The organism is Bradyrhizobium guangdongense (genome assembly GCF_006483445.1).
Lineage (GTDB): Bacteria > Pseudomonadota > Alphaproteobacteria > Rhizobiales > Xanthobacteraceae > Bradyrhizobium > Bradyrhizobium guangdongense_A.
Genome location: NZ_PPPT01000048.1, coordinates 1 through 44193 on the forward strand (window position 1 = coordinate 1; position 44193 = coordinate 44193).

Here is a 44193-nt window from a genome sequence, read left to right on the forward strand (position 1 = left end):
GTCGGGCAGGCCGAGATCGAGGACCATGGCGGCGTAGCTGACGTTGCGGGTGGCATCGCGCGCCTCCGCAGCGCTGCTCACGACGTCGCTCTCGTAACCCGCCGTCAGCAGGCCGCTCGCGACGAGCTGTGAGAGCTCGATATTGTCCTCGACGATCAGAAGGCGCATTTCACTTTGGGTCCGGATCATTCCGATGCTGCAGGAAATCCTGACCCAGGGATCGGACAGGTTCAAGGCAAAAGCCCCGGAGTTTGCACTCCGGGGCTCTTTTCAGTTTGCTGCTTGTCGCAATCAGGTCTGTGGATTGCGTGCCATGAAGCTGTCGTAGCCGAGCTCGGCAACCTGGAACCATTGGTAGCCGTTGCTCGTGAAGCTGTTCATGGAATCCAGCACCTTCTTGAAGTTCGGATTGGTTGCCGCGGTCTCGGCATACAGCTCCTTGGTCGCCTTCAGGCAGGCCTGCATGATCGGCGGCGAAAACGCGTGCAGCTTCGTGCCGCCGGCGAGCAATTTCTTCATCGCTGCCGGATTGGCCTGATCGTATCTCGCCATCATCCAGCTATTGGCCGCCTGGCCGGCCTGCTCGATGATGGCTTGGTAGGGCTTCGGCAGCGAATTCCACTTCTCAAGGTTGACGAGTCCCATCAGCATCGGGCCGCCTTCCCACCATCCGGGATAGTAATAGTGTGGCGCGACCTTGTTGAAGCCGAGCTTCTCGTCGTCATACGGCCCGACCCATTCGGCAGCGTCGATGGTGCCCTTTTCCAGGGCGGGATAGATATCGCCTCCGGCAAGCTGCTGCGGCACGACGCCCAGCTTCTGCAGAACCTTCCCGGCGAAGCCCCCGATGCGCATCTTCAGACCCTTGAGGTCGTCGACGGTGTTGATCTCCTTCCGGAACCAGCCGCCCATCTGACAGCCGGTGTTGCCGGCGAGGAACGAGATGACGTTGTAGCCCTTGTAAAACTCGTTCATCAGCTCCTTGCCGCCGCCCAGCATGTACCAAGCCTGGTTGAGACGCTGATTGGGGCCGAACGGCACCGCCGTCGCGAAGGCAAAGGTCGGATCCTTGCCGAAGTAATAATAGGAGGCCGTATGTCCCATCTCGACCGTGCCGTTTTGCACGGCGTCGAGAACCTGCAAGCCCGGCACGATCTCGCCGGCGGCGAAGGTCTGGATCTGGAACTTGTTGTCCGTGGCTTCGCCAACGTATTTGGCAAACAGCTCGACGCCGCCCCAGAGCGTATCGAGCGACTTCGGCCAGCTCGCCGTCAACCGCCACTTGATCTCCGGCATCGACTGCGCGATGGCCGGTGCGGCGAGCGCGGCACTTCCGGCGGCCGCAAGCCCGGTGACCCTGATGAAGTCTCTTCTCTTCATGATTTCCTACCCTGATGGATTGTGACTGTGTGCGCGCCTTCTTGACGAGGCTTCGGACGGCAGCATGGAGCATCCGGTTCCCGAATGCCATACGCAAAAAGCCCAGCCTCGCTGACGAGGCCGGGCTTTCCGGTCTTCCGACTTGGGACGTAGGCAGCCTAAGTCTTGATCAGCCGCGGGTCCGCGAGCGGATCATGAAGCTGTCGTAGGTATATTCGGCGACCTGCCACCACAGATACTCATCGGAGCGGTAGGCCTGCATGGCGTCGATCGACTTCTTGAAGTCGGCGTTCTTGGCCGAGATCTCGCCCCACAGCTCGTTGGTTGCCTTGAGGCAAGCCTCGAGCACTTCGTTGGTGAAGGGACGAAGCTGGGTGCCGCCGGCCACCAGGCGCTTCAGCGCGGTCGGATTGACCATGTCGTAGCGGGCCGCCATCCAGGTATTGGCGTGGACGGTCGCGCTGGTGAGGATCGCCTGATAGTTCTTGGGCAGCGCGTTCCACTTCTCCAGGTTGACCATGGCGTGCACGGTCGGGCCGCCCTCCCAGAAACCCGGATAGTAGTAGTACTTGGCGACCTTGGCGAAGCCGAGCTTCTCGTCGTCATACGGACCGACCCACTCGGCCGCGTCGATGGTGCCCTTTTCCAGCGCCGGATAGATGTCGCCGCCAGCGAGCTGCTGCGGCACGACGCCGACCTTCTGGAGCACCTGGCCGGCGATGCCGCCGATGCGGAATTTCAGGCCGGAGAGATCGGCAACGGTCTTGATCTCCTTGCGGAACCAGCCGCCCATCTGGGTGCCGGTGTTGCCGCAGGGGAAGCCGATCACACCCGATTTCTTGAAGAACTCGTTGGCGAGCTCGTTGCCGCCGCCCTGGAAGAGCCAGGAGTTCTGCTGGCGCGCGTTGAGGCCGAACGGCACCGCGGAGTAGATCGCAAAGGTCGGGTCCTTGCCGACGTAATAGTACGACACCGTGTGGCACATCTCGACCGTGCCATTCGAGGTCGCGTCGAGCGCCTGCAGGCCCGGGACGACTTCACCGGCGGCGAAAACCTGGATCTGGAACTTGCCATCGGTCATGTCGGAGACGTATTTCGCCACCTGCTCGGCGCCGCCATAGATGGTGTCGAGCGATTTCGGGAAGCTCGACGTCAGGCGCCACTTCACCTCGGGCATCGATTGGGCAATTGCCGGCGAGGCCACCGCGGCGGTCGCCGCCGCACCTGCTGCCGACACTTTCAGGAAATCACGACGCTTCATCTTCAGGTCTCTCCTTGTAGGGGCGTTTCCCCGACTTCTCTTTTTGCTGCCGCCCCGGCTATGCGCTAAAATAGCCGCATCGAACCGAACGCGCCTTGACTAGCGGGGGCGTTTAACACGGATATCCCGGTTTCGAAACGCGACAATGGCATGACTGGACTGTACGAAAGTCGCATGCCCGCAGGGACATCTCAGGCCGCCGGAATCGTGCCCTTGAGCTGGTCCCGCACGCCCCCGGCAATGGCGCGATAGATCGCCGCGTGGGGTCCATCCGGCTCGCTGTCGACCACCGGATTCCCGGCATCCGACGTCGAGCGAATCGCCATGTGGAGCGGGATTTCGCCCAGGAACGGTACCCCAAGCTTCTCGGCCTCGTGCCGGGCCCCGCCATGGCCGAAAATGTCCGACTTGGTCCCGCAATGCGGGCACTGGAAATAGCTCATGTTCTCGACGATGCCGAGCACGGGCACGTTGACCTTCTTGAACATGGCAAGGCCCCGCCGTGCGTCGATCAGGGACAGGTCCTGCGGGGTCGAGACGATCACCGCGCCCTTGAGGGGGACGTTCTGGGCGAGCGTGAGCTGGGCGTCGCCCGTGCCGGGCGGCATGTCGACGACGAGGACATCGAGCTTGCCCCAGTCGACGTCGCGCAGCATCTGGGTCACCGCCGACATCACCATCGGTCCGCGCCAGATCATCGCCGTCTCCTCCTCGACGAGGAAGCCGATCGACATGATGGCGAGGCCGAAGCGACGAAGCGGGATCATCTTGCGCTCGGCGTTCAGCTCCGGCTTGTCGCGCAGGCCCGTCAAGCGCGGCACCGAGGGGCCGTAGATGTCGGCGTCGAGCAGCCCGACCTTGAGGCCGAGATCGCGCAGGCCCAGCGCCAGGTTGAGCGCGGTCGTGGACTTGCCGACCCCGCCCTTGCCGGAGGCCACCGCGATGACCGCGGCGACGCCGGGAATTTCGGCCTGGCGCGACATCGGCGAGGCAGCACCCGGCGGATGCGGATGCTTATGGGCGGCAGCCGGTTGGACGCCCTGCGTGCGACCTGCGGCCGGTGGCGGCGGTGGCGCTGCGGTGCCCGGCTTGCGCTCGGCGGTCAGCGCGACCATGGCGGTGGTCACCCCCGGCATGGCGCGGACGGCGGCTTCGGCTTCAGCCCGGATGGACTCCCAGGCCCGCGCCTCGGCGGCATCGACGTTGATGGAGAAGAAGACCTTGCCGTCAGAGGCGCTGATCGCGCTCAGCACATTGGCATTGGTGAGCGCGACCCCGCGCGGCGATTTGATCCGGCCGAGGATTTCGAGAACCTGCTGCTGCGTCACGCTCAAGGGCGCATCTCCTGAACGAGCATGATCCGGAAAAGTGTGGGCGGTTTTCCGATAAGATCATGCTCAACTAAGAAACCCCAAAGGCGCGATCCCGATCGCGCTTTTGGGCTGATGCGCCCCATTAAGACGGAAACGCCGAAAAGGCTACTGCCTCCCGATATCGTCCGCACTCTCCATGGGCGCAGCCCCCTGCTCCTTGGCGGCCTCGTAGTTGAGCTCGATCATCACCCCGTTGGGGTCGTGGACGAAGATCTGCCAGAGGTCGCCGCCGGGCACCTGGCGGGAGTCGAATGCCATGCCCTTGGAGCTCAGCCGCCGCTTCATGCCGTCAAAGCCCTGGCTGACGAAGGCGACGTGGTGAACAACGCCGGAATCGGGCTTTTGGGCCTCGTCGGTCGCAGAAATGTCGACCAGGTGGACCACCGCCTTGCCCTCGCTATACATCCAGGCGCCCGGAAACGCGAAATTCGGCCGCGCGCCCTTCTCGAGGCCCAGCACGTCCTCATAGAAGCGGACCGTCTCGGCGAGTTTCCGGGTCCTGATGTTGAAATGATCGAGGACGCCCACGCTCACACCCATGTCGCTCACTCCCTTTTTTTGAAATCCTTGTCCTTGCATCCTAGCACAGGAGGTCGCCAAACGAAGCCGTTGCCCTCCCCGCTCTAGGGTTTATGGTGCGCCCGTTCCGCACCGTGCGACGGAACCCCTCTTTGAGAATATGGCCGGCTGGCTCCAGCCCCGGCAAATCAACAAATCCCAGGGTCCAAACAAGGTTACACACATGGCTAAAGTCGCTTTCCTCGGTCTCGGCGTGATGGGCTTTCCGATGGCGGGTCACCTCGTGAAAAAGGGCGGCCATGAGGTGACCGTCTATAACCGCACCGCGGCCAAGGCCAAGGAATGGGCGGACAAGTTCGGTGGCAAGACCGCGGCCACGCCGAAGGCCGCCGCCGAAGGCCAGGACTTCGTGATGTGCTGCGTCGGCAACGACAACGATCTGCGTGCGGTGACGATCGGCGCCGACGGCGCGTTCGCCGGCATGAAGAAGGGCGCGACCTTCGTCGACCACACCACGGCATCAGCCGAAGTCGCGCGCGAGCTCGATGCCGCCGCGACCAAGGCCGGCTTCAAGTTCGTCGACGCGCCCGTCTCCGGCGGCCAGGCCGGCGCGGAGAACGGCGTGCTCACGGTGATGTGCGGCGGTGCCCCGGATGCCTATGCCGGCGCCGAGCCGATCATCACGGGCGCCTATGCGCGGATGTGCAAGCTGCTCGGGCCGGCCGGCTCCGGCCAACTGACGAAGATGGTCAACCAGATCTGCATCGCCGGTCTGGTGCAGGGCCTCTCCGAGGGCATCCACTTCGCCAAGAAGAGCGGCCTCGACGTCGCCGCCGTGATCGAGACCATCTCGAAGGGGGCCGCGCAGTCCTGGCAGATGGAGAACCGCTACAAGACCATGAACGAGGGCAAGTACGATTTCGGCTTCGCCGTCGAATGGATGCGCAAGGACCTGTCGATCGCGATCGCCGAAGCCCGCCGCAACGGCGCCAACCTGCCGGTCACCGCGCTGGTCGACCAGTTCTACTCCGAAGTCGAGAAGATGGGCGGCAAGCGCTGGGATACGTCGAGCCTGCTCGCACGTCTTTCACGCTGACGGCTGAGGGGCTGACACCGCCTTGCTGATCGCGCTCGCCACGATCTTCGTTCTGGCTTACGCGGCGATCGCGCTCGAGCATCCCATTGGGATCAACAAGAGCGCGAGCGCGCTGATCGGTGCCGGCCTGTTGTGGACCTTGTACGCGACGGCAATGCACGACCCGGCGACGGTCAACCACCAGCTCGAGGAGTCCGTCGCCTCCACCGCGCAGATCGTGTTCTTCCTGATCGGCGCGATGACGATCGTCGAGGTGATCGACGCCCATAATGGCTTCGAGGTCATCACCGCGCTGATCCGCACCAGGAGCCAGATCACCCTGATCTGGCTCATCGGCTTCGTGACGTTCTTTCTCAGCGCGATCCTGGACAACCTCACCACGACCATCGTCATGGTCTCGCTGATCCAGAAGCTCATCAGCGAGCGTAACGACCGGCTGGTGTTCGCCTCCCTTATCGTGATCGCGGCGAATGCCGGTGGCGCCTGGACCGTGATCGGCGACGTGACCACGACGATGCTCTGGATCGGTGGACAGGTCACGCCAGTGAATATCATGACCGCGCTGATCCTGCCGTCGCTGATCAACCTTCTGGTGCCACTGGGGATCGTGAGCTGGTCGCTGCGGGGCAAGCTGATCGCGCCGCTCTCCAGGGATGACAGCCTGCCAAAGGTCGATCCGTTCGAGCGCAACCTGATGTTCTATCTCGGGCTCGGCATTCTCATCGCCGTACCGGTCTTCAAAACGGCCACCCATCTTGCGCCCTTCATGGGCATCCTGTTCGGGCTCGGCGTTCTCTGGATGGTCGGCGAGATCGTCCATCGCCGCAAGGACGAGGACGAACGCCGGCCCCTCACCCTCGTGCACGCCCTGACGCGGATCGACATGACCGCGATCGTGTTCTTTGTCGGCATCCTGCTTGCGGTCGCAGCGCTCGAACATGCCGGAATGCTTGCGATGCTGGCGCGCTGGCTTGAGGCAACCATTGGCCGACACGACGTCATCGTCATCCTGCTCGGCCTCCTCAGCGCCATCATCGACAATGTGCCGCTGGTGGCCGCGACCATGGGCATGTACGAGCTGAAGCAGTTCCCGCCAGACAGCTTCATCTGGGAGTTCATCGCCTACTGCGCCGGCACCGGCGGATCGATCCTGATCATCGGTTCCGCGGCCGGTGTCGCCGCGATGGGCCTCGAGAAGATCGAGTTCCTCTGGTACGCCCGCCGCATCGGCGGACTGGCGCTGCTCGGCTATCTGGCGGGTGCCGGCGTCTACATCGCGCAATATGCGTTGACGCAGTGAGCCGAGCCGCCGCTGCTCGCCCAAATTAACCCCCGGTTAACGTAATTCTTTAGCTCCTTAAGTCAGCTCTTAAGGATTTATTGCCAGAGATAGAGAATGCAGAAGGCCCGTCCAAAGCGCGGGCAGGAATTGTGTCGTTGCATGAGTAACCCCGCTGAAAAACCCGAGGTCGTGCAGGTTCCGGCCGAGCCGGTGGCCCCGCCGTCGGCGAGCAGCCGAAAGGCTGCGGCGAAGCGGGTGCGCGAGGCCCGCGACAAGTTAACGTCCACGAGCGGAACGCGGCCCGCCTTCGACAGCGAACTGCTCCGGCAATATGCCCAGACGCGGCTGTCGGCGTCCTACGTCGTGATGCTGCTGGTGGTAGCGACCGGCCTCTTGTTCGGGCTCTGGATGCAGCCGATCCCGGCGGCGGTCTGGACCTGCGGCATGCTCTGCATCCACGCCGCGATGATCAAGAGCTGCCACCGCTTCCTGGCCGAGCCATCGACGCCGGCCGGAACGCGCAAATGGCGCACGCGCTTCGTCGTGCTCGACCTGCTCTACGGCCTGTGCTGGATGGCGATCCTGATCCACCCCGTGCTCGACATGGTCACGGAAACGCTGATGATGTTCCTGATGCTGCTGGTGATCGCAGTGTCGAGCATGCTGGCGGCCAACCTGCCGATCGCGGCGCTTGCGGCCACCGCCCCCGTTGCGGTCGCGATGGCGCTGAGCTTCGTCGTCACCGGCTCTCTGGACAATTACATCCTGGCGGCGCTGGCGCTCGCCGCCGAGTTCTATTTCGTGCTGCTTGCACGGCAGTTGCACGCCTCGACCTTCGCCACGTTAGAGGCGCGCGCGGAGAAGGATGCGCTGATCGGCGAGCTGGAACAGGCCAAGGCGATCTCCGACGAGGCGCGCCACCGCGCCGAGTCGGCCAATGTCGCGAAGTCGCGCTTCCTGGCGCAGATGAGCCACGAGCTGCGCACGCCGCTCAACGCCATCCTCGGCTTCTCCGAGGTGATGAAGAGCGAGATTTTTGGCGCGCATGCGGTGCCGGTCTACAAGGAATATTCCGCCGACATCCATAATTCCGGGGTGCACCTGCTCAACCTCATCAACGAGATCCTCGATCTGTCGCGGATCGAGGCCGGCCGCTACGAGCTCAACGAAGAAGCGGTCTCGCTGCTCGGCGTGGTCGCCGACTGCCATCATCTGATGAAGCTGCGCGCCTCCAACCGCGGCATCACCATCCACGAGGTGTTCGAGCAGGACATGCCGCGGCTGTGGGCCGACGAGCGCGCCATCCGCCAGGTCGTGCTCAATCTCTTATCCAACTCGATCAAGTTCACGCCGCAGGGCGGCGAGATCTGGCTGAAGGTCGGTTGGACCGCGTCCGGCGGCCAATATCTCAGCGTCAGGGATTCCGGTTCCGGAATCCCCGAGGATGAGATCCCGATCGTGCTGGCCTCATTCGGCCAAGGCTCCAACTCGATCAAGTCGGCCGAACAGGGCGCGGGCCTCGGCCTGCCCATCGCCAAGAACCTGGTCGATATGCACGGCGGCACCTTCACGCTGAAATCGAAGCTGCGCATCGGCACCGAAGTGATCGTCACCTTCCCGCCGGAGCGCGTGATGTCGGCGCTGGCGCCGATGGCGGAAGAAGCTCCGCCGCTTCAGCCGGACACTGTTGTTCCCGACGAGAAACGCCGGCCGCGCAACAAGCCGATCATGAGCGCGGGCACGGGTTCATAAGAGATGCTTGCAGACCTGCCCGATTATCCGTCACTATGCCCGAATGAGCAAAGATACGCCGTGCATCGCCGTCTGCATGATCGATCCCAAGACCAGGCTGTGCTTCGGCTGCGGCCGCACGCTTCCCGAGATCGCGCGCTGGCATGCGATGGAGCGCAGCGAACGGCTCGCGGTGATGGCGCTGTTGCCCGCGCGCATGGCGCAAGCCGGCCTGCAGCCGATGGCGGGTTCGAAAGCCTGACGCAGTCGTTTGGAGACGCCCGATGAGCCGTCTCATCCTGGTCGTCCTGCTTCTGGTCGCAACCGCGGGCGCGGTCGTCGCCTACAACGATCCCGAGCAGGTCGCGCGCGCCAGCGACACCGTGTCCGATTTCCTGCGCAAGCGCACCACCGTGAAGACCCAGGCCGTCGAAATCCAGCGCGGCCGAGGCGGCGAATTCGCGCTGCTGGCGCGGATCAACGGCGTCAACGCGCCGATGGTAGTCGACACCGGCGCGACCTCCGTCGTGCTCACCTACGAGACAGCAAAGGCGGCCGGCCTGCCGCTCGAATTGCTGGACTACAATGTCGATGTCGAAACGGCCGGCGGCCACACCAAGGCGGCGCGGCTCACGCTCGATCGCCTTGCCATCGGCAAGCTGGTCGAGCGCTCGGTGCCGGCCCTGGTGGTGCCGCACGGCACGATGAAGACAAACCTGCTCGGCATGAGCTTCCTCGACCGGCTGGAGCGCCTCGAAGTGCGCGCCGACAAGCTGAAGCTGCACGGTTATCAGTAAAACGACTACGCTGCGGCTTCCGCCGGCTCGCGCAGCGTGACGCGCGCGATCGCATCGCGCAGCACAGAAACACCCGCCCCCGGCTTGACGCCATTCTCCGCCAGATGCCGGCGAAATGCGCGCGCACCCGGCACCGCATGGAAGGCGCCGACGAAGTGCCGCGTGATAGCGTGCAATCGCGTCCCCTGTGCAAGCTGCGCCTCGATGTAAGGCATCATCGCCTCGAGCGCGTCCTGCATGGTCGCATGCGGCGCCGCCTCGCCAAAAATCTCGGCATCGACCGCAAGCAGCCGCCACGGCTCCTGATAGGCGGCCCGTCCCAGCATCACGCCATCGACATGGGCGAGATGCGCCTTCGCTTCGTCGATGCTGAGGATGCCGCCGTTGATGATAATGGGCACCTCCGGCATCGCGCGCTTGAGCCGGTAGACGCGATCATAATCGAGCGGCGGGATGTCGCGGTTTTCCTTCGGCGACAACCCGTTGAGCCAGGCCTTTCGGGCGTGCACGATCAAGGCGTCGCTGCCGGCGGCGACGACGCCACGCGCGAGCGCATCAAGTGCTGCCTCGGGATCCTGATCGTCGATGCCGATGCGGCACTTCACGGTGACGGGCACGCGCACCGCGCGCTTCATCGCGGCAACGCACTCGGCAACCAGCGCCGGTTCCGCCATCAGGCAAGCACCGAAACGGCCGTCCTTCACGCGATCCGACGGACAGCCGACATTGAGATTGATCTCGTCATAGCCAAAGCTTTCGCCAATCTTTGCCGCTTCCGCGAGGTCGCGCGGGTCGGAACCGCCGAGCTGCAACGCCACCGGATGCTCGCACGCATCGTGCCCAAGCAGCCGCGCCCGGTCGCCATGGATGACTGCGCCCGTGGTCAGCATCTCCGTGTAAAGCAACGCCCGACGCGTGAGATGGCGATGGAAGACGCGACATTGCCGGTCAGTCCAATCCATCATGGGGGCCGTGGAAAATCCGCGATCTAAATCATTCATTTTGCTAAGATATTTTGATTCCGATCGACCCTTTAGGCGATTGATCCGATTGAGAAGCCTGTTTGAGCAAGCTTCCGCTGTTTGGCTCTTCTAGGACCATATATGCATGAATTGGAAGCGGAAATCGCTACTTCGGATTCTCAGTCCACACGTCGCCTGCGCGGGAGCGAGAGTGCGCACGTCACTCCTATGACGTGTGTCAGAGGTCCCTGAGAGCGACGGGCTTCGGTTATACTCATGCCGCGACGTCAGTATACCTCGCATGGTCATACTGCGCCCATTCAATAGCGGACCATTCATGACCGGCCAAACCAGGATTTCCGTCGCTTTTGACGGCTGGCATCCAAATGCTAATGAAACATCGTCATGCGCCGAATGAACACGAACGAACTCCAAAAGCAGGCGAAGGCGGTGGCCGCAGTGATGCGCATGTTCGCCAATGAGCATCGTCTGCTCATCGTCTGCAAGCTAGTCGAATATGGCGAAATCACCGCGAGCGCGCTTGCCGAGGATGTCGGCATTTCCGCTTCGGCTCTATCGCAGCACCTTGCAAAGCTGAAGACAGAGCGTATCGTCGCCTGTCGGCGCGATGGTCAAGCGATGTGGTACCGTATCGCAGACCAGCGGATCGAAGAGCTGTTTTCAACGCTGCACAAGCTCTTCTGCAAGACGCCAAAACGGTGAACTGCCCGTTCGGATTGCGGTAATTTGTTATATGCGCTTCCGCCTGGCTTCCGCGGATTCGACCCACCAAAAGAAGAGCCCGGCGCCGACCGCAAGCGCAGCAAACCAGACGATGTCCGGGATATTCGTCACATCCGGAAGTCGGACTTTGCCCAGCGTCCAGACGTTGAGCACATGGGCCTTCAGCCAGTCGAAGCTCAGCGCGTAGAGGACGGCGCCTGCGACCATGCCGAGCGCACCGACCAAGGCATGGACGCTACCGGTGGCGATCGCGCCGAGCGCCGTTCCGGGACAGTAGCCGTACACCACCATGCCGACGCCGAACAGCGCGGCGCCGAGCGCGACCGCCAGCATGTTGGCATCCTTCACATAGTATTTCGTGTTGCCGGTATCGACGAGCAACAGCACGCCGAGCCCGCCGACGACGATCGCCGTGCCCATCACCTTCAACACGGTGAAGTCGCGCAAGCGAAACTGGTTCTCGATCACGTTGCAGTTCGTCACCTTGCCACGCTGAAGCAGGAAGCCGAAGGCCGCGCCCATCAACACCGGACCAAGGATTGTCATCATTGCGGTCATCTCGATTCTCCCCTCAGCGGTTGCGGAACATGAGTGCGGAGATACCGAGCCCGGTGGCAAACATCACCGCCAGAAATAGCCAGCTCGACACCGCGAGCTGCAAGCCGCCGGAAATGCCGTGTCCGCTGGTGCAGCCACCGGCGAGCCGCGCGCCGTACATGATCACGATGCCGCCGAGAAACGCGCCGACAAAGCGCTTGGCGATCGACGGTCCGAAGCGCTCCTTCCAGACGTCAGGCACGAGCTCAAGCCGCCAGGTGCCCGACATCACCGCCGAGAGCAACGCGCCAGCGGGAATGCCGACCAGGAACCAGACGCCGTAGTCCCATTTCAGCGGCATGCTCTTCCAGTAGGAATTCTGCGCCACCGCCTCCGGCCCGATCACCGGGACGGCGAACAGCGAGGCGACGCGCGAATAGGCAGTGGTGACGCCGAGCGGATCGCCGAACACCGCAAACGCGATCCAGCTCAACAGTCCGATTCCGGCGCCGACCAGATAGGGCGACCAGTCGATCCGCGCGGCGCGCGGCGTCTCGCGAACATAGCTTTCCGTGATGGTAGTCATGTGCGTTTCCCCGGCAGCGGCGCGATCCGCGTTTCTGCCGCGCGATCGGCCCGCACCGAAAATCATATTCAAAAAATATAATTTAGCAACGTCTAAATTATGAGGTCAGGCGCCCATCGCTGGCGAGTCCGCCGCCTGCTGCGGTTGCGGCGCGCCGGCGCGATCGACCAGCAGATCGGTGAGCCCTGCCCCGAGCCACATGCCGCCGAGCACGAGCCAGGCGGTGAGCGCGAATACCGAGGCGCCGGTCACCCCGGCGCCGACCGCGCAGCCGCCGGCGAGCATCGCACCGAACCCCATCAACACCGCGCCGAGGAGATAGCGCCGCATGCCGAGTCCGTCCGAAAAGCCCTCAAGCTTCAACTCGTGCGCGACAGCCGCGGCGACGAACGAGCCGAGGAACACGCCGGGAATGATACCGAGGTCGAAGCCGAGCCGGAGCTGCGAACTGTTGAGCACCAGCATCAGCAATTCGGCCGAGGGGCCGCTGAAGGTGAGGCTTTTCAACGATACCGGTGCGAAGGAGGTCTGCGAGAGCTGGTAGGTGAAGAGCCAGCCGGCAACCACGGCGGCGCCGGTTGCCAGCGCGGAGAGAATCAGGCGGCGCGGCAACTGGCTGCGAAAAGCGAAGGCGAGCCCCGCAATCAGCCACAGTCCGCCGAAAGCGAGCTTCTCGGGCAAGCCTGCGCCGAACATGGCCATGATGTCGCGCGACGGGCCGCCATCGACCAGCCACAGATTGGTCACCCATTCGCGCGCGGGCGACAAGAGGCCGCGATACGAGGCCTGCGCCGTCACAGCGAACACCAGGCCCGACAGCAGCGCTCTCAGATTGCCGTTGGCCGACAGCACCAGCAGCCGGCTGGCGCAGCCGCGCGCCAGGATCATGCCGCAGCCGAACATCACGCCGCCCGCGATCGCGCCCGAGATGCTGCCCTGCTGCGCGAGTTGACGCGCCTCGGAGACGTCGAGCAGGCCCAACACGACAAAGGCCTGCGTGCCCACGAGTGCCGCCGCAAAGGTCAGGAGCCAAACCGCCAGGCGCGGCCCGCCCTCGCCGCGGGAAAATTCGACGGCTGCCGCACGCAGGCAGAAGCGGCTACGCTGGGCGAAGAACCCGAACAGGCCACCGACCAGAAGACCGCCAAGCCATGACAGCCAGTCTTCGCCCAGGAGATCGATGACTGTCGTCAGCACGGCCGCCTCAGTGCTCCATCGAGGTCCGCCAATCTACCGTGCGGCGCGGCCTCGCTAAATGAGCCAAATCAAGGCCCGAAAAGCCCGCGGGAGATCGCCATCAGGGACGCAGATAGGCATATCCCTGCTGTTGCAGCTCGGCGAGCCGAACGACGCCGCCCCTCTCAGCCACCACGAAGCCGGGCGTGAGGTCGTCGAGCTTGACGCCCTGTGCCTTCATCGTGTTGGCGCACGCGTCAAATCCGACGCCGCCATCGACGTGGTTCTGGAGGTTGCCCAGCACGAAGACGACCCGCTCGGCATCGGCGAGGTGATAGACGACGCGCTGTCGCGCGGGCGCCTCCGTCGCCGCGGCCGTCTCGCGCGCAGCGAGAGCGCCGAATAGTGCCGCAAGGCTGACGCGAAGCATTAATCGGCGCTGCACGGTCCCTCCTATCGTGTCTGCTTGATGAACTCCGCGATGCGGTCGGTGACATCTTCCGTAAAGAGGTCGCGGAAGAAATGATCGGCGTCCTCGATTCTTTCGAGTTGCACTCTGCCGCCGCTCGAATCGGCGAGCGGTGCGAAGGACGCTGTCACGTCGGGCACTACGGTATCCTTGGTGGCGGTGAGCACCAGCACCGGCAGCTTCATGCGCGCCACGAGCGCCGCGGTGTCCTGGGCGGCATCGGCGGCATAGAAGGAGGCAAAGGCCCGCGCCGTCACCACAGCGTTGCGGCAATAGATGAAGCCGGGCACGTCCATCCATTCGCCGCCGCGTCCCGCAGCGATGGCCTTGGTCGCCTTCTCCAGCAGCGGCTCGAGCGGCTTGCCATAGGTCTGGGCATAGGAGGCGCGCAGGCCAACCTCCGCTCCCCCGGTCGTCGGCGCCAGCAGCACCGCACCCGCGACGGGAGCGGTTTCGCTTGCCGCCAAATAGCGCGCGACCTGGTTGCCGCCGCGCGAGTGACCGAAGACGAAGACGAATCGCGACATGCTCTTCGCCCGCGCCACCCAGGCGCCGATCTCACCAACCGCTTCGTCGGCCGCATAGTCGTGCCGTGTGGCGCAGTCATACATGCCCTTGCGGCGATCGAGCCCCAGCGTAAGCGTATGCGCGAGCGAAGCGATACCGCGCTGCTCGAGTGCCTTGGCAACGCCCTGCATGACCTCCATGTCCTTGTGCGCGAGCGTACCGTGGGTCATCACGACCAGCGGCGTGTCTGGCGCCATCGACGCGGGCGTGCGCAGCGTCGCGAGCGCCGTATGGCCGTTGATGGACAATTCGAGCTCCTGCTCGGCGGCGCAGGCAGGCCGCGCGAGAGCGAGCAAGACAGCCAGTCCCATCAACCATCGCATCGGCGTCTCTCTCCTCAGGGACGAACGATCGTCCAGTTCCTTTCCGCCAGATCCATCAGCGCGGCAACACCGACCTGGGTGACGCTGACACCCTTGATCAGCGGCGGCCGCCGGCCTTCTTCCTTCGCCGCGAGCGTCTCCAGCGTATTGCCGCAGGCGATAAAGCTCACATTGGGCATCGACTTCAAAAAGTTCACCAGGCGCTCCTTCACCGGCGATCGGTCCTCGAGCAGCATGTCGAGGCCGCCGTTGAAGGCGACCACCACGATCTCGGCGTCCTCACCCTGCCCGGAATAGTGCCGCGAGACGTTGGCCGCAACATCGAGGACGGCGCGCATCTTGACCGGGTCGTCGTCACTGATCTGCAGCGCGAGCTTGTGTGGCTCGGCTGCCCGGGTCGGGGCGGCGCAACTTGTCACGACAAGGGCGGCAGCGACCAGCCCGCGAAGCAATCCGCGGCGGCTCGCCTGCCCGCGGCTCACTCCACGCCCCGCGACTTCTTGTCCTTGCCATCTTCAGGGGTCACGTCGATTGCAGCCGCGCGCGCGGTGATCTTCACCGGCGCGATGCAATCCTTCATGCAAGGATCCTTCTGCCAGAACGACTTCTCCGTGGTCGCGCGATCATCCATCACAAATCCGTGCTCATTCGGCATCTTGATCGTGGCGAGGTTCTTGTTGGTCAGCTCGAAATTCTGGTCGGTAACGACATCGTTCAGGTACAAGACATAGGCGACCAGCGCATAGTATTCGTCGACCGACAACGACTCCGCATTGCCATAGGGCATGGCGTGACGGACGTAGTCGAACACGGTCGAGGCGTAGGGCCAGTACGAACCCACCGTCTTGACCGGATTGTCAGAGGTCAGCGAGCCCTTGCCGCCGGCGAGCACCGGCCAGCGGCCATTGCCCTCGCCGAACTCGCCGTGGCAGGACGCGCAATTGTCCATGAAGAGCTTTTCGCCCTGGTTAACCGTGCCCTTGCCCTGCGGCAGGCCCTGACCATCGGGCCGCACGTCGATATCCCAGCCGCGGATTTCCTCCGCAGTCGGCGCGCGGCCGATGTGATAACGCTGACCGGCTTTGGCATCGGTCTTCTGCTGCCCGAGCGCGGGCGCGCTCAGCGCGCAAGCGAGCAGCGCCGTTAGAATGAACTTAGGCGACTTCGACATTCTCGACCTCACCATTGGCCTGCACATGCCAGGTCTGGATGCCATTGTTGTGATAGATGGAGTTGACGCCGCGGATCTTGCGCAGCTCGGCCTTACTCGGCTGCACGTAGCCGGTCTCGTCCTGCACACGCGATTGCAGCAGCAGCGGCTCGCCGTTCCAGTCGAACTCGTAGTAGAAACGCGTCAGCGCCTTGTCGAGCACGGGCCCATCGAGCCGCGCCGGCCACCAGTTGCGGCCGCCATCGAGCGAGACGTCCACGCGCTTGACCTTGCCGTTTCCACTCCAGGCCAGCCCCGAGACGATGGTAAAACCCTTGCCGTGCCTGATCGGCGCCTGCGGACTGGGGCTCGTGATCACCGACTTGGCGTCCATCGACCAGGTGAAGCGACGCGCCTTGCCGTTGGGCATCAGGTCCGTGTATTTCGACGTCTCCTCGCGGGTATGCCAGGGCTGATCGCCGATCTTGATGCGGCGCAGCCACTTGACCCAGAGATTGCCCTGCCAGCCTGGCACGACGAGCCGCATCGGATAGCCCTGCTCGGGATAGAGCGCCTCGCCATTCATCTTGTAGGCAATGATGCAGTCGTCGAGCGCCTTCTCAATCGGCAGGCTGCGGTCCATCGCAGCCGCATCGGCGCCCTCGACCAGCAACCACTTGCCATTGCTCTTGACGCCGGCTTCTTCCAGGAGCGTGCGCAGCGACACGCCGGTGTACTGCACGCAATGGATCATGCCGTGGGTGAACTGGCAGCCATTGAGCTGCGCACCGCGCCACTCCATGCCGGAGTTGGCCGCGCATTCCATGAAGTGGATGCGGTTGACGCGCGGATAGCGCTTGAGCTCCTCAAGCGTAAGGATCAGCGGACGCTCCACTAGGCCATGGATCATCAGGCGATGATCGGCCGGATCGATCTCGGCGATGCCGCCGTGATGCCGCTCGAAACAGAGACCGTTCGGCGTGATGATGCCTTCGAGCTCGTGCAGCGGGGTGAAGCTGACGGAGGATTCGCGCGAGGCGGTCAGCCATTCGACGTCGCGCCGGACGACGTCCTTCTCGAATTTCGATGGCTTGCCATAGGGACGCACGACGACGCCTTCGCCGAGCGATTTGGTCCATTCCGGCACGTTGGGGGGCTGGTTGGCCGGATTGCCGCCGCCGGCGAAGGCGGGCTTGGCGAGCACCGACGCCGCAGCGCCGGCACCAGCGGCCAGGAAATTACGTCGGGATTGCCGGGGACTGTCCATCTTCGACATCGCTTCTTACGCTCCGGTCACTTTGACAGCTCTATTGGGTTCGAGGCGAACCGTCTTCTGTCGGGTCAGATAGTTGGCGACGACCTCCCAGATGGGCGGCCCTTCGGTTCCTTCGTTGACGCTGGCCCAGCCGGCGACCTGATATTCCCTGGCGGGATCGATCGGCGCGCCGGTCTTGACCAGCCGCATGTCCGAGATGCGGCTGCCTTGCGGCTTTGCGACATCGATCGCGTAGGACAGCCCGCCGATGCGCACCATGTCGCCGCCCTGCTGGTAGTAGGGATCGACGTTGAAGAGATTGTCGGCGACGTCCTCGATGATCTCCTTCAACCGCGCACCCGTCATGCCCATGCGATAGACCGCCGGATAGGTGATCGCAGTCGCGTTGGTGACGTCCTCGAAGGTGATGTCCTGCCCCGGCAGCACGCTGGTGCCCCAGCGGAAGCCGGGCGACAGCGCGATCTCGGCGTCGCGCTCCTGCACCAGCGCCTGGCAGATCAGATCGTCGAACGTGCCGTTGAAATTGCCGCGCCGGTAGAGCAGCGAATCCGTCTTGCCGAGCACTTTGGCCAGGTCGGACGCGAAGGGCTTGCGCACCTCGGCGATCTTCGCGGCCATCTCGGCATCGGCCGCGATCACGTCGGAGAACAGCGGAATGAGTTTGTAACTGTAAGCCTTGACCTCGCCGTCGCGGACGTCGAGGTCGAGCCGCGACACGAACTTGCCGGACGAACCCGACGCGATCAGCAGTGTCTTGCCGACCTTCACCGCCTCCGGCAGCGCGTCGTGGGTATGTCCGGTCAGGATCACGTCGACGCCCTTGACGCGGCTCGCAAGCTTGCGGTCGACATCAAAACCGTTGTGCGAGAGCAGCACGACGAGCTGCGCACCACCCTTGCGCGCCTTGTCGACCTGCGCCTGGACGTCCTCCTCGCGCACGCCGAACGACCAGTTCGGAATCATCCAGCGCGGATTGGCGACCGGAGTATAGGGAAAGGCCTGGCCCAGCACCGCGATCTTGACGCCGCCGCGCTCGATCATGGTCGAGGGCTCGAACGCCGCCTCGTTCCATTCGGTATCGCGGATGTTGAGACCGAGGAACGGGAAGCCGAGTCCTTCGATCGCCTGCTTGACCCGCTCGGTGCCGTAGGTGAACTCCCAATGCCCGGTCATGGCGTCCGGTTTGAGCAGGGCCATGCAGTCGATCATGTCCTGGCCGCGTGTTTTCAAGGACGACCATGATCCCTGCCAGGTATCGCCGCCGTCGAGCAAAGCGACCTTGTCGCCGCGCTCGGCGCGAATGGCCTTGATGACCGTGGCGGCGCGATCGAGGCCGCCGATCCGGCCATAGGTTTTGGCGAGCGCTTCGAAGTCCTCCGATGTCAACGCATACGCAGCCGACGACCCCGGCGCGATGCCGAAACGGGCGAGAAATTCCTTCGCCGTCACGTGCGGCGGAAGTCCCTTCGCTTCGCCGACGCCGAGATTGGTCGAGGGCTCGCGGAAATACAGTGGCATCAGCTGGCCGTGGATGTCGGTGACGTGTACTAGCGTAACGTTACCGAGCGGCTCGAAGGCCAGGAGCTCCTTCTCCGTCAGACGCTGCTGGGCGAACGCTCTTGTCAGGCCGGCGCTGGCGCCGGCCGTCAGCGCGACCGTCGCCGTGGCGACCTGAATGAACTCGCGGCGAGAGATCATGCCCAAGGCTCCTGGAATCTCGATTAGTTGCGCACCGCGGGCGTTTCGACCGGCAGCCCGATGCCGCGCCAGGCGACGTAGAGCTCGAGCGCAAGAAACTCGTCCGACAGCGGCTTGAAAGGCTCGGCACGCACGTCGAACATGCAGCCTTCGAAGCGCTCGTGCAGCGGCACCACACGCTGGTCGCGCAGCCGATAGGTCGGAAAGCCGTTGGTCTGGCCTTGGCTGAGAAAATCGGCCCGCATGAACTTGCCGTTGTTGCGTTCATGACAGGATGCGCATGCAAGATCGAGCTGACCGTAGCGCGTATAATAGGTCTGTTTACCGCGCTCGAACCACGGCGACATCGGACCGTCGGTCTTGACCGCCACCGGCATGCCCCGTGACTGGAAACGGACGAAAGTCGTCATGTCGGTGAGCGCCTGGGACTTGAAGGCCCATGGCTCTGCCTTCATTTTTTCGGTGCGGCAGATGTTGATGCGTTGCTCGAGATTGACCGGCTTCTTCAGCTTGTCGTCCCATTTCGGCATAGCGGCGCCGACGCCCTTCATGCTCGTCTCGGCCTGGCCGTGGCAGCTCATGCAGGACTTGCCCTCTGTGCCTTCGACCTTCTTCCAGACGTCCGCGGCGCGCTCCACCGCGAGGAAGCCCGGGTTCTCCAGATCGTCGTCCTGCAGCGCACGGGTCTCCTTGCTGCGAAATTCGTAGCCGGAGATGATGGTCTTGAAGACGTGGCCGGGCGGCGCAGCGATGCCCTTGCGCTCGGCGTCCTGTGCGTATGCAAGCGTCGCAAAGGATGCGGCGACCACGACCGCAACGGCAAGTCCAACATATCGCGACAGCATCCGCCCTCTCCCTCGAAGCTCTCGGCCTTACGCCTTGAGCGCGATCTTTTCTTCGGCCGTGATCACGGAGCCGTCGTCATCGGTCCAGGAGAATTTGAACGTCCCGGCCTCCTCCACTTTGGCATCGAATTGGATGTACGGGTTGGCCGAGATCGCCGGCTCGAGAGCGCAAGCGAAGACTGGTCGGCCGTTGAACTCGCAGGTGAACTTGTTGATGATCTTGCGCGGAATGGGCTTGCCCTGCGCATCCTTGCGCTGGCCAGATTCCATGACGTGAGCGACCAGGGTCTTGATCTGGATGACCTCACCCTTGGCTGCCTCCTTGGGAAGCTTGATACGCGGTTTGTCTGCCATTGTTCTCTCCTTGAGCCCTAGCCGCCGCAGCCGCCGATGGTCACCTTCACGGTCTTCTGCTCCGTGAACAGCGATCCGTCGCTCATCTTCGCAATCGCAACCACGTTCTGCGTGGCGGCGAGCCGGATCCGGACCGAGGCCTCCGCCTTGCCCGAGAGCGGCGTGAACATCAGCGTTGCAACGCCGGCGTTCGGATTGCCGTCGGCGAGAAGCATGACCTCCTTGACGTGGGACTCAGCGGTCATCGGGCTCTCGATACTGATCGACAGCGGCACGGTGTTGCCGTTCTCCGCGATCTCCGGCAGGTCGAGCGAAATCTTGCCCTTGGCAGGCTGCTTGCCGCCGGTGAACTTCTCGATCCACTTGGCCGCATCGTTCGTCACTTCAGCGTCCGCGGCCATGGGCATCAGGGTCAGCATGACGAAGCCGCCCCCGAGCGCAAATGCCTGCCGTCGATTGATGGCCTTCATTCCTGATCCTCCTCGCCGTCAGTTCAGCGTCTTGAGAAAAGCGATGACGTCCTCGACCTGCGCGGCCGTCAGAATGGATTTGCCGACGAATTCCGGCCGCACCCGGCTCAAGCCTTCGTTCTTGAAAAACGCCGGCATGACCGTGTCGGTGAAAATGCGCTTGGGATCGGCGACGATGAGACGCAATTGCGCCTCGGTATAGCGGCCGGCCACGCCATCGAGCGACGGACCGAACTCGCCGTGGAATTCCTCGGATTTCAGGCTGGTGACCTGATGACAGGCCAAACAGTTGCCGAGCGTGCGCGTCAGAAACACCTTCTTGCCAGCCGCGGCACTGCCGGGCGCGCCAGTCAGGGATTTCGGCAAGGAGTCGTTGGCGATATCGAGCGTGATCGGCGTCTTCGCCGGCTCCTGGGCGCAAGCGCCGGCTGCCGACAGACACAGTGCAAACGCAGCCGCAAGCGAGCGCCGCATGTTCCCTACCCTCTGGCGAGGTAACGCCCGCCTTTGATTGCGATGGACTCACGCTCCATCAAATTCAGTTATTATGATATGTTCATATAAACGACGGCGTCAAGCGGAATTCGCAAACCGCGGTCAGCTAGCCGTTGGTCGCGAGAAAATCCCGGAACGAGCCGCGCTCATAGGCCCGCTCCCGAACGAAGCGAAACATCGCCAGGAAATGCGGCGGCTTGAGATAGCCCGGCGCGCGCGCAACCTCGCGCGCCAGCGGTTCCTTGGCCTCGATACCGGCCGGCGATGGCGGAAAGAACTGAAACGTCGGGGTGAACCTGATCCGGTATTTCTGGGCGATATCCTTCTCCGACAATTCCTGGCCGTCGACATCCGTAACCTTACGGGAGCCGATCAGATTGAGCTGCAGCACCTCGAAATTGTCGCGGATGTAGTTGGTGATGTCGGTATCGGCAAAGTTCACCAGATGCGTTTCGCGGCAATAGGGACAGCCGCGCAACTCCCACATGATCACGAGGCGCTTGCCGCTGGCAGCAGCACTTTCGAGATCCTCGCGGAGGTCGAGGAAGCTCTGGAGAAACCATGGTTCGTGATACAGCCCGTCGTCGCCGACCGCCGGCTCGGCCGCCGCCTCGCCGCGGCCCGCGGCAAAGGCAGCCGCCGATGCCAAGGCGAGAAAGCCGCGCCGCGTCGGCCTGCTGAACGACATCAGGGATCTGCGCCCCGGAAGATCTTGCGCATCGGTCATTTTCATTATGATATTCAAATACTCGAATATGACAAGGATTTCCCATCTTGCGCTGCATCATCATCATCATGCTGGCATGGCTCGCCTCGAGCGGGCTCGGCGCCGAGGCCGGCAGCCCTAAGGATTTCGCAACGGCAATCCCGCCGATCATGGCCAATCTGCGCACGGCCGCGAGCTATGCACGTACCGGAAACGTCGCGCTGGCGCAGATGGAAATCGACGAGGCGCTGGCGGCGTGGAAGCGGCTTCAGGACAGTGTTATTGCCCTGCCCCCGCCCTACGCGCCGGCTGCGCTGGCCGAATTTCTTGCCAGGGACGGCGAACGGCTTGCGGCGGTGGCGCGCGCGCTTGACAACGGCGATACTGCCGCCGCCGGGCGCGAGCTGCTTGCGCTCCGCCGGTCATTTCATGAGCTCAGGCGCCAAGCGGGTCTCTACGATCTCGGCGACTGCGTCTTCGAGATCGCGCCGGCAATGGAGAGGCTGCGCGTCGCGGCCACGCGATTCGGTGAGCAACCCGCGTCGGCACGCGCCGAGGATACCGTTGCCGCGGCAGGCGCATTCCGCGATCGTCTGCAGCGCTGTAACGATTGGGCCAGCGCTGATGTCTCCGGGCAGGGTGAATTTCGCCGCCTGATCGACGGCGCGATCGCTAGCAGCGGCGAGATCGCCCATGCCGCGATGGCTGGCGACGGGCCGCTCGTGCATCGCTACCTGATCGAGCTGCAATCCTACGCGCAGCTCCTCGATTTCCGTTACGGTTAGTCTCAACCGATACTGGTCAGCCCGGGAAAACGCTCGAGCAGCCATTCCGAGACCGCCGGCATCATCCCCGTCAGGAACATCAGTCCGGTCGCAACCAGGAAGGCGCCCATCGTCTTCTCGACCAGGCCGAGATGCCGGCGCGCACGACCAAGCACCGCAATGAAACGGCCGGTGAAGGCGGCCGCAATCAGGAAAGGAATGCCGGTGCCGACCGAATAGGCGAAGAGCAGCAGCGCCCCTCGTCCCGTCGTCTCCTCCGAGCCCGCCATCAGCAAGACGGCCGCGAGAATGGGCCCTGCGCAGGGCGTCCAGCCGAACGCAAACGCCAGCCCCATGACGAAGGCGCCCGCCACGCCCGTCGGGCGGTTGTCGACCTGCAGCGTCGCGCTGCGATAGAGCAGCGGAATCCTGAACACGCCGAGAAAATGCAGGCCCATGACGATGATCAGGACGCCGGCGACGACGCCGAGCGTCGAAAGATGGGCGGAGATGAAGCGTCCGGCAATCGAAGCGGTCGAGCCGAGCGCAATGAAGACGAGCGAGAAGCCGGCCACGAAGGCCAGCGCCCAGACCAGGATGCGCGGCCGCAGATCGGGTTTCGCGCTCGACAGATCCGTGACCGAGACGCCCGCCATGTAGCAGAGAAAGGGCGGTACCAAGGGTAGGATGCAGGGCGACAGAAACGACAACAGGCCCGCGACGAAGGCCGCACCCAGCGTGACGTCCAAGGTCATGGCACCTCACCCCTATTACATATGCGAATTTAATGATATAAAGAGACGAAGAAGTCCAGAGGTCCGTTACGCAGGATGAACCGAATCATCGCATCGCTCGCCGTCGCGCTCGCGCTATCCGCAACCGGATCGCGCGCGGCCGAGCTCGTCATGTTCGAGCGTGCTGGCTGCGTGTGGTGCGCGCGCTTCAATGCCGAAATCGCGCCGGTCTACGCCAAGACCGAGGAGAGTCAGGCTGCGCCACTGCGCCGTGTCGACCTGAACAGCCCCTTGCCCGCCGATCTCGCCGGAATCGATCCCGGCGCCTTCACGCCGACCTTCGTCGTGGTAAAAGAAGGCCGGGAGATCGGGCGCATTCGCGGCTATCCGGGAGATGCCTTCTTCTTCGGCCTTTTGGACCGGATCCTGACCGGCGCAGGGTCGGAGCCGCGACGGTCGTGACCGCTCATTAAGGATCTTGCTCAGGGGAATTTGACGCGATGCCATTGCCAAAGCTGAAGGAGATCGAGGGATCGGCCGAGCTCGAGCAGATGATCGAGAAGGCGCGCGAGGCCAGCGACATGCTGAAGGCCTTGTCGCACGAGTCCCGATTGCTGCTGCTGTGCATCCTCGCCGAAGGCGAGAAATCCGTAACCGAGCTCGAGCAGTTCCTCGGCGAGCGGCAGTCGACGGTCTCCCAGCAACTCGCACGACTGAGACTCGACCGGCTGGTCACCACACGCCGCGACGGCAAGGCGATCTACTACAGTCTCGCCAACGAGGACGTGCGCAAGATTCTCACCGCCATCTACGATGTGTTCTGCGAGCCGGTGCGCCGGCGCCGCCGGTAATTCTCTGCTCTGGATTTTTGCACCTTCCCGGCGCAGACTGCCCGACAAGCAAACAAACACTCCGGGGAGGCATGCTGAGTCCTTCGACCATGGCATTTGCATGCGGGCTGGCTGCTGGCGGCATACTCGGCGTTGCGGGCCGCGCCGGTCGGTTTTGCACGCTCGCGATGCTCGAGGACGCGTTCTTCGGATTGGATTATCGCCGACTGAAATCCTTCGCGCTGGCTACGGCCGTGGCACTGCTGGCTACGCAAGCGCTCGCCGAGTTCGGCGTCGTCGATCTGTCACGGTCGATTTATCTGACGGCATCGATCGGCCTGGGCGGCGCGATCATCGGCGGGCTGATGTTCGGCGTCGGCATGGCGCTGGTCGGCACCTGCGGCTTCGGCACGCTCGTGCGCGTCGGTGGCGGTGATTTGCGCGCCATCGTGGTCTTTCTCGTGCTCGGACTCTCGGCACTCGCGACCATGCGCGGCATCACCGGCGTGCTACGCGTCACGTTGATCGAGCCATTGTCCGTGCAGCTCGCCGAAGGCAGCAATCAGACACTGACCTCGCTGCTCGGCGCGGGCGGTGCCGCGCGCGCGATCCTCGTCGCAGCAATTGGCGCCGCGCTCGCCTTCTGGGCGCTCGCGGACGGCAGGCTGATCCGGTCGCCGCGATTGCTCGCCTCCGGCCTTGCGGTCGGCGCCGCGATCGCATTCGGTTGGTTCGCGACGGGGTGGCTTGCCGACGACGAATTCGATCCCGTGCGCGTCTCCTCGCTGAGCTTCGTCGCACCGCTCGGAGACACTATCCTTTATATCGCGACCTTCTCCGGTGCCCGGCTGAATTTCGGCATCGGCTCGGTCGCCGGCGTCATCACCGGTTCGTTCGCCGCCGCGATGCTCGCGCGCGGCTTCCGCTGGGAGGCCTGCGACGATGCCCGCGAATTGAAGCGTCACATGATCGGTGCGCTCCTGATGGGCATCGGTGGCATCATGTCGATGGGATGCACCATCGGTCAGGGCCTCAGCGCGTTCTCGACGCTTTCGGTCTCGGCCCCCGTGACGATGCTGGCGATCGCCTGCGGAGCGCGGCTCGGGCTTGAGTTCACGATGACCGGCGAGTGGCTGCCGGCAGTGCGCAAGCTGTTCGGAGTCTCGACGTAATGGAAAAGGACCGCCGCTTCTGCGAGGCGACCGCCGAGCGCGGCCATGCTTCGCTTCATGGCCAAGTCCACAGCGTGCTCGCTGGCCCACAGCGACACCACCGCGCCCTCGGCCCGCAAGCGATCCGCGACGTCGCGTCCAATCCCGGATGCGGCGCCGGTCACGATCGCGGTCCGAGCCTGGAATCTTCCCGCGAACATCAAGCGATCCCCTTCGAAGGCGCCCAGGTCGTCACCTCTTGACGCTGCGTTCCAAGTCCCTGAATGCCGAGTGTCATGACGTCGCCAGCCCTGAGGTAGACCGGATCCGGCTTCATGCCCATACCCACTCCGGGAGGCGTCCCCGTCGCGATGATGTCGCCAGGCATCAGCGTCATGAACCGGCTTACGTAGCTGACGATCTCGGCGCAGCCGAAGACCATTGTTCGCGTGCTTCCCTGCTGCATTCGGCGGCCATTCAACTCGAGCCAGATGTCGAGCCTCCCTGGATTCGGCACCTCATCTGTCGTGACGAGCCAGGGGCCGACGGGACCGAAGGTATCGCAGCCCTTTCCCTTGTCCCAGGTGCCTCCCCGCTCCATCTGGTACTCGCGTTCGCTGCCGGTCGTCGCAGGCACTCCCCGGTTTGGAGTGCCTGTTTCGGGCGTCGGAAAATTTGTCGCAATCGGGCTGAACTACGCCGATCACGCAGCCGAGGCAGGTCTTCCGCTGCCGTATGCTGAAGCCTCGTGTGGAGGCCTCAACAAGAAATCCGGTGATTCCACCCTTGCGCAGAGCCACAACTTCGGGCGCATAGCGACCGGACGCGTCGTAAAGCTGGCGCTCCGAAGCGAGCAAAGAGTGGTTATCTCGCTCGATCGCAGCAACCTCGCGATCGATGAAGCGCACAACAGCATCACGGATCGTGGTGATTTCTTCGCTGACTGAAAGATCCATATCCTCCCCGTGTGCCCAATCGCGCATTTTTCGGAGAAACCGCGCGCGGTGAAGCGACAGCAGCGGTGGTCGGCGATCGGCGATCGGCGATCGGCGATCGGCGATCGGCGATCGGCGCGCGCGCAATAAAACGTTTCATAAACGAGTCAAGTCGATGGGCTCAGGAATGCTGGGCGCACCGGTTTTTTCGTTGTATGACCAGCTCTAAAGCTCTGCCCAGCGAGGGTTTTTTGCGTGAAACGGATCACTATTCGCGACGTAGCCAGGGAGGCCGACGTCTCAATCGGAACCGCCTCCAGGGTCATCAACGGTGCGCCGAACGTCGAAGCGGCGTATCGGACGCGGGTGTTGGCTGCGATCAAAATGCTCGGCTTTGTGCCGAACCGCGCGGCACAAGAGGTCCGCAAGGGCCGCTCCCGCGAAATCGGCATCATCGTGCGCGACATCACCACGCCCGTACTCGCGAGCTTTGTGAGGGCGGCGCAGGATCTGTTTGAAGACGCGGGCTATGGCCTGCTGATCTGCTCGTCAGACAACCGGAAGGATCGCGAGCTCGAGCTGCTGCGACGCTTCCGGCAGCGCCGGATCGAGGGGCTGATCACCACGACATCGTCCGAGGTCGACACGGATCTGGCGCAGGCACGGAATGATCTCGACTTTCCCGTCCTGATGTTCGACCGCGAGGTCGATGGCGCACATGACATCGTGCAGGTCGATCATGCGAGCGGGGTACATCAGGCCGTTACTTACCTGCTCTCGCTCGGGCATCGACGCATCCTCCTGTCGACGGGCCCATTGAACATCTACCCCGCCCGCGCGCGCGTGGAGGGTTACAAGCGGGCATTCGCCGCGCAGAAGCTCGATGTCGACCCGACGCTCGTTCGCACGGCCGGGTTCGATGCAGCCACGGGATTCCGGGAGACCGCCGTTGCGCTCGAGCGGGCGAATAGGCCGTCGGCGATCATCGCGGGTGGCATCGACATGTTGCCCGGCGTGCTGAAGGCAATCCGTGCCACGCATCTTCGCGTTCCCGGCGATATCTCGGTCATCGGCGGCGCGGATTCGGACCTCGCCCTGCTGGCGTATCCGGCGATCTCCGTCTTGCGGTGGGACTTTACGGAGATTGGCGCGACCTGCGCGCGAATGCTGCTCGAACGCATCGAATCCGCCAGCACGGAGCCACGGAGGCTGGCTTTCGCGCCGGAGCTCGTGGTGCGCGATTCGTGTGCAGCCGTCGCGATCGCGACGCCGCATAAGCGGGAATCGCGGCGGAAGTAGACTGCCGGCGGCCCGTCTTCGCGAGAGGCTCCGGGAAAACCTTTATGAACCGGTTCATCAACGGACGACAACGAGAACCTCATATGACTCGGGCGGAACGCAGCTCCAAAAGCCTTTCGGCCGGAAGCCCGAGCCAGGCTCCGTAGACGGAGTCGTTGTCTGCCCCCAAAGCGCGGCTCGGCTCGGCTCGGACAGGATCGACGCCGTGAAAGCGCAATGGACTGTTGGGAAGGACGACACGCCCCAGCTCGGGATGTTCGATCCACTGCAGCACGCCGCGCTCGAAAAGATGCCGGTCGCTCATGACCTCCGCGAGATCCCGCACTGGCGCACAGAGAAAACGGAAGGCCTTGGCCGCCGCCATCAATTCCTGACGCGTCTTGGTCATGGTCCATCCGGTGACCATCTCATCTGTCTGCTGCATGCTCGCGACCCGAGCCGCATTGGTCGCGAAACGAGGATCGGTCAGGATGTCGTCGTGTCCGAAGGACCGGCACAGCGCCTGCCAATGATGCCAGCACCCTGATCCGCAGCGGCAAGGCGGCAACCGTCGCTCTCACCATGGGCCATCTGGGTGCCGTGCTGGTGACCCGAGAGCAGGTGCTACGCACAGAGCCGCTTGCGATTACGCCCGTTGGCGCCGTCGGCGCAGGCGACAGCTTTCTCGGCGCACTGGTGTGCGGGATGGCATCAGGGGCGGCTCTTGAACACTGCTTTCGGCGCGCCGTTGCTGCCGGCGCCGCGGCCCTCATGAATCCCGCGGGCCTTGCTTACCTGATGACGTCGAACGTCTCGCCGGGTAGGTCGTGCTCACGGCGGCCTGACCGAGCCGGCCGGACGTACGCCTTGTCAGCGCTGCCGCGCGGCGGCGACGTCGCCAAGCGCTTGATCTTTCGCAAACCGATGGCTTGCAGATGCCGGACAATGCCGGCCACGGTACAACCACGTTGCAGCGCAGGAAACCCGCGCGATGGACATTTCAGCCTATATCCGCTGGTTCAAGGATATCCGTCTTGCCGACGTGCCGCTCGTCGGAGGCAAGACCGCGTCGCTTGGCGAACTGTATTCGGAACTCACACCCGAAGGCGTGAAGGTCCCGAACGGCTTTGCCCTGACAGCAGCCGCCTATCGCGACGCCCTGACCGAGGCGGGCGCGTGGGACAAGCTCCGCCCCCTGCTCACCGGGATCGATAAGCGAAAGATCAGCGACCTCGCCAGACGCGCCGCGGCCGCGCGCGCTATCGTCTATTCCGCAACCGATCGGAAGGATCTCCGCCAGCAGGTCGCGCAGGCCTATCGGCAACTCGAGCAGGAATATGGACGCAACACGGCAGTTGCCGTCCGCAGCTCGGCCACCGCTGAAGACCTCCCGACGGCAAGCTTTGCCGGCCAGCACGACAGCTTCCTCAACATCCGCGGCGCAGACGAGCTGATGGACGCCTGTCGTCGCTGCTTTGCCTCGCTGTTCACGGACCGCGCGATCTCCTACCGGATCGACAACGGTTTCGATCACTTCAAGGTCGCGCTGTCGGTCGCGGTCATGAAGATGGTCCGCTCCGACCTCGCGGCGAGCGGCGTCATGTTCACGCTCGATACCGAGAGTGGATTTCAGGACGTCGTATTCGTGACGGGCGCCTATGGCCTCGGCGAAAACGTCGTGCAAGGCATCGTGGACCCCGACGAATTCTATGTCCACAAACCGACTTTCAATGCCGGCTTCCGCGCCGTGCTGTCGCGCCGCCTCGGAGGCAAGGCCAAGCGGATGGTCTACGGCCGCGGCCACAAGACCACGCGCAATGTGGCGACGGCGCCGAACGATCGCCGGCGGTTCTGTATCAACGATAATGAGGTTCTGACGCTGGCAGGATGCGCGGTATTGGTCGAAGGCCACTATTCGAACAGGGCCGGCAAGCCGACGCCGATGGACGTGGAATGGGCGAAGGACGGCAAGGACGGCGCACTCTACATCATCCAGGCCCGACCGGAGACGGTCGCATCTCGCCGCAAGCCGGAAGCGCTCGAGCGTTATGTCCTGAAAACGCCAGGCAAGGCGATCGCCGAAGGCCGCGCCGTCGGCGAGAAGATCGCGGCCGGTCGCATCCGCCTGATCAAGAACGAACGGGAGCTCGGCAAGTTTCAACCGGGCGAGGTGCTCGTTGCGACGGCCACCAGCCCGGACTGGGAGCCCGTGATGAAGCTCGCTGCCGCCATCGTCACCGACCATGGTGGCAGAACCTGCCATGCCGCCATCATTGCGCGCGAACTTGGGGTGCCGGCGGTCGTCGGGACCGGCAACTTCAGCAAGAGAGCGAAGACGGGTGCGGCCGTGACCATATCCTGCGCCGAGGGCGATATCGGCCATGTCTTCGAGGGCAAGCTAGCTTACGACGTCGAGCAGATCGCGACGGAAGGGCTTCAAAAGCCCCACACGGAAATCATGGTGAACCTGGGCAATCCGGAAATCGCGTTCAAGACCGCCCTGCTGCCGAGCGATGGCGTCGGCCTTGCGCGCATGGAATTCATCATCAACCAGCACATCGGCATCCATCCGATGGCGCTCGCCCGTCCCAACAAGGTGACCTCGGCGCAAGATCGGCGGAAAATCAAGCTGCTGACCGCCCGCCACAAGCGGCCCTCCGACTTCTTCATCGAACGCCTGTCGGAGGGGGTTGGTACCATCGCGGCCGCGTTCCATCCCCGCCCCGTGATCGTGCGCCTCTCCGATTTCAAGACCAACGAATACGCGAATCTTCTCGGTGGCGCCGATTTCGAACCCCGTGAAGAAAACCCGATGCTCGGATTTCGGGGCGCAGCGCGCTACGCCCATCCCGCCTATGCACAAGGCTTCGCATTTGAATGCGCGGCCTTGCGGCGCGTCCGGCAAACCATGGGGCTCACCAATCTCAAAATCATGATCCCATTTTGCCGGCGCGTCGAGGAGGCGCGCAAGGTCATTGAAGCGATGGCAGAGCACGGTCTCAAGCGAGGCGAAGGCGACCTCGAGATATTCATGATGTGCGAGATTCCGAACAACGTCATCCTGATCGACCAGTTCGCCGAATTGTTCGATGGCTTCTCGATCGGTTCCAACGACCTGACCCAGCTCACGCTCGGCGTCGATCGGGATTCCGAGATCGTTGCATTCGACTTCGACGAACGCGACCCGGGCATGCTGCAAATGCTGTCAATGGCGGTCCGGGGCGCAAAACGCAATCGCCGCCACATCGGCATTTGCGGCGAGGCGCCGGCGAACTATCCGGACATCGCGAGGTTCCTGGCCGGGCTCGGCATCGATTCGATCAGCGTGAATCCATCCAGCGTGCTGCGGACCATCAATATCGTCCGGGAGGCCGAGCACGACCGTGCCGCAGACAGGCGGGTCGCCTCGTGACGGCCAACTGCGGCCGCCTCAGAGATATACGGCGTCGATGTCGACCGTCGATTCGACACCGACCTTGACGAGGTTCTTCGCAAGCCAGTCATCCGCACATTTCCGCCCCTGGTCGCGAAGATAGGTGAGAAAGCACCAATCGGCGTTCGCCTTGCTCGTCGAACTCAGCGTCGTCATGAAGGTATCATCGGCGATGCTGTGGATCAGGACATGCGGCAGCTCCTCGCCGACGATTCGGTGCTGCGTGACGAGCCGGGTGACGAAGCTGATCGCCCGCATCTCCCGCATCAGCGACGAATTGAAGCTGATCTCGTCGATGCGGTTTGCAATCTCCTCGGCCGTTCGCGGCAACTCCTTGCGCATCAGCGGATTGATGTGAACGATCGCGATATCGGATGCTCTGCAATTGTAGATCAGCGGGAAGAGCGCAGGATTTCCCATGTAGCCGCCGTCCCAATAGGCCTCGCCGTCGATCTCGACGGCATGAAAGACCGTAGGAATGCATGCTGAAGCCAGCACAGCGGCGGAGGAGATCTCCTTCCCGGTAAAGATCTTGACCTTGCCGGTGCGAACGTTGGTCGCCGAAAGGAAGAGTTTCACCGGACAGTCCGGCCGCGCCAGCACGTCAAAATCGACGGACTTCTCGACAATGTCGCGGAGCGGGTTGAGATTGGCGGGATTGAAATCATACGGGGACAGCACGCGCGTCAAGAGACTCATGCCGGAAAAAATCGGAGACCAAGTCAGCTTGTAGTTTCTCGTCACCCGGTCAACGAAGCTCGGCTGCAACGGCCCCTGCGTGGCCAGCAGGCTGACGCGCGCCCAGTAATCGGCGAGTGCCTTGCGCGCTCCCTCGCGGCCGGCGACTGCAAGGCCGTAGGCGAAGACGGCCGCGTTCATCGCTCCGGCGCTCGTTGCGCTGATCCCTTCGAAAGCGAGATCTTCCTGCTCCAGCAGCCGATCGAGCACGCCCCAGGTGAAAGCGCCATGCGCACCCCCGCCCTGGAGCGCGAGGTTGATGGTCCTGACCATCTTCGCCTCCGTAGGCTTGCGGCCGGCTTCGGTCTGCCTCGAAGCAATTTCCATCGCCGCTACCTTGTCCAAACGGATTGATTCATCGTGCCTCAGCGCTCAATTTTTCGCGGGAACGAGCCGAAGATAGGCTGTCCATGTTCCGCCTTCGTCTCCGCGGACGGTGAAACCCTCGACGCAGAGACGGTGGACGCCACGAAGCAGGTCGGGATTGTCGCTCGGCAGGAGAACGACCACGCGATCGACGTCCGATAGTTCGGTCGCGCTGAGAAATCCGTTGATCCTTCGCGCGACCGTCGCGTCAATTCCCGTGTAGTTCTCCAGGACAACACGAAGGCGGGCGGGAAACGTCCGATCGCGTCCAAGACTGCCCGAAAAGCCGGTCCGGCCCGGCTCGTGCCTTGCCGGGGTCCAGGACTGCTCGACGACGACGCCGCAAATCGTCACCGGAGGAAACGGCGGCAGCGGAGCCGCTCGTGCGGTCGCGAGCATGACCATGAGCGCGGTGGCCGTCGCGACACTGTTCTTCAGCCACCGGTCAACCCGGAACGCTCGGCGGTTCTGCGCGGCGGCGCACCTAACAGACATGATCGACCTCCAGGACGAGGCGAATTCCGACCTCGTCGTTCTACCTCTCGAGAAGCCATCAGGGACGCGAAGCTGCCTTGGCCGCGTCGAGACGCACCGTGGCTTCGGTGACCAACAGACCCGCCTGCTCGCTCGCGTAATTGTCGCCGAGGTGCAGCTCCAACGGGGCCGACAGTTTGGTCAGCTTGCCGGCGGACCGCAGAAGCACGCCCCCGCCCCGAACGTCGTAGTCGCCGGACGCGATGACGAGCCGATAGGTACCGTCGGGCTGAATGCGGAGATGGGCGAACAGCGGCAGGCCATCGGCCACCACGACGCTGCGGCCCAGGAATTGTGCGTCGACATATACGGAACGGATACACCTGAAACGAGCCGCGGCGTGAACGACATGTACTTGCCGGCACCATTGGCGCTGAAGCTGACATAGACATCGCCACCATTGCTGAAATCAAAACTTTCGCTCGATTGCGCGGTGATGCCGTCCTGCCGTCCGTTGATCACCCGGCCGTTGGTCCAGGCACCGCCGATCAGGGCAACACCCCGTCCGGTTCCGCGAACCCGACCGGTCTGCAGACCGACGGCGGTCCAGGCGCCCGGCGTCAACGGTACCGTCAACACCCTCTGCAACGGCGTCGCTCCGCCGGCGCGATCGGAGTCCTGTTGACCGGCGGGTGGCGGCTTGCGCTCGATCTCGGCGAGGCGGGCGCGCGCGAGATCGGCAAAGACGCCCTGCGGATAGCGGGTCAGATAGGCTTCGATCTCGCCTGCCGTTCGCGAGTCCTTGACCGACTGCCAGAACAACATCTCCTCCGAGGAGCCCGTTCCCGGCTTGACCGTGACCGTGCCCTCGATCTTGAAGGTGAAGCGTCCGGTCAGCGACGAGGAATCCCACGGCACCTGCTTGCCGTTCGTCGACTGCATCACGTCGTTGCGTACCTCGATCATCAGGTCCGAAATCGAGAGTCCCGGCTCCTCGATGTGCTTCAGCAGCGCCGTCGTGAACGGACTGTTGCGTCCGTCGCCGTCGAGCGCCACGTTGTCCGGCTGCGTCGCATAGGCCACGAACGTACCCGACACCGCCGGCACGCGGCTCAAACCGCGCCCCAACGCACCTGCCGAACGTGTCCCCATCGTCCGCGACAGGCTTTGCGCGAACGGATTATCGCGGCAGGCGTCGAGCATCACGATGTTGATCCGGCTGCCGCGCCGCAACTGTTGCATACCGAGTTCGAGAGACACCAGCGCCACGTCGAGCTCGGCTTCGTATTCGACCTGCGCATCGGTCGGCACCAGATAGTTCTGACCGTTTACTTGAACACCATGACCGGCATAGAACAGCGCCGCCACGTCGGCGCGTTCTGCCGCCCTGCCAAAGGCGACCAGCGCCTTGATCAATGCCGCCCGGTCGAGATCGATACCACCGAATGTCTCGAATCCGAGAGCCTTGAACTTCGCGGTCATGTCGGTGGCGTCGAGCGGCGCGTTGCGCAGCACCGGCGCATGCTTGTAGGCACCGTTGCCGACAACCAGGGCGACACGCTTTTCGGCCTGCGCGGCCGCAGCCGACACGGCCAACAGCCAGCACGCCAATCCGATCAAGCACAGCCGCAAGCCTCCCATGGCTCCCTCCTGCACCATCTTCCGCTGGGCGGGTAGCCGCGACCTTGCGCTAGCGCAACATCCTGCCGCCGGACGGGACGCGGGGAAATTCCCACCACTTTTGCGGAAGATCAAACCGCACTCCGACGCGGATATTTAAATGGATCAAAATGTTCACGGCCGCGGCCGCTCGGCCGGGCTAGAAAGAGATTGCTGAAATCATGCAGAGGGCTCTTTTCTCAGCCGTGCTCATGGTCCTCTTGATCCTCCTGGGCGCGAACATCTGCAACGCGCAGAACGCCGACGTCAGGATGGCTGAGAGCTACTTGCGCTCGGCCCAGCAAGGAGACAGCAAGGCCCAGCTCTACCTGGGAGCGCTGTATGCTCAGGGCGTCGGCGTTTCGCAGTCCGACTCCGAGGCGTTCCGGTGGTTCTTGTCCGCCGCCGAACGCGGTCATCCCCAGGCGCGTCTTGTCGTCGGCGAAATGTATGCCATTGGCAGGGGCGTCCCCAGGAACAACGTGGATGCCTACAAATGGGCGTCAACGGCCGCGACGAGTTCGAATTCCGCGGAAATCCAGCGCAGCGCACAACGGCTTCTGGACATGTTGATGGGCCGTATGACGGGCTCCGATGTCGCCGAAGCCAAGCGGCTGGCCCAGTCGATCGGGCCCTCGAGCAGCCAGGTCGCCGTCATCCGGCCATCCGAACCCACGGTCGAGCATCCCCCGAGCGACCGCCGGCGCGGTGCCGAGTACGACAGGCTGACGGATGCGATCAACCGCGATCCGCGGGATGCGGACGCCTATTACAAGCGAGGTAATATCCTGGCACGGCTGCGAGAATTTGAACTCGCCAGCAAGGACTTCGGTCGTGCGATCGAACTCAATCCGAACGATCCGCAAGCCTACAACAACCGTTGCTGGGTCAACGTCGCACTCGGCTTGGGCCAGATGGCGGTTACCGACTGCAACGAAGCGCTACGCCTTCGGTCGGACTATGTCGACGCCCTCGACAGCAGGGGCCTTGCTAACCTGCAGCTCGGTCGGCTCGACGCCGCGATCTCAGACTTCAACGATGCCCTGCGCCTGAAGCCAAGGCTGGCGACCTCCCTCTATGGGCGCGGCCTCGCCTATACGCGCCAAGGGAAGTCGAGCGCCGGAAATACCGACATGAAGGCGGCGACCGCGATCGATCCTGGAGTCCGCGACGAGCTGAATTCCTACGGAATACGCTGATCACATCGAACAAGGAGAACGTCGGTGGCACCGGCTGTGATGAAGGCTCTGCGCGGCGCTGCATTCGCCGTCCTGGCGTTGGGTCTGGGTGGTGGCGGATATTATTACTACTACGGCCGGCCGCCGCTCGTGAAGGTCGGGACCGCAACGCTCGCGCCGGTCTCCGAGTTCGTCTATGGCAGCGGCATCGTCGAGCCGATCCAATGGGCCAAGGTCGTGCCGGTTCAACGGAAGCGCCTCGTCCAATTGTGTCATTGCGAGGGCTCCATGGTCAAAAAGGACCAGGTCCTCGGCCAGCAAGACAATGCTGAAGAGACGGCCCAGCTCAGGGAGCTGGAAGCGGCCCACCAGCAGAACATCAGGGACCTCGACCGGGCCATCAAGGATGACAAGCCGAAGGCGGAGCTGGAGCAGCGAAGGACCGCCGTCGATCAATCCAGTTCGCGGATCACGGCCCAGAAGACCCGTATCGATGGATTGGTATTGCGGGCTCCCATGGACGGGCTGGTCCTGCGCCGCGACGGCGAGGTGGGCGAGATCGTCGGGCCGACCGACGTATTGTTCTGGGTCGGGACGGCTTCGCCCCTGCAGGTCGTCGCCGAGATCAACGAGGAGGACATCCTGCATGTCGCCTTAGGCCAGACCGCCCTTTTGACGAACGAGGCTTTCGAAAACCAGTCGATGCGCGCGAGCGTCTCCCAGATCACCCCCAAGGGAGATCCCACGAAAAAATCCTTCCGTGTCTATCTCAGGCTGCCGGCCAACACGCCGCTGAAGATCGGCATGAACGTCGAAGTCAATATCATCTTCCGGGAAACCCCCTCCGCCATGGTCGTCCCGAATGAAGCAATCCTGGACGGCACGGTGCAGCTCGTCACCGATGGTCGCATCAAGCGTGTGGCGGTGACGACCGGCGTGCGCGGCACCCGTGCGACGGAAGTGAAGGGAAGCATCGTGCCAGGGGCGGTCCTGCTGGTGCCGGCGCGAAAGGAGCTCGCCGACGGCAAACGCGTGCGGATCGAGAATCCGGTTGTCGCCCAGGGGTCGCAGCCGTCCGCGACGAGCTTCACGCAACCTGACAGTCGCCCCGAGGCGGGCCGTGACTCCGTGGACCAGGAACTCGCGGGCATGCTGTCGAGCCAGTTGAACGACATCGTGAGCAACGCCCGCAGGGATGCACCGCGATAGACTGACCCGGCTCAGCGATGGGCGCGGTCGGCAACGACCGGCCTCTCAGGCCTTGGCTGTCTCGCTCGGCTGCTCGGCGGGAGCCTTGCCGTGCTCCTGGACGAAGATCCCGGAAATCTTGCCGTCGACCACGTTGACCCTCCGATCGGCACGCGCCGCCAGGCTCACGTCGTGGGTGACGACAATCACCGTGCGACCGCTGTTTGCGACATCGCGCAGGATCGCGAACACCTGGTCCGTCGAAACAGTGTCGAGGTTTCCCGTCGGCTCGTCCGCCACGATCACCGCGGGGTCATTGGCGAGAGCGCGCGCGATCGCGACGCGTTGACGTTGGCCGCCAGAAAGCTGGCTCGGCATGCGGTTCAACTGATCGCCGAGACCCAGCGACGTCAGCAGTTTCGCTCCGCGCTCGTGCATTTCCGCCATCGACAATGTGCCGAGCGTCTGCATCGGCAGCATCACGTTCTCCAACGCGGTGAATTCCGGCAGCAGGAAGTGGAACTGGAAGACGAAGCCGAGCTTGGTCAGGCGCATGTCGGCACGCTCCGAGTTGGACATCGAGGACGTGGCCTGGCCGCAAATCAGTATTTCACCTTCGGTAGGCGCATCGAGCAGTCCGATGAGATAGAGCAATGACGACTTTCCCGATCCGGATGGCCCGGTGATCGCGAGGAACTCGCCCTTGTAGACGGTCAAGTCGATGCCGTTGACGATCGTCGCCATCGTGGCGCCACTCTCGACGCGACGCACCAGACCCTTCGTCTCCACAACGACTTCGCTCATGCTGCACCGCGTATGATATCGACGGGGTGGACCCGGCTGGCCTTTCTGGCTGGCAGGAAGGCCGACAACAGGCAGCATGCCAAGGTAATCAAGGCCACCACGATGTAATGGACGGGAGAGTAGTAGATCGCGATCGCGAGAGTGCCTTCCGTGATCGGGTTCGAGTACTTGATGTGCGTCATGCCGACGCACAAGAGATAGCCGAGCAACCAGCCCACGGGAATTCCGACCACGGCAATCATCGCGGCTTCGATGATGAAGATGGTCTGGACGAAGTATTCCTTCATCCCGAGAGACTTCATGATCGCGATGTCGTTGCGCTTCTCATTGGTGATCGTCGATATGATGCTGTAGATGGCGAATGTCGACGCAAGCATCATGGCGGCCATGATCACGCTCGTGATCTTCTCCTGAACCTTGAACGAGGACAGCAGGTCTGCATTGGCTTCCTGCCAGGGTATCGCCCGGTAACCGATCTGGCTCTGAACCCGGCTGGCAACTTCCGGCGCTACGAACGCGTCATTGAGCTGAATCCTCATTTCGTTGACCAGGTCCGGCTGCCCGGCGAGCATCTGGGCCGTGCGCATCAGACTGTAAATCCGCCGTTCATCGACTTCGCGCACGCCGGACTTGTAGATTCCGGCCACCGATGCCGAGACCGGAGCGCCCGTTCCGGGTGTAATCGTCAGCGTACTTCCGACGCGCGCCCCGATCTTGGTCGCCAAGGCCTGGCCGAGAAGCACGGCATTGGATCCCCGAGACAAGCCGTAAAGTTCGCCGGCGACGATCTGCTTCGCCAGCTTGGACACCGTCTCCTCCTGGCGCGGATCGATCCCGGTCACCGTCACGCCGAAACGCGCGTTTCCGGAATAGACCATGGCCGTGACCTTGACGGACGGGGTTATGGCGCCGGGCAGCCAGTTCCTAAGCGAGCCCAGTACGAGGTTCGAATTGGAGATGCCGGGGCGCTTTTCGGTCGCGGTGAAATTCGATCGCTGCGCGGCACCGTAAACCTGCTCGGCCGGCTGCAGCGACACCGACAAGCGTTCGTCGGTGATGGTGATGTGCGGCATCGCGTCGATCAGCGTACCGACGAATTGTCGCTGGCTTCCTTCCATGACACCGGAGATCATGATCGTGAAGCCCACGCCCGTGGCAACGCCGATCACACCGATGAATGTCTGCCGCAACCGGTTCGTGACGTGGGCCCAGGCGATGAAAAGAACGGGCGGCACTCTCATCCAGTTTGCTCCCAAGCGAGAACGGCCCCGAAGCTGCTCGCCTTCGGGACTTCTCCCCAGACTCGCGACTCCTCGCCGCATGCGATCGCAACCCTTGGCGTCAGTTGTTTCTAAGCTCAAATCGGCTTGTTCCCTTGATCTTCATCAAGGCCGCGAAGCGCACTTCGATCCTAATGTGCCGCGAGAATTCACGTAGAGGGCGAGGGACCATGTCCAGATACCAGCACCCCGGGAACGGTTTCATTCGCGCACTGACGTACATCGCGGGCGGCCTCTTGTTGTTTGCCGGCTGCGGGTTCGCGGGCGCGGCCGAACGGCCCAGCGAATCGCAGATCCTCAACGCGCTGAGGGCGCCCCCGATCGCGCGCAGCCTGTCCGGATCGGCGCCACCGCAGGACGTCAAACGGCAGAACTTCATCAAGAGCCTGCGGGCATCCAAGTCGCGCTCGCTCACCGACGACCAGCGGAGTGAGCTTGCGTCCATTGCCAAGGAAAGGCCGAGTATCGATCTCGAGATCTATTTCGATTACAATTCGGCGGAAATCTCGTCGAGGGCTGCGCCGGATCTGGTCAATCTCGGCCGCGCGCTCAGCAACGCCGAGCTCAAGGGTGGCGTTTATCTCATCGGCGGGCACACCGACGCGAAAGGCGGCGACGACTACAACCAACGGCTTTCGGAACGTCGGGCGCAGGCGGTCAAGGATTTTCTGGTCCGCAGATTCCAGATCGCCGACGACACGCTCGTGACGGCGGGCTATGGCGAGGAGCAGCTCAAGAATACGGCTGATCCATATGCTGCGGAAAATCGCCGGGTCCAGATCACGAATCTGGAGACCAAGCAGGAAGCCGGACGGTAAACAACAGCTCGATGAGCGTCTGATTCGAGACTAACGGTGCCCGCCGCCGACGCGGCGGGTCCCAAATGCCGTTTCGGGATGCTCTGATCGGCTATTTCGACTTCCTGCCGATCGCTTTCTTCGGAATGCGATCGAGCTGGTCTTCGATCGCCGTGCACAGGGTCTTCAGTACCTTGATCCTGGCATGGTACTTGTTGTTCGCCTCGACCAGGGTCCATGGCGCGGACGCGGTCGACGTGCGATCGACCATGTCGCACACCGCGGCCTCATAGCCGTCCCATTTCTTACGGTTGCGCCAATCTTCCTTGGTGATCTTGAAGCGCTTGAAGGCAACCTTCTCGCGTTGCTTGAAGCGGCGGTACTGTTCGTCCTTACTGATCGCCAGCCAGAACTTCACTACCACCGAACCGTGACGGACCATCGAGTCTTCGAAATCGTTGATCTCGCCGTAGGCCCGCATCCAGTCCGCATCCGAGCAGAACCCCTCGATCCTCTCCACGAGCACCCGGCCGTACCAGGAGCGATCGAAGATCGCCAGGTTGCCATGCCGCGGCAAATGCCGCCAAAATCGCCAGAGATAGGGCTGTGCGCGCTCTTCCTCGGTCGGCGCCGCGACCGGCACGTTGTCGTAACAACGCGCGTCCAGCGCCTGGGTGACGCGCCTGATCGCCCCGCCCTTACCTGCTCCGTCGTTACCCTCGAAGACCGCAACAACCGACATCGCCTTGAAGCGCGGATCGCGCGAGGCCAGATTGAGCCGCGCCTGCCATTCCTCGAGCTCCTGCCCGTAAGCATCCTTCGTCATCTTCTGGTCGAGCTCGAGCGCGCTCAGCACGTTCAGCCGGTCGGTCGGCGCGGGGAGCGGAGAGGCTTTCTTCGGTGCCGCCTTCTTCGGTGGCGCCTTGGGGTTCTCTTCGTCGAGCCGCTTGCGCATCACGGTGAGCAGATGGCGTCCGACTGTCAGCGCCCTGAAGTGAGGATCGGCACCCGGCACCACGATCCACGGCGCCTCACCCGTCGACGTTTCGCGCAGGAAGGGCTCGCACACCTTGATGAAGCGGTCGTATTGCTTGAAGTAGTCCCACTCGACGTCCGTCACCCTCCAACGGGTCTTCGGGTCCTGCTCCAGCGCATGAAGCCGCTTCTTCTGCTGGCCCTTCGAAAGATGAAACCAGTATTTGACGAGCAGGACGCCTTCGTCGCAGAGCATCTTCTCCAGGCGCTGGATCTCGCCGACGGCGGTCGAGAACTCGCCCTTGTCAATTTGGCCCATAACACGCTGCACAATCGGCATCGTGTGCCACGCACCGAAGAAGATACCGATCTCGCCTTTGGGCGGGAGAGCGCGCCAGAATCGCCACGCCGGAGGCCGCTCGCGCTCCTCGTCCGACGGTTGGGAGAATGCACGCGCGTGAATATGCCGCGGGTCCATCCACTCATTGAGCAGGTTCACCGTCTCGCCCTTGCCTGCCCCCTCGACGCCCGCGATCAGGATCAGCACCGGAAATCGTCCCTGCTCCTTGAGCTCAAATTGAGCATTGAGCAGAGCCGACCGGAGTTTTGCTTCCTCGCGGCGATAGACGGCCTTGTCGACGTGATGCTTCAGCTTTGCAGATTCAAACATGCCATAATAATGCGGAACTCATCCGGCTTCAAAATGACCCAGATCAAGGTCTCCGGTCGGCAGTCGCTCAAAATGGCGAAAATCTCGAAGGGATCGCGCCATGAAGAGCCTGATTACCGCCATTGCCGGCATCCTCAGTCTGGCCACCGCGGCAGCCGCACAAGCGCCGGTAGCAATCGTCGAGGACGTGCAAGGCAAGGTCGTTGGCGTGGAGTTCATGGATCTCGTCGCGCCAGGGAAGGTCATCAAGCTGGGCCCCGGCGCCTCGGTCGTGCTCGGCTACATGAAATCATGCTGGCGCGAAACCATCACGGGAGGCACCGCGGTCGTCGGCGCCGAGCAGAGCATGGTTCATCTCAGCGACGTGCAGCGCGTCAAGGTCGAATGCGACGTGAATGCCATCAAACTCTCGGATCGTGAAGCGAGCCAGAGCGCAGCGACGACGTTTCGAGCCATGGGCCCCGGTCAGCAGGCGCCGACCGTTCCGACGCCGCAGCTCACCCTCTACGGGCTCTCGCCGGTCGTGGAGATCAAGAGCGTGAGCGGCACGTTGATCATCGAACGCGTCGACGTGCAGGGCGAGCGATATGTGGTCACGATCAAGAAGGACGTTCTTCTGCGCGGAAAATTCTACGACTTCATCAAGACCCAGACATCGCTGACGCCCGGAGGCATCTACACGGCAAGCCTCAGCGGGCGCAAGCTGACCTTCAAGATCGACTCCGGCGCCAAGGCCGGCCCGACACCGCTCATCGGCCGTCTGTTGCGGATGTGAGGAGGGCCGCCGGCGGCGGCGGCTGGGCACATGAAATACCGGGATATCCTGACCGGTGCGGCTGCAGCACTCGTGTGCGGAATTGCCTTCGCCTCGCCCGCCTTCGAGATGATACACGGCCTGTCCATCGACACTCTCACGGCCGTGCGGGCGAGATGGCTCGGCGATCGTCGCGATCCCTCGCCCGCACCGGTGGTCGTGGTCGCCATCGACGAGGAAACCTATCAGACGCCCCCCTTTCAGGGATCTCCGACCCAGACATGGACCCGCGAGATCGGCCGGGTGCTCACGGCAATGATCGACGGCGGCGCCAAGGTCGTCGGCTTGGACGTGATCTTTCCGACCTCGATCGAGCAGTCCGAGATTCCATATGGCGACGAGTTGCTGGGTGCACGGCTGCGCGGCTTCGATCGCGATTTTCTCCGCGCCCTCGCCACGGGCGCAGCCGCCGGCAAGGTGGTTCTGGGCGAGATCCAGAGCCGAGACCAGCCGGTCCGCCCCGCTCCGGCACAGCGCTTTGCCGTGCGCCAGCAGAGCAACATCCGCGCTCTCAACGTCTACACGGATTCCGATGACGTCGTACGAAGGTTGCCGCTGATGTTCGAGATCGGCGGCAAGCCGGTGCCGTCGATGGCGGTCGAGCTGACAGCCCGGGCGCTCAAGGCAGAGCCGATCCTCGCACCGGGCGGCATCATGACGCTGGCGGGCTACGAGATCCCGAGCACTGTGCCGAACACGCTCACCCTCAATTTCCGCGGTGGCGGCGAGGACGTTCCGACCTTCTCGTTCGCGGACCTGCATGCGTGCGTTGCCAAGGACGATCGCGAATTTTTCCATAGGCATTTCGACGGCAAGGTCGTGATCGTCGGCACGCTGCTCGATTTCGATGACCGCCGGCTGACGTCGAAGCGCTTTGTCACGGGCCTCGACAGTGCCGGGGCGCCACGTTGCGCGCAGACTGCGCATCCGGCTCCGCGCCAAGTGAAGCGCAGCTCGATTGCAGGGGTTTACATTCACGCCACCGCCGCGAGCAACCTGATCAACCGCAACGCCGTGGTCGAGCCCGGCCGTCTGCACACCACCTTGATAGCCATCGCCTTCGCCGGGCTGGCGGCGGTCGCCGCGCGGATACTCGCCCCGGTCGCCGCGACGTTGACCTATCTCGGATGCTCAGCGGCATATGTTTTCGGCGCGGCGGTGGCGTTCACCCATTCTCCGCTCGCCCTGCCGCTGACCGAGCCCATTTTCGCGGGGCTCGCGGCCCTGGCGATCATGATCGGATATCGTCTTGTGGTCGCCGACCAGGAGGAACGCTTTCTGCGAAAGAGCTTCGCGCTCTACCTCGCACCCCAGGTCATCGACGGCATGCTGTCATCGGAAAAGATGCCCGAGCTCGGCGGCGAGATGCGCAATGTCACGGTGTTCTTTTCCGACGTCGCCGGATTTTCCACCTTCTCCGAAAGAATGTCGCCGGGCGCACTCGTCGCCCTGATGAACGAATATCTGTCGGCGATGACGGACATTATCGAGAGCTATGGCGGCTACGTCGACAAATATGTCGGCGATTCAATCGTCGCGGTGTTCGGGGCGCCGGTCAGCGATCCCGAACATGCCTGTAACGCCGTGCGCGCGGCACTGCGTTGCAGCGAACGCCTCGAAGAGCTCAACAAGAACAACGTCTCCTTCCAGGGATACAAGCTGGCGCATCGGGTCGGGCTCAATTCGGGCGATGCGCTCGTCGGCAACATCGGATCACGGCGTCGCTTCAACTACACGGTGATGAGCGACGCCGTGAACGTCGCATCGCGCCTGGAGGGCGCGAACAAGTATTTCGGCTCGTCGATCATGGCATCGGAAATGACGGTGGCATTGACCGGCGGGACGTTCGCCTGGCGCGAACTCGATGCAATCCGCGTCAAGGGGCGTTCCGACCCCGTCAAGATCTACGAGCCCTTGGCCGAGTCCGGCAAGCTCACGCCCGAACAATCGCTCAAGGCGGCGGCCTACGCCGAAGGTCTCGCCTGCTGGCGAGCCCGCGAGTTTGGGCGCGCTGTGGACTGCTTTGCGCGGATGGCGGCGACGGATCGGCCGTCTGCGCTGTTTCGCGAAAGGGCGAAACGGTTGGCCGACAATCCCCCGCCTCCCGAATGGGAGCCCATCAATACGCTGGAGGGCAAGTAGCGATGCCTGCAGTTCACCGTTGCGACGTCTTCCGGGTGAGGAAGTAGAAGTCCTCGCTGCCCGGCACCGAGCCATAACTGAACGGCTGCTGTTGCCGGCCCGTCGCCGCCATGACGTCGTCTCTCACCAGGTCGAAAAGCTTGCGAATTTCGATCTGAGGCGTCGCGATGCGCTTGATCAGCGCGG

General features: G+C 63.4%; 45 protein-coding genes and 4 pseudogenes. 19 read left to right on the top strand and 30 right to left on the bottom strand.

Going from position 1 to position 44193, the window contains the following annotated elements:
• The 5 genes and pseudogenes from C2U70_RS33420 to C2U70_RS07500 form a co-directional block, all read right to left on the bottom strand.
• Positions 1 to 168: pseudogene (locus C2U70_RS33420) on the bottom strand (DNA-binding response regulator); the annotation flags it as partial.
• A 123-nt stretch (positions 169 to 291) separates the two neighbouring features.
• Positions 292 to 1380: a TRAP transporter substrate-binding protein gene (locus C2U70_RS07485; protein WP_140977368.1), complete on the bottom strand. Its 1089-nt coding sequence runs from the start codon at positions 1378 to 1380 to the stop codon at positions 292 to 294.
• 169 nt (positions 1381 to 1549) lie between these two features.
• A complete protein-coding gene (locus tag C2U70_RS07490) occupies positions 1550 to 2641 on the bottom strand; it encodes a TRAP transporter substrate-binding protein (protein WP_140977369.1) in 1092 nt (363 codons plus the stop codon).
• 191 nt (positions 2642 to 2832) lie between these two features.
• Positions 2833 to 3975, bottom strand: a complete 1143-nt coding sequence (locus tag C2U70_RS07495; protein WP_140977370.1) for an Mrp/NBP35 family ATP-binding protein — start codon at positions 3973 to 3975, stop codon at positions 2833 to 2835.
• A gap of 144 nt (positions 3976 to 4119) precedes the next feature.
• Complete coding sequence (locus tag C2U70_RS07500; RefSeq protein WP_140977371.1) at positions 4120 to 4554, bottom strand: VOC family protein; 435 nt, start codon at positions 4552 to 4554, stop codon at positions 4120 to 4122.
• A 202-nt stretch (positions 4555 to 4756) separates the two neighbouring features.
• Between C2U70_RS07500 and C2U70_RS07505 the strand changes: the two genes are divergently transcribed.
• The 5 genes from C2U70_RS07505 to C2U70_RS07525 all read left to right on the top strand — a co-directional run bounded on the left by C2U70_RS07505 (position 4757) and on the right by C2U70_RS07525 (position 9439).
• Positions 4757 to 5629 (top strand): NAD(P)-dependent oxidoreductase, encoded by an 873-nt coding sequence (locus C2U70_RS07505; RefSeq protein ID WP_140977372.1) that lies wholly within the window; start codon positions 4757 to 4759, stop codon positions 5627 to 5629.
• Between the two features lie 22 nt (positions 5630 to 5651).
• Positions 5652 to 6929, top strand: coding sequence for a sodium:proton antiporter NhaD (gene nhaD, locus C2U70_RS07510; protein ID WP_140977373.1), 1278 nt, complete (start codon positions 5652 to 5654; stop codon positions 6927 to 6929).
• A 141-nt stretch (positions 6930 to 7070) separates the two neighbouring features.
• Positions 7071 to 8663, top strand: a complete 1593-nt coding sequence (locus tag C2U70_RS07515; protein ID WP_186294114.1) for a sensor histidine kinase — start codon at positions 7071 to 7073, stop codon at positions 8661 to 8663.
• Positions 8664 to 8706: 43 nt separating this feature from the next.
• Positions 8707 to 8904 (top strand): DUF1289 domain-containing protein, encoded by a 198-nt coding sequence (locus tag C2U70_RS07520; RefSeq protein ID WP_140977375.1) that lies wholly within the window; start codon positions 8707 to 8709, stop codon positions 8902 to 8904.
• Between the two features lie 22 nt (positions 8905 to 8926).
• A complete protein-coding gene (locus C2U70_RS07525; protein ID WP_140977376.1) occupies positions 8927 to 9439 on the top strand; it encodes a TIGR02281 family clan AA aspartic protease in 513 nt (170 codons plus the stop codon).
• Positions 9440 to 9444: 5 nt separating this feature from the next.
• On the opposite strand, the gene dusA is transcribed toward C2U70_RS07525, so the two are convergent.
• Positions 9445 to 10440 carry a tRNA dihydrouridine(20/20a) synthase DusA gene (dusA, locus tag C2U70_RS07530; RefSeq protein ID WP_140977377.1) on the bottom strand — a complete coding sequence of 332 codons (996 nt, stop codon included), beginning with the start codon at positions 10438 to 10440 and terminating at the stop codon, positions 9445 to 9447.
• Positions 10441 to 10806: 366 nt separating this feature from the next.
• On the opposite strand from dusA, the gene C2U70_RS07535 reads away from it, so the two are divergent.
• The gene (locus C2U70_RS07535) at positions 10807 to 11124 is read left to right on the top strand and encodes an ArsR/SmtB family transcription factor (RefSeq protein ID WP_140977378.1); all 318 of its coding nucleotides are present in this window, start codon (positions 10807 to 10809) and stop codon (positions 11122 to 11124) included.
• A 27-nt stretch (positions 11125 to 11151) separates the two neighbouring features.
• Here C2U70_RS07535 and C2U70_RS07540 read toward each other — a convergent pair whose 3' ends face one another.
• The 14 genes from C2U70_RS07540 to C2U70_RS07605 form a co-directional block, all read right to left on the bottom strand.
• Positions 11152 to 11703: a YeeE/YedE thiosulfate transporter family protein gene (locus tag C2U70_RS07540; RefSeq protein WP_140977379.1), complete on the bottom strand. Its 552-nt coding sequence runs from the start codon at positions 11701 to 11703 to the stop codon at positions 11152 to 11154.
• 13 nt (positions 11704 to 11716) lie between these two features.
• On the bottom strand, positions 11717 to 12268 hold the full coding sequence (locus C2U70_RS07545) for a YeeE/YedE thiosulfate transporter family protein (protein ID WP_140977380.1): 552 nt from the start codon (positions 12266 to 12268) through the stop codon (positions 11717 to 11719).
• A 105-nt stretch (positions 12269 to 12373) separates the two neighbouring features.
• Entirely contained in the window at positions 12374 to 13465 is a 1092-nt protein-coding gene (locus C2U70_RS07550) for a YeeE/YedE family protein (RefSeq protein WP_140977381.1), read from the bottom strand.
• 100 nt (positions 13466 to 13565) lie between these two features.
• Positions 13566 to 13889: a DsrE family protein gene (locus tag C2U70_RS07555; RefSeq protein ID WP_140977382.1), complete on the bottom strand. Its 324-nt coding sequence runs from the start codon at positions 13887 to 13889 to the stop codon at positions 13566 to 13568.
• An 8-nt stretch (positions 13890 to 13897) separates the two neighbouring features.
• On the bottom strand, positions 13898 to 14803 hold the full coding sequence (locus tag C2U70_RS07560; RefSeq protein WP_140977383.1) for an alpha/beta hydrolase: 906 nt from the start codon (positions 14801 to 14803) through the stop codon (positions 13898 to 13900).
• Between the two features lie 14 nt (positions 14804 to 14817).
• Entirely contained in the window at positions 14818 to 15285 is a 468-nt protein-coding gene (locus C2U70_RS07565; protein ID WP_140977384.1) for a hypothetical protein, read from the bottom strand.
• Entirely contained in the window at positions 15282 to 15974 is a 693-nt protein-coding gene (locus C2U70_RS07570) for a c-type cytochrome (protein WP_246666689.1), read from the bottom strand. Before C2U70_RS07570 ends, C2U70_RS07565 begins: the two co-directional genes overlap by 4 nt.
• Positions 15958 to 17229, bottom strand: a complete 1272-nt coding sequence (gene soxC / locus C2U70_RS07575; protein WP_140977386.1) for a sulfite dehydrogenase — start codon at positions 17227 to 17229, stop codon at positions 15958 to 15960. The genes C2U70_RS07570 and soxC overlap by 17 nt, the downstream gene beginning before the upstream one ends.
• Before the next feature lie 6 nt (positions 17230 to 17235).
• Complete coding sequence (gene soxB / locus C2U70_RS07580; RefSeq protein WP_140977387.1) at positions 17236 to 18927, bottom strand: thiosulfohydrolase SoxB; 1692 nt, start codon at positions 18925 to 18927, stop codon at positions 17236 to 17238.
• A 23-nt stretch (positions 18928 to 18950) separates the two neighbouring features.
• A complete protein-coding gene (gene soxA, locus C2U70_RS07585; RefSeq protein ID WP_140977388.1) occupies positions 18951 to 19772 on the bottom strand; it encodes a sulfur oxidation c-type cytochrome SoxA in 822 nt (273 codons plus the stop codon).
• Positions 19773 to 19799: 27 nt separating this feature from the next.
• Positions 19800 to 20126: a thiosulfate oxidation carrier complex protein SoxZ gene (soxZ, locus tag C2U70_RS07590; protein WP_140977389.1), complete on the bottom strand. Its 327-nt coding sequence runs from the start codon at positions 20124 to 20126 to the stop codon at positions 19800 to 19802.
• Positions 20127 to 20143: 17 nt separating this feature from the next.
• Entirely contained in the window at positions 20144 to 20596 is a 453-nt protein-coding gene (gene soxY, locus C2U70_RS07595) for a thiosulfate oxidation carrier protein SoxY (RefSeq protein WP_140977390.1), read from the bottom strand.
• An 18-nt stretch (positions 20597 to 20614) separates the two neighbouring features.
• Positions 20615 to 21070 carry a sulfur oxidation c-type cytochrome SoxX gene (gene soxX, locus C2U70_RS07600; protein WP_140977391.1) on the bottom strand — a complete coding sequence of 152 codons (456 nt, stop codon included), beginning with the start codon at positions 21068 to 21070 and terminating at the stop codon, positions 20615 to 20617.
• Positions 21071 to 21197: 127 nt separating this feature from the next.
• Positions 21198 to 21779, bottom strand: coding sequence for a SoxW family protein (locus C2U70_RS07605; RefSeq protein ID WP_140977392.1), 582 nt, complete (start codon positions 21777 to 21779; stop codon positions 21198 to 21200).
• Positions 21780 to 21886: 107 nt separating this feature from the next.
• Between C2U70_RS07605 and C2U70_RS07610 the strand changes: the two genes are divergently transcribed.
• A complete protein-coding gene (locus C2U70_RS07610) occupies positions 21887 to 22582 on the top strand; it encodes a hypothetical protein (protein ID WP_246666690.1) in 696 nt (231 codons plus the stop codon).
• Between the two features lie 2 nt (positions 22583 to 22584).
• On the opposite strand, the gene C2U70_RS07615 is transcribed toward C2U70_RS07610, so the two are convergent.
• The gene (locus C2U70_RS07615) at positions 22585 to 23316 is read right to left on the bottom strand and encodes a cytochrome c biogenesis CcdA family protein (RefSeq protein WP_140977393.1); all 732 of its coding nucleotides are present in this window, start codon (positions 23314 to 23316) and stop codon (positions 22585 to 22587) included.
• Between the two features lie 75 nt (positions 23317 to 23391).
• Between C2U70_RS07615 and C2U70_RS07620 the strand changes: the two genes are divergently transcribed.
• From C2U70_RS07620 to C2U70_RS07630, 3 genes are all read left to right on the top strand, one after another.
• Positions 23392 to 23757 (top strand): thioredoxin, encoded by a 366-nt coding sequence (locus C2U70_RS07620; protein ID WP_140977394.1) that lies wholly within the window; start codon positions 23392 to 23394, stop codon positions 23755 to 23757.
• A gap of 38 nt (positions 23758 to 23795) precedes the next feature.
• On the top strand, positions 23796 to 24146 hold the full coding sequence (locus C2U70_RS07625; RefSeq protein ID WP_074116877.1) for an ArsR/SmtB family transcription factor: 351 nt from the start codon (positions 23796 to 23798) through the stop codon (positions 24144 to 24146).
• A 71-nt stretch (positions 24147 to 24217) separates the two neighbouring features.
• The gene (locus C2U70_RS07630; RefSeq protein ID WP_140977395.1) at positions 24218 to 25297 is read left to right on the top strand and encodes a YeeE/YedE family protein; all 1080 of its coding nucleotides are present in this window, start codon (positions 24218 to 24220) and stop codon (positions 25295 to 25297) included.
• Between the two features lie 199 nt (positions 25298 to 25496).
• Here C2U70_RS07630 and C2U70_RS07640 read toward each other — a convergent pair.
• Positions 25497 to 25895: pseudogene (locus C2U70_RS07640) on the bottom strand (fumarylacetoacetate hydrolase family protein); the annotation flags it as partial.
• Here C2U70_RS07640 and C2U70_RS07645 point away from each other — a divergent pair.
• Together C2U70_RS07645 and C2U70_RS07655 are read left to right on the top strand one after the other, a co-directional pair.
• Positions 25891 to 26010 (top strand): annotated as a pseudogene (locus C2U70_RS07645) (2-hydroxyhepta-2,4-diene-1,7-dioate isomerase); the annotation flags it as partial. The pseudogenes C2U70_RS07640 and C2U70_RS07645 overlap by 5 nt on opposite strands.
• Before the next feature lie 456 nt (positions 26011 to 26466).
• A complete protein-coding gene (locus tag C2U70_RS07655) occupies positions 26467 to 27510 on the top strand; it encodes a LacI family DNA-binding transcriptional regulator (RefSeq protein WP_210243899.1) in 1044 nt (347 codons plus the stop codon).
• A 79-nt stretch (positions 27511 to 27589) separates the two neighbouring features.
• On the opposite strand, the gene C2U70_RS07660 is transcribed toward C2U70_RS07655, so the two are convergent.
• On the bottom strand, positions 27590 to 28057 hold the full coding sequence (locus C2U70_RS07660; protein WP_186294118.1) for a CoA transferase: 468 nt from the start codon (positions 28055 to 28057) through the stop codon (positions 27590 to 27592).
• A 14-nt stretch (positions 28058 to 28071) separates the two neighbouring features.
• Here C2U70_RS07660 and C2U70_RS33425 point away from each other — a divergent pair.
• Both C2U70_RS33425 and ppsA read left to right on the top strand, forming a co-directional pair.
• Positions 28072 to 28200: pseudogene (locus C2U70_RS33425) on the top strand (1-phosphofructokinase family hexose kinase); the annotation flags it as partial.
• A gap of 280 nt (positions 28201 to 28480) precedes the next feature.
• A complete protein-coding gene (ppsA, locus tag C2U70_RS07670; RefSeq protein ID WP_140977396.1) occupies positions 28481 to 30901 on the top strand; it encodes a phosphoenolpyruvate synthase in 2421 nt (806 codons plus the stop codon).
• Between the two features lie 18 nt (positions 30902 to 30919).
• On the opposite strand, the gene C2U70_RS07675 is transcribed toward ppsA, so the two are convergent.
• From C2U70_RS07675 to C2U70_RS07685, 4 genes are all read right to left on the bottom strand, one after another.
• Positions 30920 to 31933, bottom strand: coding sequence for a patatin-like phospholipase family protein (locus C2U70_RS07675; protein WP_246666692.1), 1014 nt, complete (start codon positions 31931 to 31933; stop codon positions 30920 to 30922).
• A 99-nt stretch (positions 31934 to 32032) separates the two neighbouring features.
• Positions 32033 to 32521, bottom strand: a complete 489-nt coding sequence (locus tag C2U70_RS07680; protein WP_140977398.1) for a hypothetical protein — start codon at positions 32519 to 32521, stop codon at positions 32033 to 32035.
• Between the two features lie 58 nt (positions 32522 to 32579).
• Positions 32580 to 32729 carry a hypothetical protein gene (locus C2U70_RS32885; RefSeq protein ID WP_186294119.1) on the bottom strand — a complete coding sequence of 50 codons (150 nt, stop codon included), beginning with the start codon at positions 32727 to 32729 and terminating at the stop codon, positions 32580 to 32582.
• Positions 32702 to 34141, bottom strand: coding sequence for a caspase family protein (locus tag C2U70_RS07685; protein ID WP_186294120.1), 1440 nt, complete (start codon positions 34139 to 34141; stop codon positions 32702 to 32704). The genes C2U70_RS32885 and C2U70_RS07685 overlap by 28 nt, the downstream gene beginning before the upstream one ends.
• Before the next feature lie 230 nt (positions 34142 to 34371).
• Between C2U70_RS07685 and C2U70_RS07690 the strand changes: the two genes are divergently transcribed.
• Both C2U70_RS07690 and C2U70_RS07695 read left to right on the top strand, forming a co-directional pair.
• On the top strand, positions 34372 to 35358 hold the full coding sequence (locus C2U70_RS07690) for an SEL1-like repeat protein (RefSeq protein WP_186294121.1): 987 nt from the start codon (positions 34372 to 34374) through the stop codon (positions 35356 to 35358).
• A gap of 24 nt (positions 35359 to 35382) precedes the next feature.
• Positions 35383 to 36546 carry an efflux RND transporter periplasmic adaptor subunit gene (locus C2U70_RS07695; protein ID WP_140977401.1) on the top strand — a complete coding sequence of 388 codons (1164 nt, stop codon included), beginning with the start codon at positions 35383 to 35385 and terminating at the stop codon, positions 36544 to 36546.
• A gap of 45 nt (positions 36547 to 36591) precedes the next feature.
• On the opposite strand, the gene C2U70_RS07700 is transcribed toward C2U70_RS07695, so the two are convergent.
• Both C2U70_RS07700 and C2U70_RS07705 read right to left on the bottom strand, forming a co-directional pair.
• Complete coding sequence (locus C2U70_RS07700; RefSeq protein ID WP_246666693.1) at positions 36592 to 37269, bottom strand: ABC transporter ATP-binding protein; 678 nt, start codon at positions 37267 to 37269, stop codon at positions 36592 to 36594.
• Positions 37270 to 37325: 56 nt separating this feature from the next.
• Positions 37326 to 38570, bottom strand: a complete 1245-nt coding sequence (locus tag C2U70_RS07705; protein WP_186294122.1) for an ABC transporter permease — start codon at positions 38568 to 38570, stop codon at positions 37326 to 37328.
• A 134-nt stretch (positions 38571 to 38704) separates the two neighbouring features.
• Here C2U70_RS07705 and C2U70_RS07710 point away from each other — a divergent pair, with 134 nt between their 5' ends.
• Positions 38705 to 39427 (top strand): OmpA family protein, encoded by a 723-nt coding sequence (locus C2U70_RS07710; protein WP_246666694.1) that lies wholly within the window; start codon positions 38705 to 38707, stop codon positions 39425 to 39427.
• A 91-nt stretch (positions 39428 to 39518) separates the two neighbouring features.
• Here the strand turns inward: C2U70_RS07710 and pap are convergent, their stop codons facing one another.
• Positions 39519 to 41051: a polyphosphate:AMP phosphotransferase gene (gene pap, locus C2U70_RS07715; protein WP_140977403.1), complete on the bottom strand. Its 1533-nt coding sequence runs from the start codon at positions 41049 to 41051 to the stop codon at positions 39519 to 39521.
• 100 nt (positions 41052 to 41151) lie between these two features.
• On the opposite strand from pap, the gene C2U70_RS07720 reads away from it, so the two are divergent.
• Positions 41152 to 41826: a hypothetical protein gene (locus C2U70_RS07720; RefSeq protein ID WP_140977404.1), complete on the top strand. Its 675-nt coding sequence runs from the start codon at positions 41152 to 41154 to the stop codon at positions 41824 to 41826.
• Between the two features lie 30 nt (positions 41827 to 41856).
• Positions 41857 to 44007, top strand: a complete 2151-nt coding sequence (locus tag C2U70_RS07725) for an adenylate/guanylate cyclase domain-containing protein (RefSeq protein ID WP_140977405.1) — start codon at positions 41857 to 41859, stop codon at positions 44005 to 44007.
• Positions 44008 to 44193: the final 186 nt, after the last annotated feature.

Coding starts and splice junctions, on each gene's coding strand:
- soxC (WP_140977386.1), bottom strand. CDS start 17,229: ATGTCGAAGATGGACAGTCCCCGGCAATCCCGACGTAATTTCCTGGCC.
- C2U70_RS07625 (WP_074116877.1), top strand. CDS start 23,796: ATGCCATTGCCAAAGCTGAAGGAGATCGAGGGATCGGCCGAGCTCGAG.
- C2U70_RS07570 (WP_246666689.1), bottom strand. CDS start 15,974: ATGTCGAAGTCGCCTAAGTTCATTCTAACGGCGCTGCTCGCTTGCGCG.
- C2U70_RS07490 (WP_140977369.1), bottom strand. CDS start 2,641: ATGAAGCGTCGTGATTTCCTGAAAGTGTCGGCAGCAGGTGCGGCGGCG.
- ppsA (WP_140977396.1), top strand. CDS start 28,481: ATGGACATTTCAGCCTATATCCGCTGGTTCAAGGATATCCGTCTTGCC.
- C2U70_RS07685 (WP_186294120.1), bottom strand. CDS start 34,141: ATGGGAGGCTTGCGGCTGTGCTTGATCGGATTGGCGTGCTGGCTGTTG.
- C2U70_RS07515 (WP_186294114.1), top strand. CDS start 7,071: ATGAGTAACCCCGCTGAAAAACCCGAGGTCGTGCAGGTTCCGGCCGAG.
- C2U70_RS07540 (WP_140977379.1), bottom strand. CDS start 11,703: ATGACCGCAATGATGACAATCCTTGGTCCGGTGTTGATGGGCGCGGCC.
- C2U70_RS07620 (WP_140977394.1), top strand. CDS start 23,392: ATGAACCGAATCATCGCATCGCTCGCCGTCGCGCTCGCGCTATCCGCA.
- C2U70_RS07705 (WP_186294122.1), bottom strand. CDS start 38,570: ATGAGAGTGCCGCCCGTTCTTTTCATCGCCTGGGCCCACGTCACGAAC.
- C2U70_RS07545 (WP_140977380.1), bottom strand. CDS start 12,268: ATGACTACCATCACGGAAAGCTATGTTCGCGAGACGCCGCGCGCCGCG.
- soxZ (WP_140977389.1), bottom strand. CDS start 20,126: ATGGCAGACAAACCGCGTATCAAGCTTCCCAAGGAGGCAGCCAAGGGT.
- C2U70_RS07690 (WP_186294121.1), top strand. CDS start 34,372: ATGGTCCTCTTGATCCTCCTGGGCGCGAACATCTGCAACGCGCAGAAC.
- C2U70_RS07500 (WP_140977371.1), bottom strand. CDS start 4,554: ATGGGTGTGAGCGTGGGCGTCCTCGATCATTTCAACATCAGGACCCGG.
- C2U70_RS07700 (WP_246666693.1), bottom strand. CDS start 37,269: ATGGCGACGATCGTCAACGGCATCGACTTGACCGTCTACAAGGGCGAG.
- C2U70_RS07630 (WP_140977395.1), top strand. CDS start 24,218: ATGCTGAGTCCTTCGACCATGGCATTTGCATGCGGGCTGGCTGCTGGC.
- C2U70_RS07525 (WP_140977376.1), top strand. CDS start 8,927: ATGAGCCGTCTCATCCTGGTCGTCCTGCTTCTGGTCGCAACCGCGGGC.
- C2U70_RS07615 (WP_140977393.1), bottom strand. CDS start 23,316: ATGACCTTGGACGTCACGCTGGGTGCGGCCTTCGTCGCGGGCCTGTTG.
- soxX (WP_140977391.1), bottom strand. CDS start 21,070: ATGCGGCGCTCGCTTGCGGCTGCGTTTGCACTGTGTCTGTCGGCAGCC.
- C2U70_RS07680 (WP_140977398.1), bottom strand. CDS start 32,521: ATGTCTGTTAGGTGCGCCGCCGCGCAGAACCGCCGAGCGTTCCGGGTT.
- C2U70_RS07560 (WP_140977383.1), bottom strand. CDS start 14,803: ATGCGATGGTTGATGGGACTGGCTGTCTTGCTCGCTCTCGCGCGGCCT.
- C2U70_RS07605 (WP_140977392.1), bottom strand. CDS start 21,779: ATGTCGTTCAGCAGGCCGACGCGGCGCGGCTTTCTCGCCTTGGCATCG.
- C2U70_RS07610 (WP_246666690.1), top strand. CDS start 21,887: ATGCTGGCATGGCTCGCCTCGAGCGGGCTCGGCGCCGAGGCCGGCAGC.
- pap (WP_140977403.1), bottom strand. CDS start 41,051: ATGTTTGAATCTGCAAAGCTGAAGCATCACGTCGACAAGGCCGTCTAT.
- C2U70_RS07725 (WP_140977405.1), top strand. CDS start 41,857: ATGAAATACCGGGATATCCTGACCGGTGCGGCTGCAGCACTCGTGTGC.
- soxY (WP_140977390.1), bottom strand. CDS start 20,596: ATGAAGGCCATCAATCGACGGCAGGCATTTGCGCTCGGGGGCGGCTTC.
- C2U70_RS07485 (WP_140977368.1), bottom strand. CDS start 1,380: ATGAAGAGAAGAGACTTCATCAGGGTCACCGGGCTTGCGGCCGCCGGA.
- dusA (WP_140977377.1), bottom strand. CDS start 10,440: ATGAATGATTTAGATCGCGGATTTTCCACGGCCCCCATGATGGATTGG.
- C2U70_RS07520 (WP_140977375.1), top strand. CDS start 8,707: ATGAGCAAAGATACGCCGTGCATCGCCGTCTGCATGATCGATCCCAAG.
- soxA (WP_140977388.1), bottom strand. CDS start 19,772: ATGCTGTCGCGATATGTTGGACTTGCCGTTGCGGTCGTGGTCGCCGCA.
- C2U70_RS07720 (WP_140977404.1), top strand. CDS start 41,152: ATGAAGAGCCTGATTACCGCCATTGCCGGCATCCTCAGTCTGGCCACC.
- C2U70_RS07535 (WP_140977378.1), top strand. CDS start 10,807: ATGCGCCGAATGAACACGAACGAACTCCAAAAGCAGGCGAAGGCGGTG.
- C2U70_RS07675 (WP_246666692.1), bottom strand. CDS start 31,933: ATGGTCAGGACCATCAACCTCGCGCTCCAGGGCGGGGGTGCGCATGGC.
- C2U70_RS07505 (WP_140977372.1), top strand. CDS start 4,757: ATGGCTAAAGTCGCTTTCCTCGGTCTCGGCGTGATGGGCTTTCCGATG.
- soxB (WP_140977387.1), bottom strand. CDS start 18,927: ATGATCTCTCGCCGCGAGTTCATTCAGGTCGCCACGGCGACGGTCGCG.